Annotated in this window: 46 protein-coding genes and 1 pseudogene (2 of these 47 cut by a window edge); 22 read left to right on the top strand and 25 right to left on the bottom strand. The window is 70.2% G+C overall.

The genetic code is table 11. From position 1 onward, the window contains the following. The 6 genes from ACFY0T_RS07665 to ACFY0T_RS07640 all read right to left on the bottom strand — a co-directional run. Window positions 1-146 carry the 5' portion of a sugar phosphate isomerase/epimerase family protein gene (locus tag ACFY0T_RS07665; RefSeq protein WP_388865560.1) on the bottom strand. 859 nt of this gene lie to the left of the window's left edge, so only the first 146 of its 1,005 coding nucleotides appear in the window; it begins with the start codon at window positions 144-146; the stop codon falls past the left edge of the window. A gap of 13 nt (window positions 147-159) precedes the next feature. Then, entirely contained in the window at window positions 160-1,365 is a 1,206-nt protein-coding gene (locus ACFY0T_RS07660) for a Gfo/Idh/MocA family protein (RefSeq protein WP_388865558.1), read from the bottom strand. Between the two features lie 129 nt (window positions 1,366-1,494). Then, window positions 1,495-2,544, bottom strand: coding sequence for a substrate-binding domain-containing protein (locus tag ACFY0T_RS07655; RefSeq protein WP_388865556.1), 1,050 nt, complete (start codon window positions 2,542-2,544; stop codon window positions 1,495-1,497). Between the two features lie 20 nt (window positions 2,545-2,564). Further along, window positions 2,565-3,584: an ABC transporter permease gene (locus ACFY0T_RS07650; protein ID WP_388865554.1), complete on the bottom strand. Its 1,020-nt coding sequence runs from the start codon at window positions 3,582-3,584 to the stop codon at window positions 2,565-2,567. Further along, on the bottom strand, window positions 3,581-5,158 hold the full coding sequence (locus ACFY0T_RS07645) for a sugar ABC transporter ATP-binding protein (protein ID WP_388865552.1): 1,578 nt from the start codon (window positions 5,156-5,158) through the stop codon (window positions 3,581-3,583). Before ACFY0T_RS07645 ends, ACFY0T_RS07650 begins: the two co-directional genes overlap by 4 nt. A 117-nt stretch (window positions 5,159-5,275) precedes the next feature. Then, complete coding sequence (locus tag ACFY0T_RS07640; protein ID WP_388865551.1) at window positions 5,276-6,457, bottom strand: ROK family protein; 1,182 nt, start codon at window positions 6,455-6,457, stop codon at window positions 5,276-5,278. Between the two features lie 247 nt (window positions 6,458-6,704). Here ACFY0T_RS07640 and ACFY0T_RS07635 point away from each other — a divergent pair, with 247 nt between their 5' ends. Beyond that, on the top strand, window positions 6,705-8,120 hold the full coding sequence (locus ACFY0T_RS07635; RefSeq protein WP_388865550.1) for a low temperature requirement protein A: 1,416 nt from the start codon (window positions 6,705-6,707) through the stop codon (window positions 8,118-8,120). A 182-nt stretch (window positions 8,121-8,302) separates the two neighbouring features. On the opposite strand, the gene ACFY0T_RS07630 is transcribed toward ACFY0T_RS07635, so the two are convergent. The 4 genes from ACFY0T_RS07630 to ACFY0T_RS07615 all read right to left on the bottom strand — a co-directional run bounded on the left by ACFY0T_RS07630 (window position 8,303) and on the right by ACFY0T_RS07615 (window position 11,693). Continuing rightward, entirely contained in the window at window positions 8,303-8,980 is a 678-nt protein-coding gene (locus ACFY0T_RS07630) for a GntR family transcriptional regulator (protein WP_388865548.1), read from the bottom strand. A 179-nt stretch (window positions 8,981-9,159) separates the two neighbouring features. Then, entirely contained in the window at window positions 9,160-10,107 is a 948-nt protein-coding gene (locus tag ACFY0T_RS07625; RefSeq protein ID WP_388865546.1) for a beta-ketoacyl-ACP synthase III, read from the bottom strand. Between the two features lie 157 nt (window positions 10,108-10,264). Next, window positions 10,265-10,393 carry a hypothetical protein gene (locus tag ACFY0T_RS07620; RefSeq protein WP_388865545.1) on the bottom strand — a complete coding sequence of 43 codons (129 nt, stop codon included), beginning with the start codon at window positions 10,391-10,393 and terminating at the stop codon, window positions 10,265-10,267. Further along, the gene (locus ACFY0T_RS07615; RefSeq protein ID WP_388865543.1) at window positions 10,365-11,693 is read right to left on the bottom strand and encodes an OFA family MFS transporter; all 1,329 of its coding nucleotides are present in this window, start codon (window positions 11,691-11,693) and stop codon (window positions 10,365-10,367) included. The genes ACFY0T_RS07620 and ACFY0T_RS07615 overlap by 29 nt, the downstream gene beginning before the upstream one ends. Window positions 11,694-11,980: 287 nt before the next feature. Here ACFY0T_RS07615 and ACFY0T_RS07610 point away from each other — a divergent pair, with 287 nt between their 5' ends. The 4 genes and pseudogenes from ACFY0T_RS07610 (at window position 11,981) to fdhD (ending at window position 15,567) form a co-directional block, all read left to right on the top strand. Beyond that, window positions 11,981-12,952: a 2-dehydropantoate 2-reductase gene (locus tag ACFY0T_RS07610; RefSeq protein ID WP_388865541.1), complete on the top strand. Its 972-nt coding sequence runs from the start codon at window positions 11,981-11,983 to the stop codon at window positions 12,950-12,952. Beyond that, window positions 12,949-14,391, top strand: a complete 1,443-nt coding sequence (locus ACFY0T_RS07605; RefSeq protein ID WP_388865540.1) for a molybdopterin oxidoreductase family protein — start codon at window positions 12,949-12,951, stop codon at window positions 14,389-14,391. Before ACFY0T_RS07610 ends, ACFY0T_RS07605 begins: the two co-directional genes overlap by 4 nt. A 164-nt stretch (window positions 14,392-14,555) precedes the next feature. Then, window positions 14,556-14,696, top strand: a pseudogene (locus ACFY0T_RS07600) (Fe-S-binding domain-containing protein); the annotation flags it as partial. Between the two features lie 7 nt (window positions 14,697-14,703). Next, complete coding sequence (gene fdhD, locus ACFY0T_RS07595) at window positions 14,704-15,567, top strand: formate dehydrogenase accessory sulfurtransferase FdhD (protein ID WP_388865538.1); 864 nt, start codon at window positions 14,704-14,706, stop codon at window positions 15,565-15,567. Between the two features lie 134 nt (window positions 15,568-15,701). On the opposite strand, the gene ACFY0T_RS07590 is transcribed toward fdhD, so the two are convergent. After that, window positions 15,702-16,145 (bottom strand): MarR family winged helix-turn-helix transcriptional regulator, encoded by a 444-nt coding sequence (locus ACFY0T_RS07590; protein ID WP_388865536.1) that lies wholly within the window; start codon window positions 16,143-16,145, stop codon window positions 15,702-15,704. Between the two features lie 89 nt (window positions 16,146-16,234). Between ACFY0T_RS07590 and ACFY0T_RS07585 the strand changes: the two genes are divergently transcribed. The 5 genes from ACFY0T_RS07585 (at window position 16,235) to ACFY0T_RS07565 (ending at window position 21,794) form a co-directional block, all read left to right on the top strand. Further along, window positions 16,235-17,152, top strand: coding sequence for a zinc-binding alcohol dehydrogenase family protein (locus tag ACFY0T_RS07585; RefSeq protein WP_388865534.1), 918 nt, complete (start codon window positions 16,235-16,237; stop codon window positions 17,150-17,152). 277 nt (window positions 17,153-17,429) lie between these two features. Then, the gene (locus ACFY0T_RS07580) at window positions 17,430-17,702 is read left to right on the top strand and encodes a hypothetical protein (protein WP_388865532.1); all 273 of its coding nucleotides are present in this window, start codon (window positions 17,430-17,432) and stop codon (window positions 17,700-17,702) included. After that, on the top strand, window positions 17,699-18,454 hold the full coding sequence (locus ACFY0T_RS07575; RefSeq protein ID WP_388865531.1) for a collagen-like protein: 756 nt from the start codon (window positions 17,699-17,701) through the stop codon (window positions 18,452-18,454). Before ACFY0T_RS07580 ends, ACFY0T_RS07575 begins: the two co-directional genes overlap by 4 nt. A 219-nt stretch (window positions 18,455-18,673) precedes the next feature. Continuing rightward, complete coding sequence (locus ACFY0T_RS07570; RefSeq protein WP_388865712.1) at window positions 18,674-20,545, top strand: exo-alpha-sialidase; 1,872 nt, start codon at window positions 18,674-18,676, stop codon at window positions 20,543-20,545. 10 nt (window positions 20,546-20,555) lie between these two features. Beyond that, window positions 20,556-21,794 (top strand): DUF4185 domain-containing protein, encoded by a 1,239-nt coding sequence (locus ACFY0T_RS07565; RefSeq protein ID WP_388865529.1) that lies wholly within the window; start codon window positions 20,556-20,558, stop codon window positions 21,792-21,794. On the opposite strand, the gene ACFY0T_RS07560 is transcribed toward ACFY0T_RS07565, so the two are convergent. Then, complete coding sequence (locus ACFY0T_RS07560) at window positions 21,727-22,776, bottom strand: bile acid:sodium symporter family protein (RefSeq protein ID WP_388865527.1); 1,050 nt, start codon at window positions 22,774-22,776, stop codon at window positions 21,727-21,729. The genes ACFY0T_RS07565 and ACFY0T_RS07560 overlap by 68 nt on opposite strands. Before the next feature lie 137 nt (window positions 22,777-22,913). On the opposite strand from ACFY0T_RS07560, the gene ACFY0T_RS07555 reads away from it, so the two are divergent. Continuing rightward, window positions 22,914-23,795, top strand: a complete 882-nt coding sequence (locus ACFY0T_RS07555; protein WP_388865525.1) for a LysR substrate-binding domain-containing protein — start codon at window positions 22,914-22,916, stop codon at window positions 23,793-23,795. A 177-nt stretch (window positions 23,796-23,972) separates the two neighbouring features. Further along, window positions 23,973-24,506 carry a GNAT family N-acetyltransferase gene (locus ACFY0T_RS07550; protein ID WP_388865523.1) on the top strand — a complete coding sequence of 178 codons (534 nt, stop codon included), beginning with the start codon at window positions 23,973-23,975 and terminating at the stop codon, window positions 24,504-24,506. A gap of 57 nt (window positions 24,507-24,563) precedes the next feature. Here the strand turns inward: ACFY0T_RS07550 and ACFY0T_RS07545 are convergent, their stop codons facing one another. Further along, window positions 24,564-25,544, bottom strand: a complete 981-nt coding sequence (locus ACFY0T_RS07545) for an Lrp/AsnC family transcriptional regulator (protein ID WP_388865521.1) — start codon at window positions 25,542-25,544, stop codon at window positions 24,564-24,566. A 112-nt stretch (window positions 25,545-25,656) separates the two neighbouring features. Here ACFY0T_RS07545 and ACFY0T_RS07540 point away from each other — a divergent pair, with 112 nt between their 5' ends. From ACFY0T_RS07540 to ACFY0T_RS07505, 8 genes are all read left to right on the top strand, one after another. Further along, entirely contained in the window at window positions 25,657-27,141 is a 1,485-nt protein-coding gene (locus tag ACFY0T_RS07540) for an MFS transporter (protein WP_388865519.1), read from the top strand. Window positions 27,142-27,496: 355 nt separating this feature from the next. After that, on the top strand, window positions 27,497-29,323 hold the full coding sequence (locus tag ACFY0T_RS07535; RefSeq protein ID WP_388865517.1) for an AMP-dependent synthetase/ligase: 1,827 nt from the start codon (window positions 27,497-27,499) through the stop codon (window positions 29,321-29,323). Window positions 29,324-29,456: 133 nt separating this feature from the next. Next, a complete protein-coding gene (locus tag ACFY0T_RS07530; protein ID WP_388865515.1) occupies window positions 29,457-30,713 on the top strand; it encodes an ABC transporter substrate-binding protein in 1,257 nt (418 codons plus the stop codon). 22 nt (window positions 30,714-30,735) lie between these two features. Further along, on the top strand, window positions 30,736-33,429 hold the full coding sequence (locus tag ACFY0T_RS07525) for an ATP-binding cassette domain-containing protein (protein WP_388865513.1): 2,694 nt from the start codon (window positions 30,736-30,738) through the stop codon (window positions 33,427-33,429). Continuing rightward, entirely contained in the window at window positions 33,426-34,202 is a 777-nt protein-coding gene (locus ACFY0T_RS07520; protein WP_388865510.1) for an ABC transporter ATP-binding protein, read from the top strand. Before ACFY0T_RS07525 ends, ACFY0T_RS07520 begins: the two co-directional genes overlap by 4 nt. A 143-nt stretch (window positions 34,203-34,345) precedes the next feature. Beyond that, window positions 34,346-34,657 (top strand): CU044_2847 family protein, encoded by a 312-nt coding sequence (locus ACFY0T_RS07515; RefSeq protein WP_388865508.1) that lies wholly within the window; start codon window positions 34,346-34,348, stop codon window positions 34,655-34,657. Then, window positions 34,654-35,469 (top strand): trypsin-like peptidase domain-containing protein, encoded by an 816-nt coding sequence (locus ACFY0T_RS07510; protein ID WP_388865506.1) that lies wholly within the window; start codon window positions 34,654-34,656, stop codon window positions 35,467-35,469. The genes ACFY0T_RS07515 and ACFY0T_RS07510 overlap by 4 nt, the downstream gene beginning before the upstream one ends. A 902-nt stretch (window positions 35,470-36,371) precedes the next feature. Next, window positions 36,372-39,455, top strand: coding sequence for a BTAD domain-containing putative transcriptional regulator (locus tag ACFY0T_RS07505; protein WP_388865709.1), 3,084 nt, complete (start codon window positions 36,372-36,374; stop codon window positions 39,453-39,455). Window positions 39,456-39,526: 71 nt separating this feature from the next. Here ACFY0T_RS07505 and ACFY0T_RS07500 read toward each other — a convergent pair whose 3' ends face one another. The 12 genes from ACFY0T_RS07500 to ACFY0T_RS07445 all read right to left on the bottom strand — a co-directional run bounded on the left by ACFY0T_RS07500 (window position 39,527) and on the right by ACFY0T_RS07445 (window position 56,238). Beyond that, on the bottom strand, window positions 39,527-41,989 hold the full coding sequence (locus tag ACFY0T_RS07500) for a PQQ-dependent sugar dehydrogenase (protein WP_388865504.1): 2,463 nt from the start codon (window positions 41,987-41,989) through the stop codon (window positions 39,527-39,529). Between the two features lie 35 nt (window positions 41,990-42,024). Beyond that, on the bottom strand, window positions 42,025-44,067 hold the full coding sequence (locus ACFY0T_RS07495; protein ID WP_388865502.1) for a glycosyl hydrolase family 8: 2,043 nt from the start codon (window positions 44,065-44,067) through the stop codon (window positions 42,025-42,027). Between the two features lie 11 nt (window positions 44,068-44,078). Continuing rightward, on the bottom strand, window positions 44,079-45,464 hold the full coding sequence (locus tag ACFY0T_RS07490; RefSeq protein ID WP_388865500.1) for a carbohydrate-binding protein: 1,386 nt from the start codon (window positions 45,462-45,464) through the stop codon (window positions 44,079-44,081). Window positions 45,465-45,692: 228 nt separating this feature from the next. Beyond that, window positions 45,693-47,381 carry a carbohydrate-binding protein gene (locus ACFY0T_RS07485; protein ID WP_388865498.1) on the bottom strand — a complete coding sequence of 563 codons (1,689 nt, stop codon included), beginning with the start codon at window positions 47,379-47,381 and terminating at the stop codon, window positions 45,693-45,695. A 50-nt stretch (window positions 47,382-47,431) separates the two neighbouring features. Continuing rightward, entirely contained in the window at window positions 47,432-49,615 is a 2,184-nt protein-coding gene (locus ACFY0T_RS07480) for a discoidin domain-containing protein (RefSeq protein WP_388865496.1), read from the bottom strand. After that, window positions 49,612-51,549 (bottom strand): glycosyl hydrolase family 28 protein, encoded by a 1,938-nt coding sequence (locus ACFY0T_RS07475; RefSeq protein WP_388865494.1) that lies wholly within the window; start codon window positions 51,547-51,549, stop codon window positions 49,612-49,614. Before ACFY0T_RS07475 ends, ACFY0T_RS07480 begins: the two co-directional genes overlap by 4 nt. 12 nt (window positions 51,550-51,561) lie before the next feature. Continuing rightward, entirely contained in the window at window positions 51,562-52,365 is an 804-nt protein-coding gene (locus ACFY0T_RS07470) for a Tat pathway signal sequence domain protein (protein WP_388865492.1), read from the bottom strand. Between the two features lie 6 nt (window positions 52,366-52,371). Next, window positions 52,372-54,009, bottom strand: a complete 1,638-nt coding sequence (locus ACFY0T_RS07465) for a glycoside hydrolase family 88 protein (protein ID WP_388865490.1) — start codon at window positions 54,007-54,009, stop codon at window positions 52,372-52,374. Next, on the bottom strand, window positions 54,006-55,109 hold the full coding sequence (gene pqqE / locus ACFY0T_RS07460) for a pyrroloquinoline quinone biosynthesis protein PqqE (RefSeq protein WP_388865488.1): 1,104 nt from the start codon (window positions 55,107-55,109) through the stop codon (window positions 54,006-54,008). Before pqqE ends, ACFY0T_RS07465 begins: the two co-directional genes overlap by 4 nt. Continuing rightward, window positions 55,106-55,360: a pyrroloquinoline quinone biosynthesis peptide chaperone PqqD gene (pqqD, locus tag ACFY0T_RS07455; RefSeq protein WP_388865486.1), complete on the bottom strand. Its 255-nt coding sequence runs from the start codon at window positions 55,358-55,360 to the stop codon at window positions 55,106-55,108. The genes pqqE and pqqD overlap by 4 nt, the downstream gene beginning before the upstream one ends. Next, window positions 55,357-56,079, bottom strand: coding sequence for a pyrroloquinoline-quinone synthase PqqC (pqqC, locus tag ACFY0T_RS07450; RefSeq protein ID WP_388865484.1), 723 nt, complete (start codon window positions 56,077-56,079; stop codon window positions 55,357-55,359). Before pqqC ends, pqqD begins: the two co-directional genes overlap by 4 nt. Window positions 56,080-56,097: 18 nt before the next feature. After that, window positions 56,098-56,238, bottom strand: coding sequence for a pyrroloquinoline quinone precursor peptide PqqA (locus ACFY0T_RS07445; protein WP_388865482.1), 141 nt, complete (start codon window positions 56,236-56,238; stop codon window positions 56,098-56,100). Between the two features lie 346 nt (window positions 56,239-56,584). Between ACFY0T_RS07445 and ACFY0T_RS07440 the strand changes: the two genes are divergently transcribed. Both ACFY0T_RS07440 and ACFY0T_RS07435 read left to right on the top strand, forming a co-directional pair. Continuing rightward, the gene (locus ACFY0T_RS07440; protein ID WP_388865706.1) at window positions 56,585-57,376 is read left to right on the top strand and encodes an aldo/keto reductase; all 792 of its coding nucleotides are present in this window, start codon (window positions 56,585-56,587) and stop codon (window positions 57,374-57,376) included. Between the two features lie 196 nt (window positions 57,377-57,572). Then, on the top strand, window positions 57,573-57,671 hold the 5' end (the start) of the coding sequence (locus ACFY0T_RS07435) for a glycoside hydrolase family 75 protein (protein ID WP_388865480.1). Its footprint extends 597 nt past the window's final position; only the first 99 of its 696 coding nucleotides appear in the window; its start codon is at window positions 57,573-57,575; its stop codon lies off the right edge, out of view.

Genomic DNA, 57,671 nt, shown 5'->3' with positions numbered 1-57,671 from the left:
TCGGCGAGCGCCTTGTCGACCTCGAAATGGTCGCCCCAGCAGGCAAGTTCGAGTCCGTCGTAGCCGAAGTCGCGGGCGAGGCGGCAGACCTCTTCGAGGGGCAGGTCGGCCCACTGGCCGGTGAAGAGCGTGAAGTTGCGCGGCATTCCCGGGGCCTCCTCAGACCGCTATGGGGGTGTAGACGGAGTTCTTCTCGGCGCTCTCCTCCACCGCCGCGAGCACGCGCTGCACTTGCAGCCCGTCGGCGAAGGACGGCACAGGGGGGCGGCCCGCCGCGATGGCGTGCACGAGGTCGCGGGCCTGGTGCACGAAGGTGTGCTCGTAGCCGAGGCCGTGGCCCGGCGGCCACCAGGCCTCCAGGTAGGGGTGGTCGGGCTCGGTGACGAGGATGCGGCGGAAGCCCGCGTGCGCGCCGGGTTCGGTGTGGTCGTGGTACGAGAGTTCGTTGAGGCGTTCCAGGTCGAAGGCCAACGAGCCGCGCTCCCCGTTGAGTTCGATGCGCAGGGAGTTCTTGCGCCCGGTCGCGAAGCGGGAGGCCTCGAAGGAGGCGAGGGCGCCGGAGGCGAAGCGGGCGGTGAAGAGGGCGGCGTCGTCGACCGTGACGGTGCCGACGCCCACCGCTTCCGACACCGCGGACAGGCCGCTGGACGCCCCACCCGGCAGCGGCCGTTCCCGTACGAACGTCTCGGTGAGCGCGGAGACCCCGACGAGCTGCTCTCCCGCCAGATACTGCGCGAGGTCGACGATGTGGGCCCCCAGGTCGCCGAGCGCTCCCGACCCGGCCAGCTCCTTGCGCAGCCGCCAGGTGAGCGGGAACTCCGGGTCGACGAGCCAGTCCTGAAGGTACGTCACCCGCACGTGCCGCAGGGCGCCCAGGCGGCCCTCGGCCACCATGGAGCGGGCGAGTGAAGTGGCGGGCAGCCGACGGTAGTTGAAGCCGACCATGGACATCTGGCCGCGCGCGAAGGCCGCTTCGGCGGCCGCCGCCATCACCTCCGCCTCATCCACCGTGTTCGCGAGGGGCTTCTCGCACAGTACGTGCTTGCCCGCGGCCAGGGCGGCGACGGCGATCTCCGCGTGGCTGTCGCCGGGGGTGCAGATGTCGACGAGGTCGACGTCGTCGCGGGCGATCAGGGCGCGCCAGTCGGTCTCGGCCGCCGCCCAGCCGTGCCGGTCCGCCATCGCCCGTACGGCCTGTCCGTCACGGCCGCAGACGGCGGCGAGGACCGGGCGGCGCGGCAGGTCGAAGACGCGGCCCACGGTACGCCAGCCCTGTGAGTGGGCGGCGCCCATGAAGGCGTAACCGACCATGCCCACGCCCAATGGCGGCTTCTCGGCCTCGTCGCCCTGGTGCGGCTGTCCCATGCGGATGTCCTCCTCGTCGTCGTGGCACGGTGGGGGGTGGGGCCTGATCCCCAGTGGGTCCTGATCCCGGTGGGACCCGGCCTCGTGGGGGCCTGATCCGCCGGACAGGCCCCATGGGGGCAGGGCGCGTCACTTGAAGCCGGTGGCCATGTACTGCTTGACGTTGTCCTTGTCGACGACGGCCGAGTAGAGGGTGAGCGAGGCGGGGATCTCGAACTCGGCGAGGCCGCCGACGCCCTTGCCCTGACCGAGCGCGCGGGCGAGGTCGATCGCGGACGCGGCCATGGTCGGCGGGTACAGGACGGTGGCCTTGAGGACGCTGTTGTCGGCGTCGATGGCCTGGAAGGCGGAGAGGGCGCCGGCGCCGCCGACCATCAGGAAGTCATCGCGCCCGGCCTGCTTGATGGCGCGCAGCGCGCCCACACCCTGGTCGTCGTCGTGGTTCCACAGGGCGTCGAACTTCGACTGGGCCTGCAGGAGTTGGGCCATCTTGGCCTGGCCGGACTCGACGGTGAACTCGGCGGCCTGCCGGGCGACCTTCTTGATGTTCGGGTAGTTCTTCAGGGCCGCGTCGAAGCCCTGGGTGCGCTGCTTGGTGAGCTCCAGGTTGTCGAGCCCGGCGAGTTCGATGACGCGGGCGTCCTTCTTGTCCTTGAGCTTCTCGCCGATGTAGTGCCCGGCGTTGAGGCCCATGCCGTAGTTGTCGCCGCCGATCCAACAGCGGTACGCCTGCGGGGAGTTGAAGATCCGGTCGAGGTTGACGACCGGGATGCCCGCGCGCATCGCCTTCAGTCCGACCTGGGTGAGCGCCTTGCCGTCGGCGGGCAGCACGACCAGGACGTCGACCTTCTTGTTGATCAGTGTCTCGATCTGGCCGATCTGCGCGGCCGTGTCGTTGGAGCCCTCGGTGATCTCCAGGGTGACGTCCGAGTACTTCTTGGCCCGGCTCTTGGCGTTGTCGTTGATGGCGTTCAGCCAGCCGTGGTCGGCCTGCGGGCCCGCGAAGCCGATGGTGACGTGCTTGCCGGGCTTGTCGTCGGCGGCCGGCTGATCGTTCGCGGCCGGCTTCTCGTCCTTGGTGTCATTGCTGGTGCAGCCGACGAGGAAGGCACCGGCCGAGACGGCGGCGGTCCCGAAGAGCAGTCCTCTGCGACTCGTGAGGCTGGTGGGTTCTGGCATGGCGGTGGACCCTTCCCGTGTCAGGTCGTGCTTGCTGTGCGCCGCTGGACCAGGACCGCGGCGACGATGATCGCGCCCTTGGCGATCTGCTGGACGTCGCTCTGGAGGTTGTTCAGCGCGAAGATGTTGGTGATCGTCGTGAAGATCAGCACGCCGAGCACCGAGCCGGTGATGGTGCCGCGGCCCCCGCTGAGCAGGGTGCCGCCGATGATCGCGGCCGCGATGGCGTCGAGTTCGTACAGGTTGCCGTTGGTGTTCTGGCCCGAGCCGGACAGGATGATCAGCAGGAAGGCGGCGATGCCGCAGCACAGTCCGGAGAGCAGATAGAGGTACAGCCGCTGCCGTCGTACATCGATGCCGGCGAGCCGGGCCGCCTCCGCGTTGCCGCCGACGGCGACCGTGCGCCGCCCGAAGGTGGTGCGGTTGAGGATCAGCCAGCCGATGACCGTGACGACCGCGAAGACGAGGACCAGCGGCGGAATGCCGAGCACATAGGAGTCGCGCTCGCCGAGCTTCAATATGCCGTCCACCGTGACGATCTGGGTCTTGCCGTCGGTGATCTGGAGGGCCAGGCCGCGGGCCGAGGCGAGCATGGCGAGCGTCGCGATGAACGGGACCATTCCGCCGTACGCGATGAGCAGGCCGTTGACCAGACCGCAGCCCACGCCGACGATCACCGCGGTGAAGAGGATGCCCGCGAAGCCGTACTCCTGGGTGGCGACCGTCGTGGCCCACACCGAGGAGAGCGCGACGATCGCGCCGACCGACAGGTCGATGCCGCCGGAGGTGATGACGAAGGTCATGCCGACGGTGACGACACCGATCACCGAGGCCTGGGTGAGGACGAGTTGGAGGTTGCGGGTGTCGAGGAACTCGTCGGGCTTGGTGATGCCGCCGATGACGATCAGGGCGGCGAGCACGCCGAGGAGCGAGAGGGTGCGGACGTCGGCGCGGGCCGCGAGCGTCCGCCACGGGGCGTGCTCCTTGAACGGGGACACCTTGGGGGTGTCGTCCCTGGGCGGAGATACGGGCTGCGTCACGACGCCGGGCTCCCTTCACTGGCCACCGGGCTTCCTTCAGCCGCGGCGCTTCCGTCACCGGCCGCCGGGCTTCCTTCCATGACGAGGTCGAGTACGCGGTGTTCGTCGAGCTCCCGGGCGGGCGCCGTGTGGACGACGCGCCCCTCGCGGAGCACCAGGACGCGGTCGGCCAGACCCAGCACTTCGGGCACTTCGCTGGAGACCAGCAGGACGGCGAGGCCTTCGTCGGCGAGGCGGCGGATGACCGCGTACAGCTCGGCGCGGGCGCCGACGTCGACCCCGCGGGTGGGTTCGTCGAGGAGCAGTACGCGGCAGCCGCGCAGCAGCCAGCGCGCCAGGACGGCCTTCTGCTGATTGCCACCGGACAGCGTCCGGATCGGGACCGACGGGTTGTCGGGGCGCAGGGACAGCTCGCGGGTCGCCGCCCGCGCCGCGCCGCGCTCGGCACGCCGGTCGATCCAACCCCCGTGTGCGAAGCGGGACATGGAGGACACCGACACATTGCGGGTGACGGACTCCAGCATCAGCAGGGCCTGCGCCTTGCGCTCCTCCGGGGCGAGCCCGAGTCCGGCGCGGACGGCGGAGCGTACGCTGCCGGGGCGCAACGTCCTTCCGTCCACGCTGACCTGACCCGCCGTGGGCTTGCGGGCCCCGTAGATCGTCTCCAGGATCTCGGAGCGCCCCGAGCCGACGAGCCCGGCCAGGCCGATGATCTCGCCCGGGCGCAGGTCGAGGTCGAGTGGCGCGAACTCCCCTTCCCGAGCGAGGCCTTGGACCTTGAGCACGGGCTCACCGGGCGGGCGCGACCGGGGCCGTTCCGGGAAGACGTACTCGACATTGCGCCCCGTCATCAGCGCCACGACCTCGCGCGTCGGTGTGGACTTCGCGGGCAGCCCGCCCGCCACGGCGCGCCCGTCCTTCAGCACGGTCACGCGGTCGCCGATGCGGCGGATCTCCTCCAGCCGGTGCGAGATGTAGACGACGGCGACGCCGTCCGCGGTCAGATCGCCGACGATGCGGAAGAGGTTGTCGACCTCGTCGGGGTCGAGGGCGGCGGACGGCTCGTCCATCACGATCAGGCGTACGTCGTGGGAGAGCGCCCGGGCCATCGAGACGATCTGCTGCTGGGCCGCCGACAGCTCACCGACGAGCCGCGCCGGGTCGATCTCGGGATGCCCAAGTCGCTTGAGCAGAGCGGCGGTTGACGCCTTCGCCGCCTTTCCCCGTACGACGAAGCCGGCGGCCGTGGGTTCATGCCCTAGGTGGACGTTCTCGGCCACCGACAGGCCCTCCACCAGGTCGAGTTCCTGGTAGATGGTGGCGATGCCGAGGCGCATGGCGGCGATCGGCGACCTGAGGGTGACCTGTGCGCCGCGCCAGTTGATGGTGCCGTCGTCGGGCTGATGGGCGCCGGCCAGGACCTTGATGAGCGTGGACTTTCCGGCGCCGTTCTGGCCGAGCAGGCAGTGCACTTCGCCGGCCTGGACGTCGAGGTCGACGCCGTCGAGGGCCCGGACTCCGGGGAACGACTTGGTGATTCCGGACATGGTGAGCAGCGGTGGTTCTGGTGCCATGACGGTTCCCCTCGGCGGGCGTGCGGGCCGGTTTCAGGGCAGGGCGCTTACAGGACAAGCGATTTCAGGGCGTGGCAGAGCAGGGCGCTGTACAGGTGTGAGCTACGGAAGAGGTGGTTACGCGGGTGAGAACAGGTGGTCGCTGATCAGCCGGGACGCGCCGATCACGCCGGCGGTCGGGCCCAACTCCCCGAGCACGATGGGAAGGTTGCCCGTCGCCAGGGGGAGCGACTGGCGGTAGACCTGGGTGCGGATCGCGGCGAGCAGGGTGTGGCCGAGACCCGTCACCCCACCGCCGATCACCACCAGGCCGGGATTGAAGAAGGAGACGAGTCCGGCGATGACCTGGCCGGTGCGATTGCCGCCCTCGCGGATCAGATCGAGTGCGGTGGCGTCGCCCGCGGCGGCCGCGGCGGCGACGTCGACGGCGCTCAGGCTGCCGTTGGCCTCCAGACGCGTCACGAGTTCCGCCGAAAGGCCCTGCTGGGCCGCCTCCGTGGCGTCACGGGCCAGCGCGGCGCCGCTGAAGTGGGCCTCCAGGCACCCCCGGTTGCCGCAGGCGCACGGACGTCCGTCGGGCACGGCCTGGATGTGCCCGATGTCGCCCGCGCTGCCCGTCGTACCGCGGTAGACCTCACCGCCGACGACGATGCCGCAGCCGATGCCCGTGCCGATCTTGACGCAGAGGAAGTCGCCCACGGAGCGTGCGACGCCCGCGTGCTGCTCCCCCATGGCCATCAGGTTCACGTCGTTGTCGACCATGACCGGGCAGCCGAGTTCCTGGCTGAGCGCCTCACGGACCGGGAAGCCGTCCCAGCCGGGCATGATCGGTGGGGCGACCGGGACGCCCTCGGGGAAACGGACGGGCCCGGGGACGCCGATCCCGGCGCCGTCGAACCCCTCCGCGAGCCCCGAGGCCCTCAACTTGGCGGCCATGGACAGGACTTGCTCGAAGACGGCGACCGGGCCCTCGCGTACGTCCATGGGCTGGTTGATGTGCCCCAGGACTTCCAGCTCCGCGTTGGTGACGGCCACGTCGATCGAGGTGGCGCCGATGTCGACGCCCAGGAAGCGCAGCGCGGGGGCGAGCCGGATGTTGTGGGAGCGGCGGCCGCCACGGGAGGCGGCGAGTCCGTCGGCCACCACGAGCCCGGTCTCCAGGAGCCGTTCCACCTCGACGGCCAGTTTCGACCGCGACAGGTCGATCTGATCGCCCAGCTGGGCACGGGAGTTGGGGCCACCGTCGCGCAACAGGCGCAACAGGCGGGCCTGGTGCGCGTTCCCGGGTCGTGCCGTCATACGTCTCACGAGCCCCTCCCCGCCTCAATCGGCCTGCGTCCGTCGCGTTCCGGCCAACTCGCCGCCGTCTCGCTTTCGAGGGGAACGTAGCAGTGGCTGCCGGGAGTGGGAAGAAGTAGCGCACGAATTGCCGTCAGCTTTCTCCACTGACAGGACAAAGGCCCGCCTGGAGCCGGTACGGAAGGCCACACACGAAGGGAGGACGCCCGCATACGATCTGCGCATCGAACGGTTTCGGGGGGAGCGCATGAGCACGACGGGGAACGAGGCGGCGTTCACGGCACTGGGCAAGGCGGGGCGCGCGGACGTGGACGAGGCAGCGCGTACGGAAGCAGTCGAGGCGCGGCGCGCGGCAGTGGACGAGGCAGCACGCGCGGACGTGGACGAAGCACGACGCACGGAAGTGGGCGAGGCAGCGCGTACGAAAGTGAGCGAGGCAGCGCGCACGGAAGTAGCCGAAGCAGCGCGCGCAGAAGCGGACGAGGCGCGGCGCGCGGCAGTGGACGAGGCGGGGCGCAGGGTCAGCACCCTGGAGCTCTTCTTCGACCTGGTCTTCGTCTTCACCCTCACCCAGCTCACCGTGCTGCTCGCCGCCGACCTGTCGTTCGCGACGGCGGCGCGGGTCGCGCTGATCTTCGTGGTGCTGTTCTGGATGTACGGCGCGTACGCGTACCTCACCAACCAGGTGCCGCCCGACCGGCCCTCGCGGCGGATCCTGCTGATGCTGGGCATGGGTGCGTTCCTGGTGTGCGCCCTGGCCATCCCGCGCGCCTTCGACGACGGCGGAGTCGTCTTCGGTCTCGGCTTCCTGGCCGTCGTCCTCGTGCACAGCGCGCTCTACACCCGCAGCCACGGCCGCGATGTCATCTGGTACGCGGTGCCGAACTCCCTGGCCGCGCTGTCGGTCACGGCGGCGGGGCTGTTCGACGGGCTCGCCGCCGACGGGCTGTGGCTGCTCGCGCTGGTGCTGCAGTTCGTCACGCCGTTCCTGGCCGAGCACGGTCCGCGGCGCCGGGAGGGGCGCGACGCCGCCTCTCTGCGTACCCAGTTGGGCGCTCTCGATCCGGCCCACTTCGTGGAGCGGCACGGGCTGCTGCTGATCGTCGCGTTTGGCGAGTCCGTCATCGCTATCGGCATCGGCGTCGGCGATCTGCCGCTGACGGCAGACCTGTTCGGCGGGGCCTTCCTCGCTCTCGCGCTGGCCGCCGCGCTGTGGTGGACGTACTTCGTGCGCGACGAGCACGGCGCGGAGGTCGCGTTCTCGGCGACCTCGCCGGACCGGCGCTGGCGCCTGGCGATGAACGCGTACTACTACGCCTTCCTGCCCATGCTGCTCGGCATCGCCTATCTCGCGGCGGGTGTGAAGAAGACGCTCGGACATCTCACCGAGCATCTGCACACCGGCCCGGCCCTCGCGCTCGCGGGCGGAGTCACGCTCTTCCTCGCCGGGGACGTGGCGTTCCGCGCGGTGCTGCGGCTCTTGCCGCTGGCCTACCGCGCGATCGCGGTGCCGGTCGCGCTGGCCACCGCGCTGCTCGGCATCCGCCTGTCGGCGGTCGTCGAACTCCTCGCGTTGGTGGGGGTGTTGGTGGCGATGCTGGGGGCGGAGGCACGGTGGTCACCGTGCCGGCCCGCGACCGAGTCCCAGGCGGCCGTGGGCTGATTGCTTCTGGCGCTCGTGAGCGAGCGTGGCCACCGACTACTTCTGGCGCTCATGAGCGAGCGTGGCCACCGGCTACCTCTGGCGATCGTGAGCGAGCCGGACAACCCAGCTCCTTATCGCGCTCGTGGTCGAGCCGGGCAACCCGGCCCTTATCGCGCTCGTGGTCGAGCCGGGCACCCCGGCTACTTCTCGCGCTCGTGGTACATCTTGCGCGTGTGTTCCGTGTGGGCGCGCATGACGGCTGTGGCGCGCTGCTCGTCACGGTCCGCGATCGCCGCGATCAGCTCACGGTGCTCGATCCAGGACTGGCGGCCGCGCTGTCGGGCGACCGGGGTGTAGTACCAGCGGACACGCCGGTCGACCTGCGCGGCCAGCTCGGCGAGGACCGTGTTGCCCGCCAGCTCCATGACCTTCGCGTGGAGCCGGGCGTTCATCGCGACCGCGCCGTCCACGTCGTCGTCGGCGACCGCACGCTCGCCCTCCGCGCACAGCTCCTCGAGCGCGGTGATGGCCGCGGTGCCCGCGTTGGCCGCGGCGAGCCGGGCGGCCTCGGCCTCCAGGAGCGTACGGACCGTGAGGAGCTGGTCCGCCTCCTCCTCGGTCGGTTCGTGCACGAACGCGCCCTGAGCGGGCCGCAGATCGACCCAGCCCTCGGTGCTGAGGCGCTGCAGCGCTTCGCGCACGGGCTGCCGGGACACCCCGAGGTGCCCGGCGAGTTCGCTCTCGACGAGGTGCTGGCCCGGCTGGAGGGCGCGGGTGGTGATGAGTTCGAGCAGCGCCTCGTAGACGCGGTCGCGCAGCGGGCCGGGCCGTTCGAGCTTGGGCACCGCACCCTGCGGCAGTCCTGTCGTCGACAACATGACGGTCCCTCCTGGGCAGCGCCGTCGCTGCAAGATGAAAGCCAATTATGAATTGTCTTTCGCCTACAGTCTACGGCGCACAAACGCCAGAAGGCACAGGAGTTGGGCTCGTCACACCGGGGCGTACGAAGGCCGTACGACGGCCGTACGAAGAGCGTGCGAAGGGACTGACGATCAGCTCACGGACAGCGGACGACCTGTCCCGCGTACGACAGATTCCCGCCGAAACCGAAGAGCAGGACAGGGTCGCCGGTGGAGATCTCCCCGCGCTCCACGAGCTTGGAGAACGCGAGCGGGATGCTCGCGGCGGACGTGTTCCCGGAGTCGGTGACGTCCCGCGCGACGACGGCGTTGACCGCGCCGATCTTCACGGCGAGGGGCTCGATGATGCGCAGGTTCGCCTGGTGCAGCACGACGGCGGCGAGGTCCTCGGGCGCGAGGCCCGCGCGCTCGCACGCCTTCCGCGCGATCGGCGGCAGCTGGGTCGTCGCCCAGCGGTAGACGCTCTGCCCCTCCTGCGCGAACCGCGGGGGCGTGCCCTCGATGCGCACCGCGTGCCCCATCTCGGGCACCGAGCCCCACAGCACGGGCCCGATGCCGGGCTCCTCGCCCGCCGGGCTGGCCTCGACCACGGCGGCTCCCGCCCCGTCCCCGACGAGGACACAGGTCGTACGGTCGCTCCAGTCCGTCACCTCGGACATCTTGTCGGCGCCGATGACCAGCGCGCGGGTCGCGGCGCCGGCGCGCACGGCGTGGTCGGCGGTCGCGAGGGCGTGCGTGAAGCCCGCGCAGACGACATTGACGTCCATGGCGGCCGGTGACGGGATGCCGAGGCGGGCGGCGACCCGGGCGGCCATGTTCGGGGAGCGGTCGATGGCCGTGGAGGTGGCGACCAGGACCAGGTCGATGTCGTTCGGGGTGAGGCCCGCCGCCGCGAGCGCCTTGGCGGCCGCGTGCGCGGCCAGCTCGTCGACCGGCTCGTCGGGCCCGGCGATGTGGCGCGTGCGGATGCCCACCCGGCTCCTGATCCACTCGTCGCTGGTGTCGACCAGGCCCGCCAGGTCCTCGTTGGTGAGTACCTTGGCGGGCTGGTAGTGGCCGACGGCGGCGATCCGTGAGCCGTTCATGAGTGGTCCCCCTCGGTGCCTTGGGTAGCGGGATCCACCAGTCTGATCAGTGACTCACGGGTACGACGGCAGGTGATGCCACAGGATTGAAGCGCCAGGCTTGTCGGCTTCCCTCAGACCCTCGGACGCCCGAACACCGTCCGCACGCGCCCGGGCGTCACCCCGTGAACAACTGCTTGGCCTTCAGTACGAGCTCGTACAGGCCGTAGCACAGGGGCGCGGCCACCCACAGCCAGGCGAAGGTGATCAGTCCCCGCCTACGGGGCGGACTGCTCTCGCTGGACATCGACGGCCTCCCTCGGTGCGGGAATGTGGTGCCGGACATGGACGGGTCGTACCAGCTCATTGGCGACGAAGCCGACCGCGAGCAGGCCGATCATGATCAGGAACGAGAGACCGTAGAGGGACGAGCCGTGCTTGCCCGCCTCCTCCTGGTGGTCCGCGATCCAGTTGACGATCAGCGGGCCGAGGACGCCCGCCGTGGACCAGGCGGTGAGCAGCCGGCCGTGGATCGCGCCGACCTGGTAGGCGCCGAAGAGGTCCTTCAGGTAGGCGGGGATCGTCGCGAAGCCGCCGCCGTAGAAGGAGAGGATCACCAGCGCGCAGATGATGAACAGCGGCTTCGAGGAGTCCCCGAACCAGGCGATGAGCGCGTACATCAGCGCGCCCACCCCGAGGTAGACCCGGTAGATGTTCTTGCGGCCGATCAGGTCGGACGTCGACGACCAGCCGATACGGCCCGCCATGTTGGCCGCCGACAGCAGCGCGACGAATCCGGCGGCCGCGGAGACCGAGACCTGCGTGGAGGTGTCCGCGAAGAAGTCCGTGATCATCGGCGCGGCTTTCTCCAGGATGCCGATGCCCGCGGTCACGTTCATGCAGAGCACGATCCACAGGCACCAGAACTGCGGGGTGCGTACGGCGTTCCGGGCGGAGACCTGCACCCCGTCGAGCGCGCTCGGTGCGGACGCGACCGGCTTCTCGCCGCGCGGCACCCGCACCAGCAGCACGCCGAGCGACATGAAGACGGCGTACGTCAGCCCGTGCACGAGGAAGGCGAGCGCGATCCCGGAGGAGTCGGCGCCGAACGACTTGAGCATCTGCGTGGACCAGGGCGAGGCGATCAGCGCGCCGCCGCCGAAGCCCATGATCGCGATGCCGGTGGCCATGCCGGGCCTGTCCGGGAACCACTTGATCAAGGTCGAGACGGGTGAGATGTAGCCGATGCCGAGGCCGATCCCGCCGACGAAGCCGTAGCCGAACACGATCAGCCAGTACTGCTCGGTGGCGGCGCCCAGCGAGGCGATCAGGAAGCCGGAGGAGAAACAGACGAGGGCGACGGTCATCGCCCAGCGCGGCCCGTTGCGCTCGACGAGCGTGCCGCCGAACGCGGCCGACAGACCGAGCATGACGATGCCGAGCTGGAAGGGCAGCGCGCTCTGGGTGCCGCTGAGGTCGAGCGCGGATTCCAGCGGCGGCTTGAACACGCTCCAGGCATAGGCCTGGCCGATGGAGAGGTGGACCGACAGAGCGGCCGGCGGGACGAGCCAGCGGCTCCAGCCGGGCGGTGCGACAGGGGGGCTCATGATCCCGAACGATAGGAAGCGGTTGCCCGAGGGGGAAGCCGCGCGACGGAAACTGGTCGACCGTATGCGATGAGCGGTACTCCTGGCGCGACGAACGGTCGGCGGGGCGGGGCGAACGGTCGCGTGAAGGCCGCACGAAAGGCCGTTCGAATGGCCACGAAAGGCCGCCCGGGTGCCGCCCAGCCCCGCCCCAACCCTTGCTGCCGCCAGCTCCATCCTGTAGACAATATTTCGTCGACACAGTTCGGCAGTTCCTCGGTACCCTCGACCGAACGGAGCGCCACACAGTGAAAGTCGCAGTTCTCGGTGCCGGTGCGATCGGCGCCTACGTCGGCGCCGCGCTGCACCGCGCAGGCGCCGATGTGCACCTCGTCGCCCGTGGACCGCATCTGGCGGCCATGAGGCAGCACGGAGTCAGAGTCCTCAGTCCGCGCGGAGACTTCACCGCGCGGGCCCACGCCACCGACGACCCGGCCGAGATCGGTCCGGTCGACTACGTCTTCCTGGGCCTGAAGGCCAACTCGTACGCGGCGTGCGGGCCGCTGATCGAGCCATTGCTGCACGACACCACGGCGGTGATCGCCGCCCAGAACGGCATCCCCTGGTGGTACTTCCACCAGCACGGCGGCCCGCACGACGGCCACCGCATCGAGAGCGTGGACCCGGGCGGCGCGGTCAGTGCGGTGCTCGCGCCCGAACGGGCCATCGGATGCGTGGTCTATGCCGCGACCGAGCTGGAAGGACCGGGAGTCGTACGCCATCTCGAAGGCACCCGGTTCTCCATCGGCGAGCCCGACCGCTCCCTCTCGGCGCGCTGTCAGGTGTTCAGCGAGGCCATGCAGGCGGGCGGACTCAAGTGTCCGGTCGAGCAGGATCTGCGCAACGACATCTGGCTCAAGCTGCTCGGCAACATCTCCTTCAACCCCATCAGCGCACTGGCCCGCGCGACGATGCGGCAGATGTGCCTGCACGGCGGCACGCGCAAGGTCATCGAGATCATGATGACCGAGACGCTCGCGGTCGCCGAGGGCCTCGGCTGCAAGGTCGGCGTCTCCATCGAACGGCGCCTGGCCGGCGCCGAACGCGTCGGCGACCACCGCACCTCGACGCTCCAGGACCTGGAGCGCGGCAAACCGCTCGAACTCGACGTGCTGCTCGCGGCCGTCGTGGAACTGGCGGAGATCACCGAGGTTCCGGTGCCGACGCTCCGTACCGTCCACGCCATCTCGGATCTGCTCGCGCTGCGGACCGCGGCATGAGCGAACGCCGCCCGAAGACGTACGCCCGGCTCACCCATCCACTGGTCCGGGACTCGCGCGAGGAACCCTTCCGGCAGGCCGACTGGGACGAGGCGCTGACCCGCGTCGCCCAGGGGCTGAGCCGGGCGCGCGGCGCCTTCGGGATGTTCTCCCGCATCTCGTCGCACGAGGAGGCCGAGCAGGCCGTCGGCCCGCGCCGTGCGTCGACGGCCGAGTGGGCGGAGCGCCCGCTCGGGCTGAACGTCGGCACCGACATCCCGATGGCCCACGCGATCGGCCGGGAGATCATCCGGGCGGGCCTCGCCGATCATGCCTTCATCGAACGGGAGACGACCGGCTTCGAGGAGTACCGGCAGCTCGTCGACCCCTGGACCCTGTCGCTCGCCGAGAAGGTGACGGGCGTACCGGCCTCCGCCATACGGGAGTTGGCGCATGCGTACGCCCGCGCCGAGCGCGCCCGACTGTGCTGGACGCCGGGCACCACGAAGCACGGCACCAGCGCGGACAGCGTACGCGCACTGATCAATCTGTCCCTGCTGACCGGGCGCGTGGGCCGCTACGGCTCCGGGCTCCACCCCCTGCGCGGGCAGAACAACGCGCACTACGGGCTGAACCCGACGGAGATGTTCGAGGCCATGGAGGAGGGGACGCTCAAGGCCGTCTACTGCGTCGGGGAGAACCCGGCGCAGTCGGAGGCCGACAGCGAGCGGGCGACGCGGCGGATGAGCGCGCTCGACTTCCTCGTCGTGCAGGACATCTTCCTGACGGAGACGGCGGAGTTGGCGGACGTCGTACTGCCCGCCTTTGCCGGATGGCCTGAGACCGACCGCACAACCACCGACAGCGAGCGTCGAGTGCAAGGGGTCCGCGCGGCGGTCACCCCGCCGGGCGAGGTCCGCGACGACATCGACATCATCTGCGATCTCGCCACGCGCCTCGGTCACGACCGGAAGTACGCGGACGCCGAGGCCGTCCGGAACGAGCTGCGGTCGGTGTCGCCGGTGGAGTGGGGCCCGCGCGCGCCCTTCGGACTGGTCCGGCACGACCCGCCCGTCGACCTGACGGACGAGCGGTACCCCATCCGGCTCACCGCGGGGCGCCGCCTCGACTCGTACAACACCGGTGTGCGGAGCGGCAGTTTCCCGTCGCCGCTGCGGCGCGGTGAGTACATTGAGCTGTGCCCGGAGGACGCGGAGCACTACGGCGTGGTGGTCGGTGAGGAGGTCCAGGTCTCCTCACGGCGCGGCTCGATGGTGGCGCCGGTGTGGGTGGACACGGCGCTGCGGCCCGGGCTGGCGTTCACGACCATGCACTTTCCGGACGAGGTGGACACCAACCAGCTGAGGGTCGAAGCGACCTGCCCGATCGCGGGGACGGCGGAGTTCAAGGCGTCGGCCATCCGGATCGAGAAGCTGCCGGTCGCGGCCGTGCGGAGCTGAGGCCGGACATGGACCCGCACTTCGGTGACAGCAGGCCGACGGACGAGGAGCGGGCGGCGGTCGACCCGCCGCTCGGTCCTCCGGCGTCGGTGTGGGAGGGCGCCGGCGACCGCTCGGACGCCGACTTCAGGCGGGTTCGCGGTGGCCGGGAGGCCCGGGACCGCGGAGTGGGCTCCTACCTCACCCCGCATATGCAGGACAATGAGATCGTCAAGGTCACCTCACCGCACGACAACCCGGTGACCCACGGCAACCTCTGCATCAAGGGCCGCTTCGGCCACCAGCACGTACAGAACCGGGACTGATCAGGACATGGGACGAGTCACGGAACGACGCAAGGTGATCCGTATCCGGGACGGGGCCGTGAGCACCCGCCCGGACACGCTCGTCGCCGAGGAACCACTGGAGATCCGCCTCAACGGCAAACCCCTCGCGATCACGATGCGCACCCCGGGCGACGACTTCGCGCTGGCGGCGGGCTTCCTGGTCAGCGAGGGCGTGCTGGGCAGGGCCGACGAACTGCAGAACATCGTGTACTGCGCGGGCGCGACCGTGGACGGCTCCAACACGTACAACGTCGTCGACGTACGGACGTCGCCCGGCGTCGTCATCCCCGACATCACGCTCGAGCGCAACGTCTACACGTCGTCGTCCTGCGGTCTGTGCGGCAAGGCGAGCCTGGACGCGGTCCGTACGACGGCCCGCTGGGCGATCGACGACACGGCGGGCGACACCACTCCCCCGGTGCGGCTGGAGCCCGAGCTGCTCGCGAGCCTCCCCGACCGGCTGCGGGCGGCCCAGCGGGTCTTCGACCGGACCGGGGGCCTGCACGCGGCGGCGCTGTTCACGGAGGAGGGCGAGCTGGTCGACATACGGGAGGACGTGGGCCGGCACAACGCGGTCGACAAGCTGGTCGGCCGCGCCCTGCAGAACGGCACGCTCCCGCTCTCCCGGACGGTCCTGCTGGTCTCGGGGCGGGCCTCCTTCGAGCTGGCGCAGAAAGCGGTGATGGCGGGCATCCCGGTGCTCGCGGCGGTCTCCGCCCCGTCGTCCCTGGCGGTCGACCTGGCCGCGGAGACGGGCCTGACCCTGGTCGGCTTCCTGCGCGGCTCCTCCATGAACGTGTACGCGGGTGAGCACCGCATCGCCCTGCGGGCCGCGGCCACCCAGGGCTGACCGGCTCCCCGCGACACGGCGGCGGGGCCCCGAACGGCGGGGAGCGCCCCCTGCGCCGGAGGGGCCCCGCCTCAGCCCTCCCGTCGCTCAGCTCCCGTCGGAGCAGCCCCGCGACGCCTCGACTCCGCGACGCCTCAACTCCGCGGCGGCTCCGTACCGGAAATCCGCGTCAACAGGCCCATGAACTGCTCCCGTTCGGCCGCCGAGAGTGGCGCCATCAGGGTGTCGTTCGCCTCGCGGGCGGCCGTTTCGCAGCGGTCCAGTAGACGGGCGCCCTCCTCGGTGAGGGACACGGCGTTCTTGCGGCGGTCCTTGGGGTCCGGTTCACGGACGACCAGAGCGGCGGACTGCAGGTCGTTGAGGATGCCGACCAGGTCCTTGGGGTCGAGCTGGATGCTGCGACCGAGCTCGGCCTGGGCGACCGGACCGAGGTCGGAGACGGCGGAGAGCACCACGTGGTGCCACATCTTCATGCCCTCGGCGGCCAGGGCCTCGGCGACGAGAGCGCGGCCACGGGCGGCGGCCCGGCCGAGGAGCCAGCTGGGGAGGGCGCGGATCGCGGGCAGCGGGGCGGACATGCCGCCAGGGTAGCGGATAACCGTTGGACATCCCAACGAATCGCCGGATACCGTTGGGGCTCCCAACGACTTTCGATCGCGGAGGTGCGATGCGTCGCGTCCGGTACGAGCACACTGGCGGCCCCCTGTTCCTGGAAGACGTCCCCGTACCCACCGCCGGACGCGGCGAGCTGCTCGTCCGCGGCGAGGCGATCGGTGTGACCCTGCCCGTCGTACGCAAGGTGACCGAGGCGGCCGAGCCGATCCCGCTCGGCGGTGAGATTGCCGGGGAGGTCGTCGCCGTCGGCGAAGGCCCCACCCGTTTCCGGACGGGCGACCGCGTGACCGGGCTCTGCTTCGGGCACGCGTACGCCGACTACGCGCTCCTGCACGAAGCCATGGCCTCACCCGTCCCGGAGAGTGCGAGTGCCGCCGACGCCGTAGCCCTCGTCCGCAGTGGTCTGGTCGCGCTCGGCGCCCTGACAGCGGCGCGCCCCGCACCCGGCGAGTCGGCGCTCGTCACGGGGGCGGCCGGCGGTGTCGGCCATCTCGCCGTCCAACTCGCCGGGCTGCGGGGCGCGTCGCGTGTCGTCGGCGCGGTGTCCGCGCCCGGCAAGGCGGAGTTCGTACGCGGGCTCGGCGCCGACGAGGTGATCACGTACGGCGCCGACAACTGGGGAACCCCTGTCGACTACGTCCTCGACGCGGTCGGCGGCGACCTGCTCACTCCGGCAGTCGCCGCGCTCGCCCCGGGCGGGCGGCTCGTCGCGTACAGCTCGGGCGGCGGGAGCGTCCAGGCGTACGACCTGCTGGCGGGCGCCAAGTCGGTGATCGGCTTCCAGATGGCACGGATCGCCCGCGGGGAACCGGAGTTGTACGAGCGGTGGCGGCAGGAACTGTGGCGGCTGTTCACGGACGGCGCGCTGAAGCCCGCCGTACACGGGGAGTTCGCGCTCGAGGACTCCGCGAAGGCGCACGAGGTGATCGAGTCACGGGGCAACCTCGGCAAGGTGATACTGCGACCCTGACCGTCCGACGGCCCAGCGGTACTGGATCCCTGACCGGTCGACGGCCCAGCGGTACTGGATCCCTGACGGATCACAGTGCGTCACTGCCCCCGCGACCGATCAGCGGCAAGGCGGCACAGCCTCCATGTCCGCCCGCCTGCGTCCATGACACTCCGTCACCACCCTTCCGGGGTACCGGACGCCGTACGCACATCCCCGCGCGCCCGGGCTCGTTACTCCTGGCGACTTCCAACGGGCCACGTCCGCGCGGCCCGTCGTCCAGGTAGGAGGCAGTTACTTGGATGCCGGCACCACCCTGCTCGGCTCGTTATTGGCCTGCGCGGGCGTGCTGGGCGCGGCCGTCGTGGCGTACTTGGGGAAGCGGGGCGAGAACGCCCTGAACGGTTACTCCAGTCTCACCGACAAGCTGCAGTCCGAGCGCGACCGCCTTGAACGCCAGGTCGCCGAACGCGACTCGCGCATCACCGAGTTGTCCTCGCTGCGCGCGGCGGACCAGTCGGAGATCGCCCGGCTGCGCCTCGACATCCACCGCCTAGGAGGTGCGCCGTGAACGGATTCCAGCGGCTGCTCGCCCTGCGCTGGCGCAGCATTTTCCTCGTCTGTGTGCTCATCGCGCTCTCCGGCGTCGCGGTGATCCTGTGGGCGCGCATCGACGCCGGGGACCGCAGGGCCGAGGAACTGCGCTCGGAGGCGGACCGGCGCGGCAAGGCGCTGTCCACGCTGGCGGACGATGTGCGCGCGCTGCGCGCCCAGGTGGAGGCCGGCGGTGGCACCCCGGCGGCTCCGGACCCCTCCGAGGCCGTGGACCACCTGGTCGACCGGGTGCGCGTGCCCGCCGGATCGCCCGGAGCTCCGGGCGCCAAGGGCGATCGCGGCGCGGGCGGGAAAGCGGGTGCCGCCGGGGAGCGCGGGCCGCGGGGCGAGCCCGGTCCCCCTGGACCGTCCGGCTCGCCCGGCGCTTCGGGAGTGCCGGGTACGGATGGCTCCCCGGGCCCGGCGGGGCCGCCCGGCCCCCAGGGCGAACAGGGCGAACAGGGCTACCAGGGCCAACCGGGGGCCGCCGGCCTGTCGGGCGCGAACGGAGACAAGGGCGATAAGGGAGACAAGGGAGATCCCGGACCGGAAGGCCCCAAGGGCGACCCCGGCCCCACCTGTCCGGACGGCTACACGCTCCAGGCCCCCGCGAACGACCCGGACGCCCTGGTCTGCCGCAGGAGTGGAGCGGTCCCGGAGCCAACTCCCCAGCCCACGGCCGTACTTCCGTTGCTGCCACCCCCGCGGCGTCGACGAGATCCGGCGTGAACATGACCGGTGCACGCTTCTTGTGGGGTGCCTGAGAGCCCAAGTAGCGTCTGTGCCGCGAACGTTGGACGTGGGATGTCCAGAGTATCCGGATTGCCCAGACGCATGAAGGGCAGGTCGCACATGCCGTCAAGTCTCCGCGCACGCTTGAGATCCACTCTCCCCACACGTCTGAGATCCACTCCGCACGCACGTCTGAGATCCACTCCGCACGCACGCCTGAGATCTGCTCCTCGCGCACGCCTGCGATCCACTCTCACCGCCGTTCTCACCACCGCGGCGCTGCTCGCGCTGCCGAGCCCGGCGGGAGCCGAACAGACGGCCGCGACAGGCGAGTTCGAGCAGCAGGTGCTCTTCAAGGCCTCCCAGGATCCCGGCTACGCCTGCTTCCGCATCCCGGCCGTCGTGAAGACGACCGAGGGCACGCTGCTGGCGTTCGCCGAGGGCCGCGTCCTCAACTGCGGTGACGCGGCCGACATAGACATCGTGGTCAAGCGCTCCACCGACGGCGGACGCACCTGGAGCCCCCTCCAGGTCGTCAACGACGGCGGCGGCGACACGCACGGCAACCCGGCGCCCATCGTGGACCGCGAGACCGGCCGCATCGTCCTGGCCGAGACGTACAACACGGGCCGTACGGACAGCGCGAGCTGCCAGGTGCCCTGCGACCGCACCCCGCACCTGCAGTACAGCGACGACGACGGCCTCACCTGGTCGCAGCCGCGCGACCTGAGCAACGAGATCCTCCCGCCGAACTGGAACTCCTGGTACGCGACCGGGCCCGTGCACGGCATCCAGCTGACCCGGGGCCGGCACGCGGGACGGCTCGTCTTCGGCGTCAACACCGAGACATGGAACGGCAGTCGGGTCACCGCGAACAACGCCGCGCTCATCACCAGCGACGACGGCGGCGACCACTGGGACATCGGCGCGACCGACTCGTGGCCGATCTCCGACGACGGCACCTTCCGCCAGAAGCCGTCCGAGATGACGCTCACGGAGCGCACCGACGGATCGGTTCTCGTCAGCGGGCGTGAGCAGGACGGCACCGACCTGGGCCATCGCACCCAGGCCGTCAGCCGCGACGGCGGCGACAGCTTCGTGGCCCCCTTCCGCGACATCCCGGACCTCTACACACCCCAGGTCCAGGGTTCCTCGCTCCGTCTCGGCGACCGGATCCTGCTGTCCTGCCCCGGCGACCCGGACCGCCGCCGGACCATGATGATCCGCTCCTCGTACGACGGCGGACGCACCTGGGACAGCGTGGACCGCGGCACGGTCGTCACCACGGACTGGTCCGGGTACTCGGACATGGTCCGCGTCGACGGTGACACCGTGGGCCTGATGTACGAGGGCGGCGCAGTCGACGCACGCGACGAGATCCGCTTCGCCCGCTTCACCGAGGACTGGCTGAAGCCGCGCCGGGGCCCGGACCCGACGACAGCCGATCTCGCCCCGCACACCCAGCGGGCCGCGGTCCTCGGCGGTGCCGAGGAGACGGAGGGCGTGTTCGGCGGCGCGCTCGCCTTCGACGGCATCGACGACGCCGTACGACTGCCGTATCAGGACCAACTCCCGCTCGGGACGAAGGACTTCACAGCGTCCTTGTGGTTCCGCTACACCGCCACCACCGGTGAGCAGCCGCTGCTGTGGATGGGCGGGATCGGGACGTCGCAGCCGCAGGTGTGGCTGCGCGGCGAGCCCGCGTCCAACCGGATCACCGGACTGATCACCACCAGGAACGGCGCGGCGGCCCCGAGGTCGGCGTCCGTGCGCACCACGGGCGCGTACAACGACGGCCAGTGGCACCTTCTGGCGCTGCGCCGTGGCGGCGGGCAGCTCACGCTGTTCATCGACGGTACGACGGTCAGCACCCCGGACGTGCCCGGATCGGTCAGCCGCAACTCGCCGTTCGGGGTGCACATCGGTCAACGGATGGACAGCCGGGCGTACTTCACGGGGGCGATCGACGACGTTCGGGTCTACGACCGGGCGCTGGGCGACGACGAGCTGGCCGCGGCGCCCTCGCGGAACGTGACCCGGGACACCGTCCTGTGGCTGCCCATGGACCATGTGAGCGGAGACCACTAACGTCCCGTCCGTGCCCGACGACGCACGAGCACGACGACAGAACGGGACCGGGCTCGGCATCCTGCTGGCCCTGGTCTGCGCGGCCGTGCTGCTCACCGCCCTCCCGGACCACGACCGGGAGGGCGGCGGCACGTGCACGGCTCGTACGCTCAGGTCCTGGACCGCCGACGCGAAGCTGACCGGCGAGTTCGCCCGGTACGGCGACGACGCCACACGCGCCGACGACTGGACCGGCGGCGACGGCACCCACTCGGTGCGACTGCCGGACGGGCGGGTGCTGTGGCTGTTCTCGGACACCTATCTGGGCCTGGTGCACGGGCCGCCCAACCCGGTCGGCGAGTCGTACGCCTGGCGTGACACGAGCGCGCCCCTCGTGCGCAACTCGGCTGTCGTGATGTCCCGCGAGGGCCGTCTGCGGACGACACTTCCCGCGCCAGTGTTCCCGGACCCGGGACCGCAGCAGTGGCGCTGGCCGGTCGCGGCCCGCGTCGAGCCCCGCTCCCCCGGCTCCTCGCAGAAGGTCGTCCGCGTCCTGCTGTGGACCCGCGCGGCGGGCCAGGCCCCCTGGATCTACGGAGTGCCCACCGCCACCGAGGTCGCCACGCTCTCGCTGCCCGATCTGCGCCTCGAAGGCATCACCACGGTCCTGGACCAGCGTGCGGTCGCCGACGCCTCCCAGCGCGTGCTGTTCGGCACCTCGGTGGTCGACGTCGACGAGTGGACGTACGTCTTCGGCGGCGACGACGGGCAGGCCGCCTCGCACCCCGTCTCGAAGGCGTACGTCGCGCGCGTGCCGCGCGGCAGGCTCGCCGAGCCGGGGGCCTGGGAGTACTGGGACGGTTCGGGGTGGTCGGTGCGGGCGCGGCCGGCGCCGGTGCTCGGGGACGGGCAGCGCAAGGGTGTGGGCAGCGCGTTCACGGTGGTGCGCGACGGTGGCACCTACGTGCTGTTCACGATGGCGGCCGGTACGGCGGGCCTGACGACGATCACCTCGTACTGGGCGTGTTCGCCGACCGGCCCCTGGCACGGGCCCACCCGGAGCTTCAGCCCGTCGCTGCCCCAGGGCGACGTGGCGGCGTACAACCCGCAGGCGCATCCGGAGCTGAGCGACGGCGACCGGATCGTGCTCAGCTACGACGTCAACTGGCTGGACGCGACGGGCGCCACGGCGCAGGCGAACATCAGTCGGAACGTGTCCCTGTACCGACCGCGATTCGTGACTCTGCGACTGGCGGAACCGGGGTCGTAGCGGTCTCGGCCGCCTCGGGGTCGTGGGCGCGGCGCTTGGCGATCACCGCGCACACCATGAGCTGCATCTGGTGGAAGAGCATCAGCGGCAGCACGGCGAGCGAGGCGTGCGCGCCGAACAGCACGCTGGCCATGGGGAGTCCGGAGGCGAGGGACTTCTTCGACCCGGCGAACTGGATCGCGATCCGGTCCTCCCGGTTGAAGCGCAGGGCCTTCGCCCCGTACCAGGTGAGCGCGAGCATCACGGCGAGCAGCGCGGCCTCGACGACCAGGAGACCGGCCAGCCGGACGGGGCTCACCTGGTGCCAGATGCCCTGGACCATGCCCTCGCTGAACGCGGTGTAGACGACGAGCAGGATCGAGCCGCGGTCGACGTATCCGAGGACCCTCTTGTGCCGTGCGATGAACCCGCCGATCCACCGGCGCAGCACCTGCCCGGCGACGAACGGCACCAGCAGCTGCAGCACGATCTTGACCAGCGAGTCCGCGGAGAACCCGCCGCCGCTGTTGCCGAGCAGGGCCGCCGCGAGGAGCGGGGTGATGACGATGCCCGCCAGCGAGGAGAAGGAGCCCGCGCAGATCGCGGCGGGCACATTGCCACGCGCTATCGAGGTGAACGCGATCGACGACTGGATGGTCGACGGAACGAGCGTGAGGAAGAGGAGGCCGGTGTAGAGGTTGTGCGTCAGGAACACCGGCTCAAGGCCACGCGCGGCCAGGCCGAGCAGCGGGAAGACCACGAAGGTGCAGGCCAGGACCGTGCCGTGGAGCCGCCAGTGCTTGAGCCCCTCCAGCGCCTCGCGGGTGGACAGACGCGCCCCGTAGAGGAAGAACAGGAAGGCGATAGCGGCCGTGGACGCGCCCGACGCGACGTCGGCGCCCGTACCCCGCGCCGGGAAGAGGGCCGCGAGGCCCACCGTCCCGAGCAACAGCAGGATGTACGGGTCGATCGGCATCCAACTCGGCCACTGCAGGCGTTTCACGGTGCTCCACTGCTCGGTTGTCGTAGACGGTCGACTCGGGTCAGGTCGTGCCCTCTCCATCGTCCTCTTCCGGCCCGCGATCGGGAATCCTTCATACCGCTCTGACTGTCATCACGATCCGCGATAATCTGAGGCCCATGTACGACCCGTCCCAGTTGCGTACGTTCCTGGCGGTGGCCCAGACCCTCAGCTTCACCCAGGCCGCCCGGCGCCTCGGGCTGCGCCAGTCCACCGTCAGCCAGCACGTACGCCGGCTCGAGGACGCCACCGGACGTCAGCTCTTCTCCCGGGACACGCACTCCGTGGAGCTCACGGAGGACGGCGAGGCGATGCTCGGCTTCGCGCGCCGGATCCTGGAGGTGCAGGAGCAGGCGACGGCGTTCTTCACCGGGACGCGGCTGCGCGGCCGGCTGCGCTTCGGGGCGTCCGAGGACTTCGTCCTCACCCGGCTGCCGGAGATCCTGGAGGGCTTCCGGTACGACCATCCCGAGGTGGACCTGGAGCTGACGGTCGAGCTGTCCGGCACGCTCCACGAGCAGCTCGCGGCGGGCAAGCTCGACCTGGTGCTGGCGAAGCGGCGGCCCGAGGACCCGCGCGGCGAGCTCGTCTGGCACGACCGCCTGGTGTGGATCGGCGCGGAACGCCTGCGCCTCGACCCCGACCGCCCGGTCCCCCTGATCGTCTACCCACCCCCCGGGATCACCCGCGCCCTCGCCCTCGAAGCCCTGGAACGCCAGGGCCGCCCGTGGCGCATCGCCTGCACCAGCGGCAGCCTCAACGGCCTCATCGCGGCGGCCCGCGCGGGCCTCGGCGTGATGGCCCACTCACGGGGACTCGTCCCGCCGGGGCTGGTCCGCGTACCGGAGCGGGCGGGGCTTCCGGAGCTCGGCGAGGTCGACTTCGTGCTGGTGCACGGGCGGCGGCGGACGTCCGCGCAGGAGGCGGCGGACGCGCTGGCGGCGGCAATCCTGAGTGGCGGGGTCCGGCTGCACCGGGGACCGACGGGACCGCGAAGCTAGGGCGCTTCCTTTGGCATGGGACACCGGACTGTCCCGTGGCATGGGACACCGGGTGGTCCCGCGCCGCCTCATCACGCCCTCCACAGGGGAGATCTTGATGCCTCAACGCCAGGCAGCCAGGGGGCTGACGCCCGATGCGGTGAGCGCGGGAAGGAAGCAAAAGGGCAGGATGGAGCCATGAGCGAGATCCGCACCCCCCGTCTTCTCCTGCGCCGCTGGCTGGATGACGACCTCGTCCCCCTGTCCGAGATCCACGCCGATCCGGAGGTGATGCGCTGGGTCGGCGACGGTGCGCCGCGCTCCTTGGAAGAGACCGCCGCGGACATCGAGGCGTGGGAGGAGGAGTGGGACGAGGAGGGCTTCGGGATCTTCGCCGTCGAGCTCCTCGCATCCGGAGAGCTGGCCGGAGCGGTGGGCCTGTACGTTCCGGACTCCCCGCCCGAGGTCGCGGGCCAGGTGGCGATCGCCTGGCGGCTGGGGCGGCCGTTCTGGGGGCAGGGGTACGCGTCGGAGGCGGCGCAGGCCACGCTCGAGTTCGCTCTCCAGGACCGCGGTCTCGACCGGGTCGTCGCCGTATGCCGGGCAAGCGACACCGCGTCCGCGAACGTGCTGGACAAACTCGGTATGCGGGCGGAGAGCACGGCGCAGGACACGGATACGGGTCACGATCTGCGGGTGTACGGGATCGATCTCACGGAGTTCCAGGCCTAGGGCGCTCCCGCACGTTCCACCGGCGCACCTGCGCGAGCGCGGCAGCGCACCGGACGCCTAGCGTGCCGGCCTTGCGTAGGTGAGTTGCTTGACCCGGCGCAGGAACGGCGTCGTCTCGACGTACTGGACGCCTTCGAGGCGGCCGATTCCCTCGCTGAGGTAGGCGTAGAGGCCGGCCGTGTCGCGCGCGACGGCGGTCACCACGAGGTTGGAGGGGCCCGCGGTCGCGGAGGCGAAGGCGATCTCGTCATGGGTGGCGAGGGCCTCGCCGACGGAATGGAGGGCTGCCGGGGCGGCCGTGATCCACAGGCAGGCGGCGAGGGGGTAGCCGAGGATCTCGGAGTGGTACTCGGTGTCGATGTACACGGCGCCGGAGGCGATCAGCCCGGCCAGCCGGCGCTTGACCGCGGACTCGGAACGGCCGGTGGCCCGTTGGAGCTCGGGGTAGGTGGCGCGTCCGTCGCGTTCGAGGGCGGCGACCAGCGGTTCGTCCTCGGGGTCGATCCGGGCGAGGCCGGTGATGCCCGGCGGCTCGGGGCGCAGCACGGCGATCTGATCGTCCGTCAGCACGGTGAACTTGCCGAGCCAGCCGTTGGGTCCGCCGAAGAAGCGGTGCAGCAGCTGGTGGGCGCGGATCTCCATGATGCTCGGGGTGCGCGGGAGCTTGCCGAGCAGCAGTTCGTCGTGGTCATCGGGGCTGCGGGGGCGCGTCATACAGACCACCTCGGTACCGCCCGAGGCGAGCCCGATCCAGGCGGTGTCGGGGCGCTTGGCCAGCGCGTCCGCGATCGCCCCCGCGTTGTCGGGCGCGCAGCGCAGCCGCAGCATCCAGTGGTCCTGGCCGAGCGCTTGGGCGTCGCGGACGGCGACGACGCGGAGCCCTCCCTCGGCGCACAGCCTGCGGTAGCGCCGCGCGATCGTCTGGTCGGAGACGCCCAGCACCGCCGCGATCCGGCTGAAGGGCGCGCGGCCGTCCAGTTCCAGCGCCGCCATCAGCTGGAGATCGAGCTTGTCGAAGGTGTTGGATTCCATCTCCATAGGGCCTGCTCCTGTCGGATTCCGTCGATCGAGCGTCCGTAGCGGCCGCGATCATCCAGCACGCCCCCATCGTACGGAGGCATACGCATCCGTGGCACAAGGAGTTGAGGACATGCGTACATGGGGGCCGCTCACGGCGGTGTGCCTGGGGACGTTCATGTTGTTGCTGGACGTGACGATCGCGATCGTCGCGCTCCCGGACATGGCACGGGCGCTGCACGCGTCGCTGAGTGATCTGCAGTGGGTGATCGACGGGTACGCGCTCGCGCTCGCCGCACTGCTGTTGGGGGTGGGAGCGGCGGCCGACATCCTCGGCCGGCGCCGGGTGCATGTGGCGGGTGTCGTGCTGTTCGCGGTGGCGTCGCTGCTGTGCGGGCTCGCGTCCGGGCCCGGGATGCTGGTGGCGGCGCGCGCCTTGCAGGGCGTGGGCGCGGCGGCGATGTTCGCGACGACGCTGCCGCTGCTCGGCTCGGTCTATCACGGGCGGCAGCGGTCGGCGGCGCTCGGTGTGTGGGGCGCGGTCAGCGGCAGCGCGGCGGCGGTCGGGCCGGTCCTCGGCGGGCTGCTCACCGAGGGGCCCGGCTGGCGGTGGATCTTCTTCGTGAACCTGCCGGTGAGCGTGGCGTCGGTGTGGCTGACGCTGCGGGTGGTGCCGGAGTCGCGCGGTCCGCGCGGAATGCGGATCGACTGGGCGGGCACGGCGGCGTTCGCGTGCTTCGCGGGGGCGACGACGTACGGGGTGGTGCGGGCCGGGTCCGACGGCTGGACGTCGGCGGTCACGACGGGCTCGTTCGTGCTCGCGGCGCTCGCGCTGGTCGCCTTCGTCCTCGTCGAGCGCCGGGTGGCGCATCCGCTGCTCGATCTGTCACTGCTGCGCAAGCCCGCGTTCGTGGGGGTGATGGTGGGCGCGCTCGCCTTCAACGGGGCGGCGTTCGGCGTCATCCCGTATCTCTCGATCTGGATGCAGACGGTGCTGGACATGAGCCCGGTGCGCGGCGGCCTCACGCTGCTGCCCCTGACGGGCGCGTCGGTGGTGGTCGCGATCCTCGCCGGGAAGCTGCTGCACGGGGTTCCGGCGCGGCTGACGATAGGCGGCGGGCTGCTGCTGATCGGCTCGGGCGTGTTCTGCCAGGCCGTGCTGGACGCGGGCGCGAGCTGGACGGTACTGGTGCCGGGCCTGGTGCTGGTGGGGATCGGCACCGGGCTCGTCTCCCCCGCCATCGCGGGCGCCGCGCTCGCCGCGGTTCCGCCGGAGCGGGCGGGCATGGCGGGCGGCGCGGTCAACACGGTCCGACAGCTCGGGTACGCGCTCGGGGTCGCCGCCTTCGGCACGGTGCTGACCTCCCGCATGCAGCACACCCTGTCGCACGACGCGGCCCACACGCTGGCGGGCGGTGGCGCCGGGGCGCTGCGCGGGGCGCTGTCCGAGCACACACTGCGGGCCGCCTTCGCGTCGGGGCTCAACACGGCGTCAGTGGCCGCGGGGGTGACGGGGATGATCGCCGGTGCGCTGGTACTGCTGTTGGTGCGGACACCGCGTCCTGTGACGAGCCCGGCCGGGGCACCGACCGAGAAGGTGGCGGCGCCTCGCGGGTGACGCGGGTGAGGGGCCGGTCCCGGGGCACCGGGGCCGGCTCGGCGGCCTCATGCGGAGGCGGTACGGCCTCCGTACGGGAGCCGTACCGGGTCCTCCGAGAGGCCGGAAACAGGCGCTCCACAACCGGTATTCGAAGCGCCGAGTGCCGTAGTCGGGTCGTACAGATTCCGTGGAGATTACAGGCCAGAAACTTACGGAACCGTAAGGGATTCTGTCCGGCCCTTCCCCTTGTGCGGGCATTTCCTCGACTGACCTGTGCATATGCGGCGGCCCCAGGCGCTCCGAGACCTCTCCCGTCCGACGGCCCGGTGGGGTAGCTTTCACGGCGCTGTGCGGAGCGCCACAAGGAGCGGGATTGCGCGAGTTCACCAACCCTCCGTTGGCGTCGGCGCCGCCGGTGGGCGGCCTGGCCGACGTCGTCTACGACTATGCCCAGGAAGACCCGCTGCACATCGCCCTCGGCCGCAAGGACGAGCGGGGGCAGTGGCGGGACGTGACGTCCGCCGAGTTCCGCGACGAGGTGCTCGCACTGGCCAAGGGCCTGCTCGCCCAGGGGATCCGGTTCGGGGACCGGGTCGCGATCATGTGCCGTACGCGCTACGAGTGGACGCTCTTCGACTTCGCGCTGTGGACGATCGGTGCCCAGGTCGTGCCCGTCTACCCCACGTCCTCCGCCGAGCAGGTCTTCTGGATGCTGCACGACGCCCAGGTGTCGGCCGTGATGGTGGAGCACGAGGACCACGCGATGACGATCGCCACGGTCGTCGACCGGCTGCCGCAGCTGCACAAACTGTGGCAGCTCGACGTAGGCGCCGTGCAGGAGCTCTACGAGGCGGGCGCACACATCGACGACGAGGTGGTGCACCGGCACCGGCGCGCGGTCACGCCCGAGTCGATCGCGACGATCATCTACACCTCCGGCACCACCGGGCGCCCCAAGGGCTGTGTCATCTCGCACGCCAACTTCATGTTCGAGGCGGACACCGTCATCGAACGCTGGGAGCCCGTCTTCCACTCCAAGCGCGGCGACGAGGCGGCCACCCTGCTGTTCCTGCCGCTCGCCCATGTCTTCGGACGGATGGTGCAGGTCGCCGCGATCCGCGGGAAGGTCAAGTTCGGCCACCAGCCGCAGCTGAACGCGGCGGCCCTGCTGCCGGACCTGGCCGCGTTCCAGCCGACCTTCTTCCTGGCCGTGCCGTACATCTTCGAGAAGGTCTTCAACGCGGCCCGCCGCAAGGCCGAGAAGGAGGGCAGGTCGGGCCCCTTCGAGAAGGCCGTCGAGGTCGCCGTGCGCTACGCGGACGCCGTCGAGGCGAAGGCCTGGGGCATCGGCCCCGGCCCCTCCGCGAGTCTGCGCATGCAGCACCAGCTCTTCGACAAGCTCGTCTACTCCAAGGTGCGCGCCGCGATGGGCGGCCGGGTCAAGCACGCGATGTCGGGCGGCTCGGCGATGGACCGGCGGCTCGGGCTGTTCTTCGCCGGCGCGGGCGTCTTCATCTACGAGGGGTACGGGCTCACCGAGTCCACGGCGGCCGCGACCGCCAACCCGCCCGAGCGCACCCGGTTCGGCACCGTCGGCCAGGCGATCCCCGGCACCACGGTGCACATCGCGGACGACGGCGAGATCTGGCTGCGCGGCGAGAACGTCTTCCAGGGCTACCTCAACAACCAGAAGGCCACTGACGCCACCCTGCACGACGGCTGGCTGGCCACCGGTGACCTGGGCTCCCTCGACGAGGACGGCTATCTCACCATCACCGGGCGCAAGAAGGAGATTCTGGTGACCTCCGGCGGCAAGAGCGTCTCGCCGGGGATCCTGGAGGAGCGCGTGCGCGACCATCCGCTGGTCGCCCAGTGCATCGTCGTCGGCAACGACCGGCCGTACATCGCGGCGCTGGTCACCCTCGACTCCGAGGCCGTCGAACACTGGCTCCAGATGCGCGGCAAGCCGCCGCTGTCCGCCGCCGAGCTGGTGCGCGACCCCGATCTGGAGACCGAGGTGCGACGCGCGGTGGTCGCCGCCAACACCTTGGTCTCGCAGGCCGAGTCGATCCGTACGTTCCGGATACTGGCCCACCAGTTCACCGAGGAGCACGGGCTGCTGACGCCTTCGCTGAAGCTGAAGCGGAAGGCGATCGAGAAGGCGTACTCGACGGAGGTCGAGGCGCTGTACCGGGCATAGGCCTCTCCGAAGCCCTCGACGCGCACGCACGGCCCCCACGCTTCTGACGGTTCGTCACTTACTGCCGCGTCAGATATTGACGGTCCGTCAGATCACACGCACACTTTCGGTCACCCGACGGAGGGGGACCGACGTGTCGCGACCGACCCGCACCATCACCGCCGCCGTGGCCGCGCTGCTGCTCGCCACCACCGCCTGCAACTCTGCTGCCAGCGGCGGCAGTTCGGACAAGGACGGAAGCTCCGTGCGCGGAGTGACCGACGAATCCATCAAGGTCGGCGGCATCGTCTCGATGACGACCGCCACGGGCTACTCCAAGAAGGACACCGACCTCGGCGCGAAGGCCCGCTTCGACCGGGGGAACGCGGAGGGCGGGATCAACGGCCGCAAGATCGACTATCTGGGCGCGGAGGACGACGGCCAGGATCCGGCGAAGAACCTCGCGGCTGCCCGCAAGCTCGTGCAGCAGGACAAGGTGTTCGCGATCGCGCCGATGAGTTCGACGACCTTCTCGGGGGCGGACTTCCTGCAACAGCAGAAGGTGCCGACCTTCGGCTGGGGCACCCTGCCCTCCTTCTGCGGGCCGACCTACATCTACGGTTTCGGCGGCTGCATGGTGCCGATGCCCGGCGGCACCATCTCGCAGACCTGGCCGGAGGGGCTCAAGCAGGTGACGGGCGGCTCGCAGGGCAAGTCCGTGGCGATCCTGGCCAACGACAGCGACGCCGGCACCTTCGCCATCCGCACCTACAAGCAGAGCTTCGCCTCGGCGGGCTACAAGGTGACGTTCGCGAAGTCGTCCGTGCCCGCGGGCGCCGTGCCGAGCGACTGGTCGGCGTACACGAAGGAGATCCTGCGCAGCAACGGCGGCAAGGCCCCCGACGCCGTGGTCTCGGTGATGCAGACCCCGTACAACATCGGACTGTTCACGGCGCTCAAGCGCACCGGATACGACGGCGTGCTCACCGATCCCACCGACTACGACCCGTCGCTGCTCGCGAAGAGCGCGACGAAGAAGGCGCTCTACGGGGTGCACATCCTGCTGTCGTTCCAGCCGTTCGAGCAGGACACTCCGGCGATGCGGCAGTTCAAGGAGGACATCAGGAAGGCGGCCGGGAAGGACGTCCCGCTCAATATGCACATGATGACCGGCTACATGAGCGCCGATCTCTTCCTCGCCATCGCCGCGAAGGCGGGCAAGGACCTGACGGTTGCCTCCTTCCAGAAGGCTGCGGGCGCCTTCTCCGACACGGGCACGATGGTCGGCGACCGCGCCGAACCCCGGGGGCGGAAGGAGTCGTTCGGCTGCGGGGCGCTCGTCCAGCTCAAGGGCGGGAAGTACGTCGTGTCGGCGCCCTTCAAGTGCTACTCACCCATTCCCTTCAAGTAGCGGCATGTGAAGGGGGCTTGGGATGTCGGACCTCTTGGGGTTCGTACTGAGCGGGCTGGTGTCCGGCGCGCTGTACGCCCTGCTCGCGACCGGTCTCGTGCTGTCCTACTCGGCCTCGGGACTGTTCAACTTCGCCCACGGCGCCACGGCCTACCTGTGCGCACTCGCCTTCTACGAGCTGCACTCGGGCCTCGGCTGGCCGGCCGTACCGACGGCCGTGCTGCTGGTGTGCGCGGTGGCGCCCGCGCTGGGCTGGGGCCTTGACCGGTTGATGTTCCGCAAACTGGCGCGCGTCGGTGAGACGGCCCAGATCGTCGCCACCATAGGGCTGTTGGTGGCGCTGCCCGCGCTGGGGCTGTGGATTGTGGAACTCCTCGAGGACGCGGGAGTGTCCGTCAAACCCGCCGAGAACCAGTTCGGGCTCCCCGGGGTCGGGCCGAGCCCGGCGAAGTCGTGGCAGCTGATGGACGGAGTCGGCGTCGACTCCGACCAGTTGATCACCTGGGTGGCGACCGCCGTGGTCGCCGTCGGGCTGTGGATCCTGATGCGGCACACGTCCCTCGGGCTCAGACTCCGGGCGGCGGTGGACAATCGCTCCCTCGTGGAACTGCGCGGCATGAGCGCGGACCGGCTGTCGTCGATCGCGTGGATGCTGTCGTCGGCGCTCGCCGGGCTCGCGGGGGTGCTCGCCACACCTCTTCTCGGCCTGTCCGCCCACGACTTCACGCTCTTCCTCTTCGTCTCGGCGACGGCCGCGGTCCTCGGCCGCTTCGCCTCGATCCCGCTCGCCTTCGCGGGCGGCCTGGGGCTCGGGGTGCTGCAGAACCTCGTCGCGGGGTACGCCACCTTCGCCGAGCGGATCACCGGTTTCCGTACGGCCGTTCCGTTCCTGATCCTCTTCGCCGGGCTGCTGGTGCTGACCCGGCGACAGCGGACGGCAGGCACGGCGGCCACGGACGCGCCGCCGGGCGACTACCTGGCGGGACGGCCGTGGGTACGGCGCTGGGGCCCGTGGACGGCCGCCGGGCTGCTGCTCGCCCTCGCCTTCTACACGGTCACGACCCCCTTCTGGAGCGGCATCCTCGCCCAAGGGCTCGCCCTCTCCCTGGTGTTCGTCTCGTTCACGGTGGTGACGGGGCTCGGCGCGATGGTGTCGCTGGCGCAGGCGACGTTCGTGACCGGTGCGGCGCTGGTGGCGGGGCTGCTGATGAGCCACGGCTGGCCGTTCGTGGCGGCCGCGGCGGTGGGGACCTGCGCGGCCGCCGTGCTGGGCGCCCTGGTGGCGCTTCCGGCGCTGCGGCTCGGCGGGCGCTCGCTCGCCCTCGCGACCCTGGCACTCGCCTTCCTCGCCGACCAAGTCCTCTTCCAGATGGGCTGGTTGAGGAACGGTGACACGGGCTGGGCGATCCCGCGACCCGTCTTCGGACCGGTGGACCTGGGCGACGACCGGGCGATGGGCGTGGCGATGATCCTGCTCGTCGCGCTGGTCGTGGCAGCGCTCAGCGCGCTGCGCCACTCGCCGTCCGGGCGCGCGATGCTCGCGGTCCGCTCGGCTCCGGCGGCGGCGATGGCGTCGGGCGTGTCGGTCATCCGCACCAAGCTCCTGCTGTTCACGCTGTCGGCGGGGCTCGCGGGCTTCGGCGGCGTGATGTACGCGTCGTACAGCACGCGCATCACCGCGACCGACTTCACGGCGATGACCGGGCTGATCTGGCTCGCGGTGGTCGTGGCGGCGGGCGTACGCCGTCCCCAGTTCGCCGTGGTCGCGGGGCTCGTCTACGCCGTCGTACCGCATCTGCTGTCGGACTACGTCACCCGGTCGGTCCATCTGCCGGTGATCCTGTTCGGCCTGGCGGGGCTGGCGCTGGCCAACGATCCGGACGGGTACGCGGCGGCGGTCTCCACCCGCCTGCACCGCAGGCGCGCGACGACGACACCGCGGACGCCGGTCGAGGCGCCCTCGCCGTCATCCCCCGAAGCGGCCCTCGAACTCCGCGCCGTGCGGGCGGGATACGACGGCGCCCCCGTCCTCCACGGCGTCGACCTCGCCGTCCGCCCCGGCGAGATCCTCGCTCTCCTCGGCCCGAACGGCGCCGGAAAGTCCACCACATGCCGCGTCGCCGCCGGGCTCCTGCCCCCGCTCACCGGCCGGGTGTACGTCGCCGGGCGCGACGCCACGCGCGAGCGGGCCGTCGGACGGTCCCGGGCGGGGGTGTTGCTGGCGCCCGAGGGACGCGGGCTCTTCCCGTCCCTCACCATCGAGGAGAACCTCGCCCTGCACCTGCGCGCGACGGACGAACGCGACGCCGTGTACGCGCGCTTCCCCGGCCTCGCGGCACGCCGCGACGTCCTCGCCGGCTCGCTGTCCGGCGGCGAACAGCAGATGCTCGCCCTCGCGCCGCTGCTCCAGCGGCCACCGGAGGTACTGATCGCGGACGAGCCCTCGCTCGGTCTCGCCCCACGCGTGGTCGAGGAGGTGTTCCGGCTGCTGACCGAACTGAAGGAGGCGGGGACCGCACTGCTGCTGGTCGAGGAGAAGGCCACCGAGGTCCTCGGGGTCGCGGACACGGTCGCGTATCTCACGCAGGGGCGGGTGACGTGGTGCGGTCCGCGCGCCGAGGTGGAGGCGGACCGGCTGACGGAGGCGTACTTGGGGATCGCGGCCTCCTCGACGGCAATGCCCCAGTCATCGACCAAGGGGGTTGGCCCGTCATGAACGCTCCCGTGCTCGAAGCCGTCGGCATCGGCGTCCGCTTCGGCGGTGTCCGCGCCCTCGACGGGGTGGACCTCGCCCTGCGCCCCGGCGAGGTGTGCGGGCTCATCGGCCCCAACGGCGCCGGAAAGACCACCCTCTTCGACGCGCTGTCGGGCATCCGCCGCCCCGACGAGGGCCGCATCCTCCTCGACGGCACCGACATCACACGCCGCTCCCCCGTCTGGCGCGCCCGTCACGGCATGCGCCGTACCTTCCAGCGGCAGCAGCTGTTCGGCCAGCTCACGGTGGCCGACAACCTGGTGGTGGCCCAGGAGTGGCGCGGCGGCGGGGGCGGCCTCGCGGCGGATCTGCTGGCCGCGCCGACCCGGCGGACGTACGAGAAGGAGCGCCGCGAGCGCGCGGCGGAGGTGCTGCGCTCCTGCGGGCTGGACGCACTGACCGGAGTCTTCGCCGGAGCGCTCCCGGTGGGACAGGCCCGCATGGTGGAACTGGCGCGCGCGGTGGCCGACCCGCCCCGGGTGCTGCTGCTGGACGAGCCCGCCTCCGGAATGACGGCTGGCGGGAGCCGCCAACTGGCCGCTGTTGTCCGCCACTTGGCGGATGAGGAGGGCTGCGCGGTCCTCCTCGTCGAGCACAACGTCGCCTTCGTCATGCGGCTGTGCACCCGCGTCGTCGTCCTCGACCTGGGCCGGGTGCTGGCCGAGGGGACGGCCGCGGAGGTGCACGCGGACCCGCGGGTGCGCGAGGCGTACCTGGGCACGGCAACCGTCTGAACAGGGTCGCCCGCACACAAGCCGGCTTACCGGGGCGGGACTTGTCCGCGGAAGCGGTCGCACCGCCCGAGCCGCGCGACTAGGCTCTCGCCGAGATCACGTACCACCGACGAAGGTGCCGGGCACACGGGGGAAGTACGGTCATGGCCGATGTCAGGGTCGAGACGGTCGCGCTCGACACAGCCAGGAACAGGCAGATCGCCAGCAGAACACGGGCGACGTCGTCCCTCGGCGAGCGCGCCGCCGAGATCGAGGAGGCGATCGTCCAGGCCTCCTCCATCGCCCAGCAGTCCTTGGCGCAGGTCCCCGAGCGCGACGGCTGGCGGATCACCAGCCTGGACGTCACCTTCGGTCTGACCCTCGCGGCCGAGGCCGGGGTCATCCTGTCCAAGGCTTCCGCGGAGGCCTCGTTCGAGGTCACCCTCACCGTGGAGCGCACCCCGGGGAACCCGTGACGGGCACGGGCTACTGGGTCGACCTCTACCAAGCTCAGCAGCGCCTGGGCGGCGGCTTCCTGCTCACCCGCCGGTTCGTGCTCACCGCACTGCACTGTCTGCGCGGCCTGTCGCTCGACGAAAGCGTCGGCATCGAACTGGCCGACGGGGAGCGGGTCGAGGGCCGCGTCTGCCGCCAGGACAAGGAAGCCGATCTGGCCCTCGTCGAGATCGGCGCCGGGCACCAGGTCACCCTGCCGATCCCCGCGGCCGACGTCGCCCGCGACGGGGACCGCTGGCGCGGCCCCTACCGGCCCGCCACGCACGACGTACACCTCAGCGGCCGGGTCAGCGCCGGGGCCGCACAGCATCTCTGCGTCGGGGGCGCGACCATCGAAGCGCTGCAGCTCACGGCGGACCAGCATCTCGGCGACTACTCCGGCTACTCGGGAGGGCCGGTCGAGGGGGTGGGGGACGACGGCACCCGGCAGCCCGCGGTCGTCGGCATCCTCATCGAGCAGGCCCCCGACCGGGCTGCCGAGGCCCGCGCCGCCAACGTGCTCTTCGCCGCCACCATCGGGGAGGCGATCCGCCGCTTCGACCACCTCGATGTCGTCCACCTCATCGACGTGCTCAGGCCGCCAGCCCCGGACCGCGACCACCCCGTCCAGGACGGCGCGACGCCCGCCCGGTTCGTGGGCACGGAGGCGCTCCTGCTCCAGCTCGACGCATGGGCGCAGCGCAGCCTCATTGATCCGTCCCAGATCGCCGAGCTCAAGTTCATGGCCGTGAAAGCGCTCATCGACGGCGAGGGGAATGGGGGCGGCGCATGAACGACGTCTGGCAGGAAGCGATCTCCCACGCCGCCCGCGCACTGCGGGGCGAGAGCGCGGCCGCCGTACGGACCACCCGCGCCGTCGAACGGCTGCGTGCGGACGACCGCGTGCTGCACCATCCGGCCCTGAGCCGCGACTTGGCGCGCCTCACCGCACTGCTCGACGGCCTCGGTCTGCAGAGTGCGTCGCAGGCGCTCCTCCAGCATGTGGCGTCCCGGCTGGCGTGGGACACCGACGGGCTGAACCTCGACAGCGCCTCGCGCAACCAGCTGGCGGTGACGCTGGCCGATCGCGGGTATCTTGCCGCCGCCGCGACGGTACTGTCCTCGGCGTTGCAGTTCGACCCGGGCGGCAGCGCTGCGACCACGAGGAAGCTGGCCAATCTCGCGGCGCTCAAGATCCGGCTGGGTGATGTCGAGGGTGCCGCGGAGGCGGCCGCGCAGGCCCGGGAGCGGCTGGCCGCGGTCGACAACACCGAGGAGGAGTTGGACGTACGCCTTCTGGTGACCTCCGTCCTGACGGCGACGGCGCGGCAGCAGGGGCGGCACGACGACGCGGACGCGTTGCTGGACGACCTCGAAAGCGCCGTCCGCCGTCTGGTGGGCCTGCTCGGCGGCGAACACCCGCAGTCCCTGTCTGCGCTGGTGGCCCTGGCCACCGCGGAGTTCGAGTCCGCGCGGGCCGCCGGAGACCGTGATCGGATGGGACGCGCCGCGGACGTGCTGGCCGTCGCCTCGCAGAAAGCCGCCGCGGCCGTGGGGGCGCACCATCCGCAGACGGTCGCCGCGCTGCTCAGCCTCGCCGCCGTCGAGGGCGAAGGAGCCCGCGATGCTCAGGACCACCGCCGTGCCGCCGAGGTCAGGGCCCTGTTCGCGGAGGCCGCGCGGCGCGCGGACGTCATGCGGCGGGGGGTCCAGCGGGCACCCCGGAAGGCGATCCCGGTACCCGAGCCCGGAGGGCCTCGGGTACCGGAGCACCGGCGACCGGCGCCGCAGCCCTTCACCGACGGGCCCGTCCTCCCGGACAGCGTGCGAGGCCAGGGCGACGAGGGCACGCCGGCACTGCGCTTCAGCGTGCTCGGCCCTGTTCGGGCGTGGCGCGGCGCCGAGGCTCTGAACACGGGCTCTCCGCAGCAACGGTCCCTGCTCGCCGCCCTGTTGCTGCGCGAGGGCCGCACCGCCACGGCCGCCGAACTGATCGACGCGCTGTGGGGCGACGAGCCTCCGTCGCAGGCCCTCGCCGCCGTTCGTACGTATGCGTCGCGGCTCCGCAAGGTGCTCGACCCCGGCTTGCTGGTCAGCGAGTCCGGCGGCTATGCGCTGCGCACCCAGCCGGGATCCCTCGACGTGGCCCAAGCGGAAGACCTCGCGGCGCAGGCGGAGAGGCTCCGAGCGGCCGGCGACCTGGCGCAGGCTCGGGACACGTTCAACAAGGCCCTGGCGCTCTGGGACGGGGAACCCCTGGCAGGCGCTTCGGGTCCGTATGCCGAAGCAGAGCGCATGAGGCTGGAGACGTGGCGGCTGCAACTCGCCGAGATGCGCCTCGACTTGGACCTGGAACTCGGCGGTCACGCCGAGGCCGTCTCGGAGCTCACCGCGCTGACCGCCGCCCACCCGCTGCGGGAGCGCCTGCGCGAGCTGCTCATGCTCGCCCTGTACCGAAGCGGACGCCAGGCCGAGGCGTTGGCCGTGTACGCGGACACCCGACGCCTGCTCGCCGCCGAGCTCGGCGTGGACCCGCACCCTGGCCTGCGCGACTTGCAGCAGCGGATCCTTGCCGCCGACCAGAGCCTTGAGGACGTGGCCGCGCCGCGCCGCGAAGCGACATCGATCGTCGTGCGGCCCTCGCAACTGCCCGCCACAGTCCCCGACTTCACAGGCCGCGCCGCCTTCGTGCGCGAACTCATTGAACTCCTCCCCGACTCCCCTGGTGCCGTCTTGGCCATCTCCGCCTTGGCGGGCATCGGAGGTGTCGGCAAAACCACCCTCGCCGTGCACGTCGCGCACCAGGCGCGCCAGAGCTTCCCGGACGGCCAGTTGTACGTGGACCTGCAAGGGACCGGGGCCCGGGCGGCGGAGCCCGAGACGGTCCTCGGCTCCTTCCTGCGCGCTCTGGGCATGGAGGACTCGGCGATCCCCGACTCGCTGGAGGAACGCTCGGCGCTGTACCGCTCGGTCCTGAACGACCGCCGGGTGCTGGTGCTCCTGGACAACGCCCGGGACGCCGCCCAGGTACGGCCGTTGATCCCCAGCACTCCCGGGTGCGCCACACTCGTCACCAGCCGCGTCCGCATGGTGGATCTGGCCGGGGCCCATCTCGTGGACCTCGATGTGATGAGCCCGGACGAGGCGTTGCAACTGTTCACCAGGATCGTGGGGGCCGAGCGCGTCGACGCCGAACGCCATGCCGCCCTCGACGTGGTCGCCGCCTGCGGTTTCCTTCCGCTCGCGATCCGGATCGCGGCCTCGCGCCTCGCGGCCCGCCGTACCTGGACCGTGTCCGTGCTCGCCGCCAAACTCTCCGACGAACGCCGCCGCCTCGACGAACTGCAGGCCGGGGATCTCGCGGTCAAGGCGACCTTCGAGATGGGGTACGGGCAGCTGGATCCGGCGCAGGCGCGCGCGTTTCGTCTCGTCGGCCTCGCCGACGGACCGGACATCTCTCTCGCCGCGGCCGCCGCCATGCTCGACCAGCTGCCCGAGGAGACGGAGGACATCTTCGAAGCGCTCGTCGACACCGGCTTCCTGGAGGCCGCGGCACCGGGCCGCTACCGCTACCACGACCTCACCAGGCTGTACGCCCGCGCCTGTGCAGAGCGGGACGAACAACCCCCCAGCGAACGGGGGGCGGCACTGACCCGCCTGCTCGACTTCTACCTGGCCACCGCGACCGGGGTGTACGCGGTGGAGCATCCCGGTGACCGCAGCGTGGAGCATCTGGAACCCGCCCGGTATCCCGGCGTCGAGTTCTCCTATCTCGACGACGCCAGGCGCTGGCTGGCCTCCGAGGCGCAGTGCATCCTGTCCTGCGCCCGCCAGCTCGCCCACGGCTCCGAACTGCGCAGGTCGATCGATCTGTTGTGGAGCGTGAAGGACATCGTGGGGTCCGGGAACTTCCGCCAGTACCAGGACACGGCGGCCGCGGCGCAGCGTGCCGCGCGCGAGGCTCGGGACGCCCAGGCGGAGGGCCGTGCATGCGCCGCGCTCACCGCGGTCCATCTCACGGCGGGGAACCTGCGGGAGGCCGACGCGGAGGCGCAGCGCGCGCTGGCGCTGGCCGTGGCGATCGACGATCCCGTGACCAGCGCCTGGGTGCCGTACGACCGTGGTGTCATCGCGCTCCAGGAGCGCAGGTACACGGAGGCGGACCGGTGTCTGCGGGAGGCCCTGTCGCGGTTCCGTGAGGACGAGAACCCGTTCGGTGTGGCCAGTGCGCTGTGCCAGCTGTCCCATGTGGAGGCGAGTCTGCGCAATGTCCGCAGCGCGGTGGCGCTCGCCGAGGAGGCCATCGAGCGGCTCGGCTCCGAGGCCGCCACGCTCGCGCTCGCCGAGTCGCGCTACGCGCTGGGGCTCGCGCTGTCCGCGGCGGGACAGATTCCCGAGGCCCTGGAGCAGTTGGACCAGGCGCTGGGGATCTACGAGGAGTGCGGACAGGCCCTCGGGGAGGGCATGGCGCGCTTCCGGCGGGCCGAGATACATCTCGGCGCGGGCCGGCCCGCCTCCGCGGCCGCGGAGGCGGAGCAGGCACTCGCCGTGCTGGGCCGGGTGGGAGGTGCCCGGCGCAGGGCCGACGTGCTGATCGTGCTGGGTGACGCCATGGAGGAGCGGGGTGAGTCCGCGCGCGCCCGTACCTGCTGGGCCGAAGCCCTCGCGATGTACGAGCAGCTGTCCAGAGCCGAGAGAAACGAGGTCCGGCCCCGGCTGCTCGCCCGGCTGGACGGCCGTACCGCGGACGAGGAGGCAGGTCGCCTCACGGGGACCTGATCCACCCCGCCCGCGGTTGGCCGCGTATCGCGCTGATCGGCGCGTCTGCGGCATGATCGACCGAACAGGTCCTAGCTGATACTCACGCGGAAGATCTTGTCCGAGCCGTCCGCCGCACCTCCGTTGTTGTCGCAGTTGGTGGTGGAGAGCCAGAGTTGGTCCGCGCCGGGCACCTTGGTGACGGTGCGCAGGCGGCCGTACGTGCCGACGTAGTACGCGGTCGCCGAGCCGACGCTCTCCGTGTCACCGCTGATCGGGATGCGCCACAGGCGTTCGCCGCGCAGCGCCGCCATGTAGATGACGTTGCGGACGATCGCGATGCCGCTGGGCGAGGCCTCGGAGACGGCCCACGTCTTCTTGGGGTTGGTCATGCCGGAGACGGAGCAGCTGCCCTCGCAGGTCGGCCAGCCGTAGTTGTTACCCGGCTTGATGAGGTTCAGCTCGTCGTAGGAGCTGTTGCCGAACTCGGCCTCCCACAGGCGCCCGTTGCGGTCGAAGGCGAGGCCCTGCGGGTTGCGGTGGCCGTAGCTGTAGACGTAGTTGCCGAACGGGTTGCCGGGTGCCGGCTGGCCCGAGGTCGTCAGGCGCAGGATTTTGCCGTTGAGGGACGTCTTGTCCTGGGCGAGTGACGAGGTCTGGGCGTCGCCGGTCGAGGCGTACAGGTAGCCGTCGGGGCCGAAGGCGAGCCGGCCGCCGTTGTGGTACCGGTTCTTCTTGATGCCCTGGAGCAGGGTCGTGTAGCCGCTCAGGGAGCTGCCGTTGTACGTCATGCGTACGATGCGATTGCCCTCGGAGGCGGTGTGCATGAAGTACACGTAGTGGTTGGTGTCCCAGTTCGGGTCGACCGCGACACCGAGCAGACCGCCCTCGCCGTCCGTCGTGACGACATTGGGCACGCTCCCCACCTGTGTCTTCGTGCCGTCCTTGGCCAGCTTGAACACCTTGAAGCTGTCGCGTTCGGTGACCAGGGCGCTCAGCCCGTCGGGCATCCAGTAGGTGCCCCAGGGGATCGTCCAGCCGCTGGAGACGGTGGAGATCGACGACGGAACACCGCCGTCGGTGGAGCAGCTCTGCGTGGTGAAGCTGACTGTGTTGCTCTGCGCGGACATATTGCCGGCCGCGTCGCGCGCCACCACGTTCAGCGAGTACGGGCTGTTGCAGGCGAGCCCGGTGACGGTGGTCGAGGTCGCGGGCGGGGTGCCCGTGACGGTCTTGTAGACGGTGGTTCCGCTGCGGATGTCGTACGCGACGACGGCCTTGTTGTCCGTCGAGGCGCCCCAGTCCAGGCTGACGCTGTTGGCGGTGACGTTGGACGAGGAGAGCGTGCCGGGCGTCGTCGGGGCGGTGGTGTCGGAGCTCGGCAGCGTGGTGCAATCCACGGCGGGGCTGGCGAGCGAGGCGTTGCCCGCGGCGTCGCGGGCGATGACGGTGAGGTTGTAGGTGGTGTTCGGGGTCAGTCCGGTGAGGTTCTTGGACGTGACGTCGCCCGCCGTCTCACCGATCTTGTTGCCGTGCTCGTAGAGGTCGTACGCGACGACGCCGACGTTGTCGGTCGAGGCGCTCCAGCTCAGTGTGAGCGCGTCCTCGCCGATGTTCGAGCAGCTCGGCTGGCCGGGCCGGGTCGGTGCCTGGGTGTCGGCGGCGGTACCCACACGCAGCCGGTCGAGGTTGGGGCCACCGTTGGCAGTGGTGGCCGTGGCGCGGATCTTATTGCTGCCTGCCGTGAGATCGGCGTTGAGTGACTTGGTGGCCCAGGTGTCCCAGTCGGTGGTGGCCGGGAAGGACACGTTCGCGGCGACCACCGTGCCGTTCACGGAGATGTCCATCGGCCGGTCGACGGTCGTGCCGTTGGCGTACCGGAAGGCGAGCGAGGCGCCGCCCGCCGAGACCGCGCTGACCGTGAACTCCACGTACGAATCCGTGACGTTGGTGTAGTCGACGAAGCCCGTGCCCGTGTAGTTCAGATGGTTCGTCGCCACCGTGCCCTGGGAGATCGTGGCGTCCTCGGCCTGGTAGTCGGTCGTGGCGGCAGAGACCTCGAAGTCGGCGTAGTCGGTGTTGGCGAGGCCGCCCGCGCTGGTCGCGGTCAGCCGGATCTTGTTGCTGCCCGCGTTGACGGGGACGGTCAGGGACGAGGTCGTCCAGGCGTCCCAGGTGGTTGTGGACGGAAAGGAGTAGCCGGCCTTGACGACGGTGCCGTTGACGGCGATGTCGGCGGGGCGGTCGCTGGTCGTGCCGTTGGCGAAGCGTACGCCGAGCGTGGCGCTGCCCGCGGAGGCGGCGTTCACAGTGAACTCGAGGTAACTCCCCACCGCATTGGGCGTGTTGACGAATCCTGTCCCGGAGTACCCGGCGTAGTTGCTGTCGACGGTGGAGCCCGAGGTGTAGGCCGCGCTCTCCGCCTCGTACCGGGTGGGGGCCGCCGAGGCGGTCTGCGGGACCGTCTGGACGAGTCCGGCACACAGCAGCACGACGGCGCCGACCACGAGACGTCTGAACCAGACTCTGCGGAGAGCCTTGCTACGGATACGCATGTGAACCTCCTTCATGTACGTCGCGTGCGGTGACATCAGGGGACCCAGTAGTTGCCGGACGCCACGATCATCGACTGGAGCTGGACGCTGCCGCCGTAGTAGAGCGTGGAGCTGATGGGTGTGGCGACGAGCTTGTTCCACAGGGAGTCGAGCCAGGCCTGTGAGCCGGAGTCGGTCATCGCGGTCACGATGAACGGCGCGGTGAACGCCATGTCGTGCCCGCTGTCGTAGGCGGAACCGCTGAGGTGGTAGCCGGTGACGATGTTGTCGGGGTTGCCACCGGTCTTCGACTTGATCCAGGAGTTGAGCTTGCGGGCCGAGGCGAGCGAGGCGGAGTCGCCGCTGGTGACGGCGTCGGCGCCGATGCGCCAAGGGTCACGGCAGGCGTTCCAGCTGTAGTCGCCGTCGTTGGGGCCTTCGAGGACCTGTCCGCCCGCGGGCTTCGGGGTGGTGTTGGTGTTGACGATGAAGTCCGCCAACAGGCCTGTGCTCGGCGCGTAGTTGGCCTGCTGGCTGGTGATCAGGTTCTGATGGGCGCTGCGGATCGTGTCCCACGCGGCGTCGCCGGTGGCCCGCCTGAAGGCCCGGAAGTGGTCGATCATCCAGTCCGAGGAGCGCGTGATGTAGTAGTACTGATCGCCCGACGTGGACCAGTCGCCGAGCTTCATGAGGTGGGTGCTCGAGTTGACCTCGCTGGCCTTGATGGCGTTGATGTGCTTCACGGCCAGGCTCTTGTAGTCGTACGTTCCCGCGCTCCCCCACTGCTTGTCGGCGAGCAGCAGCCCGTACGCCACGTCGAGGTCACCGTCGGTCGCCGAGTCCGAGCCGTCGACACTGGTGCAGGAGGAGTCCTGCTCGGCGGCGAGCAGGTTGGAGTTGTGCACCGAGGGATGCGCCAGCATGTACTTGACCAAGCCGTCGAAGATCTTCTTGGCGTCCGGGTCGGCGCCCGCCATCAGGGCACTGACGACCATGCCGTAGCCCTGCGCCTCGGCGACGTAGGGGTGGTCGGCGTCCGGCGAGATCACCTCGTACCAGCCGTTGCCGCAGTTCTGCTTGACGAAGGCGGACTTCCAGGCGTTGTACTTGCTGACGACGGCCTGGTCAAGGGTCGACTGCGCGCCCGTGGGCTTCAACATGCCTGCCACATACGGGAATTGATGACTCCCGAAGGGAACGGCAGGACCGCCTCCGCCGCCCGAGGGGCTGCCGAGGGTGAGCTTGTCGAGGTTGGGGCCGCCGTTGGCGGTGGTCGCGGTCGCCCGGATGCTGTTGGTGCCCGCGTTCAGCGAGGCGTTGACGGTCTTGGTGACCCAGGTGTCCCAGTCGGCGGTGGCCGGGAACGACACGTTCGAGGCGACCACCGTGCCGTTGACGGAGATGTCCATCGGGCGGTCGGTCGTGCTGCCGTTGGCGTACCGGAACTGCAGCCCGGCCTGCCCGGCAGCCGCCGCGTCCACCGTGAACTCCACATTCGAACCAGCCACGTTGGTGTAGTCCACGAAGCCACTGCCCGTGTAGTTCAGATGGTTCGTCGCCACCGCGCCCTGCGAGATCGTGGCGTCCTCGGCCTGATAGTCGGCCGCCGCCGCGGTGACATCGAAGTCGACGTAGTCCAGGTTCGGATCACCCGCGGCGGTCGTCGCCGTCAGACGGATGGTGTTGGCGCCCGCATTCACCGGCGCTGTCACCGTCCTGGTCGCCCAGGTGTCCCAGTCCGCCGTCGGCGGGAACGACACATTCGACGCGACGACCGTGCCGTTGACGGAGACGTCCATGGGCCGGTCGGCGATGGACCCGTTCGCGTACCGGACGGCTGTCGAGCCCGTACCCGCGGACGCGGCGTTCACGGTGAACTCCACATACACACCAGCGGCGTTGGTGGTGTCCGCGAACCCGGTACCGGAGTAGTTCAGATGGTTCGTGGCCACCGTCCCCGACGAGATGGTGGCGTTCTCCGCCTCGTACCGCGTTGCGACCGCCTGGGCCACACCACTGCCCGCCCAACCGAGCAGGGGCAGTGCGAGGGCCAGGGAGGTGCACCAGGACAGGATGGTTCTGCGACGCGTTCTGTTCACGGCTGTTCTCCTCAACCCGCGTACTGGACGAAGACCTTGAGGTAGTCGTACGGCTGCTGTGATACACCGCTGCAGGAGTCCCCGTCAGAGCCGGAGCCGCAGGCCCGGTCGCGGTTCACGGACCAGTAGGTGAGGCGCGCGATGTGGTGCTGCTGCGCGTAGGCGAGCATCGTCTGGAAGTCGGAGACACGGACCAGCTCGCCCGCGTCGTCGGTCTTGCCGTTCATCGAGGAGAGCCCGATGTGCGCGTAGGTGGTCGCGTCGCTGTAGCCGTAGGCGGCCTTGACCTTGCCCTTGAGCCCTTCCATGGCCTGGGTCGTCAGCGTGCCCATGTTGCTGGTGCCGCCGCCGAAGTCGAACGGCATGATGCACCAGATGTCGTTCGCCAGACCGGAGTTGGCACCACGGTTGATCATGTCGACGCCGGTGGAGTCCGGGCCGTTGGTGGTCGTACCGAAGGTGATGATGGTCTTGAGGCCCGCGTTGTTCGCCTTGACGATCTTCAGTGCGTCGATCACCCGCTGACGGACCGTCGCGCTGGACCACTCGGTGTTCTCGATGTCGATGTCGATGACCTTCAGGCCATAGGCGTTGATGACCTTCTGGTATGCACCGGCGAGGGCTGAGGCGCTGGTGCATTTCTCGCCGAGCTTGTTACCGCTCCACCCGCCGAAGGAGACGATCACGTCACCGCCGGCCGACCGGATGGAGTTGATCTTCGCCTGGTCGTCACCGCCGGTCAGCGGGCGCGAGCCGTCCCATGCGGGATTGCAGGACCCGTCGGAGAGGATGAAGGCCAGCGTGAACCACTTGACGCCGGTCGCCGACATCACGGAGGTGGGGCTCTGCGGGTTGCCCCAGCCGAAGTACTCGTAGGGCGCGACCGCCATCCCCGGGGTGCCGCCGCCCGAGGGGCTGCCGAGGGTGAGCTTGTCGAGGTTGGGGCCGCCGTTGGCGGTGGTCGCGGTCGCCCGGATGGTGTTGGTGCCCGCGTTCAGCGAGGCGTTGACGGTCTTGGTGACCCAGGTGTCCCAGTTCGCGGTGGCCGGGAACGACACGTTCGAGGCGACCACCGTGCCGTTGACGGAGATGTCCATCAGCCGGTCCGTGGTCGAACCGTTGGCATACCGGAACTGTAGCCCGGCCTGCCCGGCAGCCGCCGCGTCCACCGTGAACTGCACATACGAACCAGCGACGTTGGTGTAGTCGACGAAGCCCGTGCCCGTGTAGTTCAGATGGTTCGTCGCCACCGTGCCCTGCGAGATCGTGGCCTCCTCGGCCTGGTAGTCGGTCGCGGCATGGGCGACTTGCGTGGGAACGAGCAACAAGGACAACAGCAGCCCGAAGAGCGCGGCCAGGGCTACGCGTAGTCGGCGTTGGGGTGCGGCAGGGTGCACGTGGATCGTCCTCCCGGGGCGGAATGAGGCACTGAAAGGGTGTTAGGAAACATTCCTAACCATCACTGCATAGCAGCGTCGGAACGTCGGATTGTCAATGGCATCGGGAGAGTTCACCGTGCACATAAAGCGCAGGCATTTCCTGTTTTCGGGCAGCCCTCAAGGGGCGACGGGAATGGCCCGCCACCCCGTGAGGTCCCCCGGGAAATGACCCTTTTGCGCCTCCTCTCAGCCCCGGTCGAGATAATCGAGATTCGGCGCGCCGCCGGCCGTGGTGGCGGTCACCCGAATCGTGTTGGCCCCAGCGTTCAGCGGCACGGTGACGGTCGAGTCGGCCCAGGTGTCCCAGCTGCCGGTGCCGTTGAAGGCACGGTTGGCGGAGACGACGGCGCCGTTGACGCTGACGTCCATCGGGCGGCCCGTGGTCGTGCCGTTGGCGTACCGGATGGTCAGGGCGGCGGTGCGGGCGGTGGCGGAGTCGACGATCCACTCGACGTACGCGCCGGCCAAGTTGGCGGTGTTCACAAAGCCGGTTCCGGTGTACGCGATGTGGTTGGTGTCGACGGTGGAGCCCGCCGAGGTGCCCGCGTTCTCCGCCTGGTACCGGACGGTCTTCGCGCCGAGCGGGGTGACCCTGATGAGCCGTGTCTCCCCCGGACGCAGCGTCGCGCTGTAGGTGTCCGTGACCGTGCCCTTGTGGAAGCCCGACCACAGGTCCGTCACATCGCCCGAGCCCGTGAACCCGACCTGCGACCAGTTCACGCTCACCGTGGAGTCGCCCGACGTACCCGTGTTGAAGAGCCCCACCACGTAGTCACCGCTGTCCTCGCGCTTGCTCCAGACCTGGTTGACACCGCTGGAGACGATGCGCTTGGCGGCGTATCCGTCCTGGTCGACGCCGATGAGACGGTCGTTGGTGAGCATCGCCGTGTCGACCGGGTCGAGGTGCGTCAGGTCGGTGCCGAGCAGCAGCGGGGCGCCCGCCATCGCCCAGAGGGTGAAGTGGGAGCGGCGCTGGTCGGAGGTGAGGCCGGCCTGGTCGCCGTTGCCGATCTCCAGCGAGTCCAGGTCGTTCCAGCCGCCAGGACTCGCGTACTGCTGCCAGTTGGCCGCCGAGGTGAAGCGGGCCGAGACGTGCGACCAGTCGGTGAGCGGATAGCCGCTGCCGTTCGAACCGGAGCCGCAGTAGCACTCGACGTCGCCCTGGGTGCGCCAGCTGTTGGCCAGTGAGCGCCAGGTGGGCGCGTCGGCGATCGCGAGGTTGTTGGACAGGGCGTAGTTGATCTGCCGGCCCGTGGCCCGCAGCGCGGTGTCCCAGGCCCGTACGTCGGGGACGTCCGCGCTTCCGACCCCGTCGATCTTGAGGTAGTCGACTCCCCAGGAGGCGAACTGCCGCGCCCAGGAATCCACAAATTCCTGCGCGCCTGGCTTGCCGTAGTCGATGTAGTACATGTTCTTGCAGTTGTAGTTCTTCTCCAGGGCCGCGGTGTTCGCGATGTCCGCCGCGTGGTACGCCGTGCCCTCGATCGGCGTGTTCTTCAGTACGGCGTTCTTGGCGATGCCCGGAGTGACGTAGAAGCCGAATTTGAGTCCTTTGGCGTGGATGTAGTCGGCGAGCGCCTTGATGCCCGACGGGAATTTCGCCGAGTCGACACTCCAGCGGCCGTAGGAGTCGACGACGAATCCGTTGGCGTCGCACTTCTGCCAGAAGTCGTCGAGATTGACGTACACGAAGCCGTGGTTCACGAGGCCGCTGCTGACCATCGCGTCGGCCTGCGCCTTGATCTTGTCCTCGGTGGGCCAGCGCCGCACGAAGCTCCAGCTGCTCCACCCCATCGCGGGCCGCACGGACTGGCCGTTGCCCGAGGCGGCGGCGGGCGGGGCGGCCATCAGGGGCATCGCCGCGGCGATCAGCATGCCCACCAGGGTTAAGAGGAGTCCTCTCCTGAATCGCCGGAACCGGCGGCTCATGGCTCCCTCACCTCCAGATAGTCGAGATTGGGCGCCCCGTTCGCGGTGGTCGCGGTGGCGTGGACGGTGTGGGTGCCGGCCGTGAGCGGGACGCCGACCGTGACATCGGCCCACCTGTCCCAACTGCCGGTCGGCGGGAAGGACTTGGCGGCGGCGACCACGGTGCCGTCGACGGAGATGTCCATCGGCCGGTCGGACGTCGTGCCGTTGGAGTAGCGGAGCGTCAGATCGGCCGTGCCGCTGCCGGTGGCACTGACGCCGAACGACACATACGCGCCCACCTCGTTGGCGGTGTTCACGAACCCCGTGCCGGAGTACCCGGTGTGGTCGGAGTCCACGGTGCTGCCCGCCGAGTAGGTGGCGTTCTCCGCCTCGTAGCGCACGGGCGGCGCCGCGGTGCTCGGGGTCGCGTACGACGTACCGATCCACGCCTCGTCGATCCGCAGCCGCTTGTAGCGGGTGGTGTCGGTGGAGGCGGCCCAGGTTGAGTCCACTTCGAGGCGTACGTAGCGGGCGTTGACGGCGGTGAGGTCGATGCCCTGGATGCCGCGGCGGCTCGTCAGTTGCCCCGTCTTGACGGCACTTCCCCAGCTGGAGCCGTCGTTGCTGACGTACACCTTGTAGTCCTTGATGCGGGCGGACTGCTCGGTGTCGGAGCGCGCGTAGGCGACGGAGTCCTCACGCTGGTTGAGGCCGATGTACTGCGCCTTCTTGGCCGTGCCGAGGTCGAAGGTGAGGTCGACCGGCAGCGTCTTGTTGCTGTCCCAGTACGTCAGACAACTGCCGTCCGCCGCGGCCGCGGCCCCGTGACCGCTCGCCGACGCGCTCGCGCTCATCGTGTAGGAGGAAGCGGGCAGGATGCCCTCGCGGCCAGCCGTCGTCACCTTGAAGACGGTGTCGTACGGGTCCCAGCCGCTGAGCCCGTTCAGTGTGAGGACGCCGCCCGACTGGGTCCAGGAGACGGCCGCCCCGGTGCGCAGGTTGGTGACGGACGCGACGCGGTAGCCGTTGTCGCGGATGCGCAGGGTGCTGGTGGTCGGCGGCGTCAGGACGTGGACGTAGTGCCGGTCGGGGTCGGTCTTGCTGATCGTCGTCACGCCGTGCGCGCCGTCGTTCCAGAAGCCGGGCTTGAGGCCGCCGTACATGTAGCCGCCGCCCTCGACTCCGTGCAGCGACTCCCAGATGGGGTTCAGATAAGTGGCCGCGAAGTTGTTGAAGGACTCCTGGTTGGACGGGAATCTGCCGTTGACCATCGCCGTCTCGGCCATCAGCGCCTTCACCGACGAGCCCGCGTTGGTGACGAGCCGGCCGAGGGTGAGGGCCCGGTCGACGCTCGGATTCGTGCCGTCGTACCACCACGCGCCACTGGAGGGCAGCTTGAAGTCGGCCTCGGTCAGGCGGGGTTGGGCGGTGTAGACGGCCTGCGGATAGTCGTAGGCCGGTGTCATTCCCGTCTTCTGCTCATTGCTGATCATGTCCATGATCGGCGTGTCTTCGTTGTTGTTGCTGAGCGTGTAGCTCGGCCGCTTCTGCTGGATCTGCGCGTAGAGGTTGTGGCTCTCCCAGTACGCGTTGTCGTTGTCGATCCAGAAGCCACCGAGGTCCGGGTAGCGGTCCATGACCTCGAAGAAGAGGTCGTACGAGTACTCGCCGAAACCGTCGCGGGTGGTCAGGTCGACCGAGTGGCCCTTGTAGGCGGAGTAGGCGGCCGAGTCCAGCCACTCGTGACCGCCTTCGGCGTGCCACTGCGGGTCGTCGGTCATGTAGAGGATGACCTTGAGGCCCTTCGCCTTGGCCGCGGTGACCAGCTCTCCGAGGAAGTCGCGCTTGGTGGCGCAGCTGCCGGGGATCGCCGAGGGCCAGGGGCGGGCGTACCCGAGGCGGCTGTGGAAGGTGGCGAGGACCAGGTACTGGGTGTGCAGCTTGAGGGCTTCGTTCACCCAGTAGTCCGCGCTCCAGCCGCCGTTGGTGACGTCGGACTCCCAGCCGCTGCAGCTGGTGTGCTGCGGGGCGGTCCGCTCACCCCAGTGCAGGAAGAGTCCGCCGGTCGAGGCGCGCAGGAAGTCCTGGCGCGGGTTCTGCAGGTCCGCTCGTGCCGGGGAGGGCAGCAGCAGCGCTCCGAGGAGGAGCGCCACCACGGCCGTCGCCAGACGAGCGCTCACACGTCTGAGAGTGTTCATGCCTGGACGTCCAGGTAGTCGAGGTTGGGGCAGCCGACCGCCGTGATCGCCGTCGCCCGGAGGGTGTTGGCGCCCGCGGTGAGCGGGACGGCGAGGGAGACCGTGCGCCAGGTCGTCCAGTCGGCGGTGGGCGGGAAGGAGACGCCGGAGGCGACGACCTGCCCGTTCACCGTGATGTCCATGGGCCGGTCGGAGGTGGTGCCGTTCGCGTACGCGAGGGCGACGGTCTTCGTGCCGGCCGCCGCCGCGTCCACCGCCCACTCCACATAAGCGCCGGTGGTGTTGTCCGTGTTGACGAAGCCGGTGCCGGAGTAGCCCGCGTGGTCGCTGTCGACGGTGCTGCCCGCCGAGTACGTGGCGTTCTCCGCCTCGTACCGGGTGGGGGCTGTGCCGCAGTCCTGGCCGGAGCTCGACGTCGAGATCCGCAGGGAGCCGCCGGACGTGTTGTGGCTGTCGGCGACGCAGTATCCGCTCACGGTCTGAAAGCCCATGTCGTACGGGCTCGCGCTGCCGCGCTGGGCGGTGAACCGGGTGAACTTCACCGAGCTGCCGCTGTTGGCGATGACCGCGGGCCGCCCGTCGTCGGCGGCGAACCGCACCGAACTGTCGGTGAAGCTGACGTTGTCGGCGTTGTGCAGGTACCAGCCGTAGGCGGGGCGGGTGCCGATGCTGTTGGGGTTGTAGTTGGTGGGGTCGTTCGTCGGGACGGCGGTGGACATGGTGCCGTTGCCGCCGGGGACGGTGATGTTGACGTTGGTGAAGGTGACGCCGCTGATGTGGTTCGGGCTCGACTCGCCCCACAGGGTCGGGCTGAAGGAGGGGCTGGAGCCGGTGGCCGTGATGTTGTCGTAGGTGATGTCGCTGATCGAGCCGACGCCCGGGTTGTTGCCGCAGCGTTTACGGGTTCCGATCTTCTGCATGATCGGCGAGTGGACGTTCGTCATGGTGATGTCGCGGTAGTGGACGTCGGAGATCTTGGCGCCGTCCATGGAGACCATGCCGAGCCCGGACTTGTTGGAGCCCTCGATCCTGATGCGCTCGAACTGGTAGTCCGTGAAGTCGCCGCACGTCTCGGAGCCGAACATCAGGGCGTTGCAGCACACCGCGGAGAGAAACGAGTCGCTGACCCGGCCGTGGCCGTTGGGCAGCTTGGCGCCCAGCGCGTAGTCGCTCTTGAAGACCAGCGCGTCGTCGTTGGCCTTGATGTTCGCGTTCGTCACCGTGACGTTGGTGGTGCTGATGATGTTCCAGCCGTCGCGGTCGCTCGCCGTGTCGATGTTCAGATGGTCCGAGGTGACGTTCGTACAGCCGTTGATGAGGGCCGCGAAATGGCCGCCACGGCGCAGGGTCAGACCGTCGCCGATCCGCAGGCCGTTGCACCGGGTCAGGGAGATGATCTTGTCGGCCTCACCGGAGGACGGGTTGCCGGTGATCAGGTTGCCCTGGCCGTCGATGACGCCGCCGCCCACGAAGCCGATGTTGGTCAGCCGGTCGCCGTAGATCATCGCGTTGTGGAAGTGGCTGTGCCCGTAGTCCTGGTACTGGTCGTACGGGTTGGACTCGGGCGGGTCGTACGTGTCCGCGCTGGAGCCCTGGATCGCGGCGCCCGTGTCGACCTGGAGCGTCACGTTGCTCTTCATGTGGATCGTGTTCTTCGACTTGTAGGTGCCGGGTGAGGGGAACCGCACGGTTCCGCCGCCCGCACCGTTCGCGGCGTCGACGGCCTTCTGGATGGCGGGCGTGTCATTGGTGGAGCCGTCGCCCTTCGCGCCGTAGTCGCGCACGTTGTAGACGGCGGCCGCGGCGGCGGGTGCCTGGGTGCCGGCGGCGGTGGGTGCCTGGGCGCGGGCGACGGCCGGGGGCTGGGAGAGGCCCAGCACGACAAGGAAGCCCAACAGGGCAAGGGCGACGGATCTGCGGGTCGGATGTCTCATGTCGGCCTCGTCTCAGACCAGTTGGTAGCCGCGGAAGTTGGTGAGGAGCAGATGGCAGTCCTGCAGCGAACCCGACGTGTCGCCGAGGGAGCGGTAGATACCCCACTTGGGCCGCACGCGGTCGTCGAGGAAGGTGTCCACACCGGACTTCGACTTGTCGATCACGGTCGTGCCGCCGCTCTTGAGGATCCAGCGCACGGAACCCGACGTGCCGTCGCCGACCTTGATCTGGAAGTCGACGTCCGTCCAGTTGTCGTGCAGCGGGTCCAGACTGGTGCGGCCGATCAGGGTGTCGGAGAGGGCGAGTCTCAACTCGATGGTCTGGGCGCCGTTCACCCGCCGCAGCGATTGCACGACGATCGGCGAAGTGCCGGTCCCCGGCTGCTTCATCTGCATGATGTGGGTGAAGGTCGTGGTCGCCTTCAGCGAGCTCGGAATGTACATCGAGTACGTCACCCGCCAGGTCTGGCCCGGCAGCCACTTCAGATAGCCGGCGCTGCTGGTGCGCAGCCCGGTGACCTCCTGGCGCTGCCGGTCGGTGCTGGTGTCGCGGTCCACCCTGTGCATGGTGAACCGCCAGTTGTTCCCCTCCGGGTAGATGTGCGGTTGCCCGGCGGGGTGCGAGTCGGCACGGTCGTCCTCGATCGTCTCGAAGGCACCGAGCCCGTCGCCGCTCGCGGACGGGGACCATTTCAGCTGCCAGCTCGCCGCGGCGGCGGTGCCCGGGATCCCTGCGGCGAGCGCGGCGCCGCCGAGTGCGGCGCCGATCACCTTCCGGCGGGACGGCCCGTCGTACGGCGCGGGGGATGAGCTCATCTTCTGTCACCTCGCCCTGAGTTGTTCGTTCATGATCAGAAAGGCGCCGAGACCGTGGAAGTCGTTGGTCGCCCTGGTGCGGGCCACGTAGTAGGCGTAGTCGCCGACGTTCGTGCCGATGGAGATGTCCGTGAGGTTCGTCCGGCCGTCGGAGCCGAGTGAGATCTTCGCCAGGACGCCCTGGTAGCCGCGTTGAGCGACGTCGTTGTAGTGCGCGTCGATGTAGCCCTGCTGGGCGCCGCGCGAGAGGGCGTAGGTGAACATGCTGGAGCAGGACGTCTCGGTCCAGTTGTCGCTGCGGTCGCCCTTGTCGATGACCTGGAACCAACGGCCGGTGTTCGGGTCCTGGTAGTGCTCCAGGCCCGCGGCCAGCTTCTGCAGGATGGTCAGGAGCTCGGCACGGCGCGGGTGCGAACTCGGGATCGCGTCCAGCACGTTGACGATCGCCATCGAGTACCAGCCGACCGCCCGGCACCAGTGCTCGGGGGCGAGACCGGTCCCCGGGTCGGACCAGCTCGCCGTGCGCGACTCGTCGAAGGCGTGCTTCAACAGGCCGTTCGTGACCTGGAGATGGCGGCCGTAGACGGAGAGCTGCTTGGCCGCCTCGTTGTTCGCGTACGCCGCGTCGTTGAACTCCTTGCCGTACTCGACGAGGAACGGATTGACCATGTAGACGCCGTCCGCCCACAGTTGGTGGGCCCGGCTGTCCGAGGTCGCGTGCCAGAAGCCGCCGTCCGAGGTGCGCGGATAGGTCTCGAGGCGGTCGCGGATCTTCTTCGCCGCGATGCGGTAGCGGTCCTGGCCGGTCTCGTGGTGCAGGATCGTCAGGAGCCGTCCGGCCTGCATGCTGTCGAGGTTGTTGAAGCTCTGCCCGATCGTGCCGTCGCTCGACACGAAGCGGTCGACGTAGTTCTTGATGTACGAGAGAAGGCGCGGGTCGTGCGTGCGCTGGTACGTGAGGTACTGGCCGTAGAGGTACAGGCCGACCGGGTACGACCAGCCGCCTATCGTGGTCGGCGAGTAGCGCGCCATCGTCGACTCGACCATGGCGACCGACCAGTCGGTGGTGGCCGCGGGCTGTCCCACAGTCAGCGAGTCCAGGTTGGGGCCGCCGTTCGCGGTGGTGGCGGTGGCCCGGACGGTGTTGCCGCCCTGCTGGAGCGCGACGTCGACCGTCCGCGTCTGCCAGCCGGTCCAGGAGCCGTTGCCGGGGAAGGACAGTTTGGCGGCCACCAGGACGCCGTTGACGGTGATGTCCATCGGGCGGTCGGCGGTCGTGCCGTTGGCGAAGCGGAAGGCGAGCGGCAGGGTGGCCTGATCCTCCGCGGTGACTGTGAATTCGACGTAACTGCCCGCCGCGTTGGCGTAGTTGACGAACCCGGTGCCGGTGAAGCCGGAGTGGTCCGACTCGACGCTGCCCTGCCCGATCGCGGCGTACTCGGCCTCGTAGCCGACGGCGGCCCAGGCGGCGGACTCGGGGACGGCGGCCAGTCCGGCAGCCGGGGTCGCGGACTCGGGGACGGCGGCCGGGGTGGCAGCCGGGGTCGCGGACTCGGGGACGGCGGCCGGGGTGGCGGACGCCGGGACCGCGGCCAGTCCGCCGGCAAGCAAGACCGCCGTCAGCAGCACACGTAGACGTCTCATGTTCCTCCTTCGCGATAGGCAGGGGCCGGGACAGGGGCCGCCGCACGAGCCGTGTCCGCCGCGTACGGCGCGGCCACCAGGTCGCGGACGAGACCGTGGTCGGGCGCGTGACGGCAGACCGGGTCGGTGCGGGCCGCGTCGCCGGTGAGCGCGTATGCCTGGCAGCGGCAGCCGCCGAAATCGGTCGTGTGCAGGACACAGCCGCGGCAGGGCTCCTGCATCCAGGTCTCGCCGCGGTAGGCGTTGAAGGCATGGGACTCCCGCCAGATCCAGGCGAGTTGGCGATCTTTCACGTTCGGCGGCTCGAGGCCGGGAAGGGAGGCCGCGGCCGGGCACGGGAGGACCGTGCCGTCCGGGGCGACGGTGAGCGAGACGGCGCCCCAGCCGCCCATGCACGGTTTCGCGGTGCCGTCGAGATAGTCGGCGGCGACCCAGACCAACTCCATGGCCTTGCCCAGGCGTTCACGTCGGCGGGTCACGGTCTGGCGGGCGTGTTCGACCTGCTCGCGGGTCGGGAGCAGGGACGCACGGTTGCGCAACGCCCAGCCGTAGAACTGGGTGTTGGCGAGCTCGACCCGGTCGGCGCCCCAGGCGAGTCCGAGCGCGATCAGGTCGTCGAGGGCGTCGATGTTGGCGCGGTGCAGCACGACGTTCAGCCCGAGCGGGAGCCCCGCCGCGCGAACCAGCTGCGCGGCCCTCTCCTTGGCAGCGAACGAGCGGGCGCCCGCGATGAGTTCGGAGGCGATCGGATCGGCGTGCTGAACGGAGAGCTGGACACTGCGCAGTCCGGCGTCCTTGAGTTCCGCGAGCCGTCGTTCATGCAGGCCGACTCCGCTGGTGACGAGCTGGGTGTAGAGGCCGGCTGCGTCGGCGGCCGCGACGATGTCGGCGAGATCACGTCTGAGGAGCGGTTCGCCGCCCGAGAGGTGGGTTTGGACGACGCCCAGGTCGGCGGCCTGACGCAGCACCCCGACCCATTGTCCAGTGGTCAGCTCTTCTGACCGACTGATCAGTTCGACGGGGTTGGAGCAATACGCGCAGCGCAGCGGGCAGCCATGGGTGAGTTCCGCGAGCAGCGCCCAGGGGGGAGCCACGGTCACTGGAGCCAGCCCTCCTTTCGCAATGCCGTGAGGAATGCGGGGACTTCGTCGGCGACGGGTGCGCCGGGGAACCGTTCGCCGAGCTCCGCGACGATCTCGTCCACCTCGCGGCTGCCGTCGCAGAGCCGGACGACACTGCCGGCGTTGCCGCGCAGGACGACGACTCGCTCGGGCAGGAGCAGCAAGTCGGTGCTTCGGACGCGGTCGTGACGGAGCATCACGGAACGGGACAGGACGGGCCGCCAGGTCATGAGCCGCCGCCCCGGTCGACGGCGTCCAGTAGCGCCCACAGCACCTCGCACTTGAACGCGAGTGCCGCCACCGCCCGTTCCTGCTGCTCCCTGGTGCGGGCCCAGGCGTGGACGAGCGCGAGGGCCTCCTCGCTGTCGCGGCCGCCCTGGCCGATGCGGGCCCGGAAGTACGCGAGCCCCTCGGCTTCGATCCACGGGTAGTGGCGTTCGAAGGCGGCGATGCGGGTGCGCATCAGAGACGGTGCCGACAGCTCGGTCAGGGACGCGGCGACGGCGTCGAGCGCGGGGCGCAGGCGGCAGAAGTTGACGTAGCCCTCGACCGCGAGCCGCACCCCGGGCAGTACCCGGGACGCGTCCCACAGCGTCGAGCGGTCGAGGCCTGCCGCCTCACCGAGCCGCAGCCAGCGTTCGATGCCGCCCTCCCCCTCGGCCGTTCCGTCGTGGTCCTGGATCCTGCGCAGCCAGGCGCGGCGCAGTGCGGGGTCGTCGAGTTTGGCGAGGATCAGGGCGTCCTTGACGGGGATGTGGCGCTGGTAGTGGAACCGGTTGGCGATCCAGCGGCGCAGCTCGGTGGGGCTCAACTCACCTTGGTGCATACGGATGTTGAAGGGGTGCCGGTCGTGGTAGCGCTCCTCGCCGACGGCGCGCAGCCGCTCGGTGAACTCGGGGGTTCGCCAAGGGGCCGCGGCACCGTCGTCGCGCACGGTTGTCGCGGTCACGGTTCGACCACCGTGGGGCTAGCGGTCGCCGAGGGCGTAGGCGGTGACCTCCAGGGCGGTCTCGACGACGAGATACCCGGGGGTCTCCCAGACCCTTTCCTCCGATGTCTCTCGAATGACCCGTTCCGTGCAGTGGCTCTCGGAAGCCTTCTCGTTCATGTGCGCGTACCTGCTTTCCCGATGGGTGGGGGTGTGGGGCCCAGACAGGTGCTGGTGTTCACATGCATGCACCGAGTTCATCAACGCGTTCGGCGATTGCCCTACAGAGTGGTCGGATGACGGGACCCGGTCAATGGTCCGGACCGATAAGGTCGGATCCATTTCCGGCCAACCTCCGGTCGCGCCATGGCCGACGCCCGGCTCTCACCATCAATCCGCAGGGAATCCACCGGTCAGAAATGCATTACGGCCCGCGATCGTTGACCATGGGAGTACCACCCGACGACTGAAGGATCGAGAGCTCGTGAGCAAGGTCCCCCCGATCATCCTGAACAACGGCGTCGAGATGCCGCAGCTGGGCTTCGGCGTCTGGCAGGTGCCGGACGACGAGGCGGAGCGGGCGGTCGCCACCGCACTGGAGGCCGGGTACCGCAGCATCGACACAGCGGCGATCTACGGCAACGAAGAGGGCACCGGCAAGGCCATCGCCGCCTCCGGCGTCGCCCGCAAGGACCTCTTCGTCACCACCAAGCTCTGGAACAGCGACCAGGGGTACGACTCGGCGCTGCGCGCCTTCGACACGTCCCTGGAGAAGCTCGGCCTGGAGTACATCGACCTGTATCTGATCCACTGGCCACTGGCGTCCCGGGGCAAGTACGTCGACACGTACAGAGCCTTCGAGAAGATCTACGCGGACGGCCGCGCCAAGGCCATCGGCGTCTCCAACTTCCTTCCGGAGCACCTCGAGAAGCTGATCGGCGCGACGTCCGTCATCCCGGCCGTCAACCAGATCGAGCTGCACCCGCACCTCCAGCAGCACACGGCGCGTGAGTTTCACGCGGAGCAGGGCATCGCGACCGAGGCCTGGTCTCCGCTCGGCTCCGGCAAGGGCCTCCTGGAGGTCCCGGCGATCATCGCCATCTCCCAGAAGCACGGCCGCACCCCGGCGCAGATCGTGCTCCGCTGGCACCTCCAGCTGGGGAACGTCGTGATCCCCAAGTCCGTGACCCCGTCCCGGATCAAGGAGAACATCGACGTCTTCGACTTCTCCCTGGACGCCGAGGACATCGCGGCGATCAGCGCGCTGAATGAGGACCGTCGTCTGGGTCCGGACCCGGCGACGTTCGACATGGGCTGAGCCTCACCGCTTGTCCGTCGGCCCGGATGCGCACCGCGCGCATCCCGCGCACCGCGCGCATCCGGGCCGATGCCGTTCCCCGCCCCACTCCTGGACCGGACCAAGTCCGCCGAAGGGCTTGACGCGGCCATGCAAGCAGAGCCACCTTGTACGGCAACCCGGTAAGGAAACTTTCCTAACAGAAGGGTCCCCCACAGTGCGCAATCGAACACTGACCCTCGCCGCCGTCGCCGGCGCCACGCTCCTAGCCACCGCGGCGCTCCCGGCCAACGCCTCCGGCACCGCCAACCCCCGT

The organism is Streptomyces sp. NPDC001530 (assembly GCF_042894545.1).
Taxonomy (GTDB): domain Bacteria; phylum Actinomycetota; class Actinomycetes; order Streptomycetales; family Streptomycetaceae; genus Streptomyces.
This window is presented reverse-complemented; position numbering and strand designations above follow the sequence as displayed.

Excerpts from the sequence above, each read along its gene's own strand:
- ACFY0T_RS07660 (WP_388865558.1), bottom strand. The coding sequence starts at position 1,365 with ATGGGACAGCCGCACCAGGGCGACGAGGCCGAGAAGCCGCCATTGGGC.
- ACFY0T_RS07655 (WP_388865556.1), bottom strand. The coding sequence starts at position 2,544 with ATGCCAGAACCCACCAGCCTCACGAGTCGCAGAGGACTGCTCTTCGGG.
- ACFY0T_RS07645 (WP_388865552.1), bottom strand. The coding sequence starts at position 5,158 with ATGGCACCAGAACCACCGCTGCTCACCATGTCCGGAATCACCAAGTCG.
- ACFY0T_RS07640 (WP_388865551.1), bottom strand. The coding sequence starts at position 6,457 with ATGACGGCACGACCCGGGAACGCGCACCAGGCCCGCCTGTTGCGCCTG.
- ACFY0T_RS07635 (WP_388865550.1), top strand. The coding sequence starts at position 6,705 with ATGAGCACGACGGGGAACGAGGCGGCGTTCACGGCACTGGGCAAGGCG.
- ACFY0T_RS07630 (WP_388865548.1), bottom strand. The coding sequence starts at position 8,980 with ATGTTGTCGACGACAGGACTGCCGCAGGGTGCGGTGCCCAAGCTCGAA.
- ACFY0T_RS07625 (WP_388865546.1), bottom strand. The coding sequence starts at position 10,107 with ATGAACGGCTCACGGATCGCCGCCGTCGGCCACTACCAGCCCGCCAAG.
- ACFY0T_RS07620 (WP_388865545.1), bottom strand. The coding sequence starts at position 10,393 with ATGTCCAGCGAGAGCAGTCCGCCCCGTAGGCGGGGACTGATCACCTTC.
- ACFY0T_RS07615 (WP_388865543.1), bottom strand. The coding sequence starts at position 11,693 with ATGAGCCCCCCTGTCGCACCGCCCGGCTGGAGCCGCTGGCTCGTCCCG.
- ACFY0T_RS07605 (WP_388865540.1), top strand. The coding sequence starts at position 12,949 with ATGAGCGAACGCCGCCCGAAGACGTACGCCCGGCTCACCCATCCACTG.
- fdhD (WP_388865538.1), top strand. The coding sequence starts at position 14,704 with ATGGGACGAGTCACGGAACGACGCAAGGTGATCCGTATCCGGGACGGG.
- ACFY0T_RS07590 (WP_388865536.1), bottom strand. The coding sequence starts at position 16,145 with ATGTCCGCCCCGCTGCCCGCGATCCGCGCCCTCCCCAGCTGGCTCCTC.
- ACFY0T_RS07585 (WP_388865534.1), top strand. The coding sequence starts at position 16,235 with ATGCGTCGCGTCCGGTACGAGCACACTGGCGGCCCCCTGTTCCTGGAA.
- ACFY0T_RS07555 (WP_388865525.1), top strand. The coding sequence starts at position 22,914 with ATGTACGACCCGTCCCAGTTGCGTACGTTCCTGGCGGTGGCCCAGACC.
- ACFY0T_RS07550 (WP_388865523.1), top strand. The coding sequence starts at position 23,973 with ATGAGCGAGATCCGCACCCCCCGTCTTCTCCTGCGCCGCTGGCTGGAT.
- ACFY0T_RS07545 (WP_388865521.1), bottom strand. The coding sequence starts at position 25,544 with ATGGAGATGGAATCCAACACCTTCGACAAGCTCGATCTCCAGCTGATG.
- ACFY0T_RS07540 (WP_388865519.1), top strand. The coding sequence starts at position 25,657 with ATGCGTACATGGGGGCCGCTCACGGCGGTGTGCCTGGGGACGTTCATG.
- ACFY0T_RS07525 (WP_388865513.1), top strand. The coding sequence starts at position 30,736 with ATGTCGGACCTCTTGGGGTTCGTACTGAGCGGGCTGGTGTCCGGCGCG.
- ACFY0T_RS07520 (WP_388865510.1), top strand. The coding sequence starts at position 33,426 with ATGAACGCTCCCGTGCTCGAAGCCGTCGGCATCGGCGTCCGCTTCGGC.
- ACFY0T_RS07515 (WP_388865508.1), top strand. The coding sequence starts at position 34,346 with ATGGCCGATGTCAGGGTCGAGACGGTCGCGCTCGACACAGCCAGGAAC.
- ACFY0T_RS07505 (WP_388865709.1), top strand. The coding sequence starts at position 36,372 with ATGCGGCGGGGGGTCCAGCGGGCACCCCGGAAGGCGATCCCGGTACCC.
- ACFY0T_RS07500 (WP_388865504.1), bottom strand. The coding sequence starts at position 41,989 with ATGCGTATCCGTAGCAAGGCTCTCCGCAGAGTCTGGTTCAGACGTCTC.
- ACFY0T_RS07485 (WP_388865498.1), bottom strand. The coding sequence starts at position 47,381 with ATGCTGATCGCCGCGGCGATGCCCCTGATGGCCGCCCCGCCCGCCGCC.
- ACFY0T_RS07480 (WP_388865496.1), bottom strand. The coding sequence starts at position 49,615 with ATGAACACTCTCAGACGTGTGAGCGCTCGTCTGGCGACGGCCGTGGTG.
- ACFY0T_RS07475 (WP_388865494.1), bottom strand. The coding sequence starts at position 51,549 with ATGAGACATCCGACCCGCAGATCCGTCGCCCTTGCCCTGTTGGGCTTC.
- ACFY0T_RS07470 (WP_388865492.1), bottom strand. The coding sequence starts at position 52,365 with ATGAGCTCATCCCCCGCGCCGTACGACGGGCCGTCCCGCCGGAAGGTG.
- ACFY0T_RS07465 (WP_388865490.1), bottom strand. The coding sequence starts at position 54,009 with ATGAGACGTCTACGTGTGCTGCTGACGGCGGTCTTGCTTGCCGGCGGA.
- pqqD (WP_388865486.1), bottom strand. The coding sequence starts at position 55,360 with ATGACCTGGCGGCCCGTCCTGTCCCGTTCCGTGATGCTCCGTCACGAC.
- ACFY0T_RS07445 (WP_388865482.1), bottom strand. The coding sequence starts at position 56,238 with ATGAACGAGAAGGCTTCCGAGAGCCACTGCACGGAACGGGTCATTCGA.
- ACFY0T_RS07440 (WP_388865706.1), top strand. The coding sequence starts at position 56,585 with ATGCCGCAGCTGGGCTTCGGCGTCTGGCAGGTGCCGGACGACGAGGCG.